Consider the following 53661-nt stretch of genomic DNA (forward strand, 5'->3'; position numbering starts at 1 on the left):
GAAGACCTTGACCCCGCAACAGCCGGGCAGCCGCTCCAGCTCGGCCAGATAGTCGGCGTTCTCGTGCGTGCCGCCGACGTAGAAGGCGTGGTCCGTCCACATCCGGTCCTTCGCCCGCGCCAGCTTGTCGGCCATGGTGTCGGGGTCGGTGGTGTTGGGATTGGTGTTCGGCATTTCGAACACGGCGACGACGCCGCCCAGGGCCGCCGCGCGCGATCCGGTCTCCAGATCTTCCTTCCACTCCAGCCCCGGCTCGCGGAAGTGGACCTGGGTGTCGATGACGCCGGGCAGGACCGTCAGGCCCGTCGCGTCGAACACCTCTCCGGCCGAGGCCTGGCTCAGGTCGCCGATGAAGGCGATCTTGCCGTCGATGACGCCGACATCGGCCAGGCCGCGCCCGGCGTGATTGGCCACCTCGCCGCCACGCACGATCAGGTCATAGGTCGGGGTCATGGGGCGGGCTCCTGCGCAATGGGTGGCTGGGTTCTAACGCTCCGCACATCCGCGCGAAAGCCGGCGCCCAGACCTTTGGGCGCAAGATGCGGCACATTGCAGACCCGATCTCGCCCCCAACGGCTGTCTCAGGGAAAGCCGCTGGGTTCCGACTTTCGCCGGGATGAACGAAAAAGGGGATGCTTACCCCCGCGTCGCCAGCATCCGCATCGCGGTCTTCAGCACGCGCTCCCACGGCAGGTCCATCATGTGCTGGATGGCCTGGTTCAGGCGGGGGTCCAGGGCCTTGAACTCCTGATAGCTGCGCGGTCCGCGCACCGCCTGGCCCTTCCATGGGCCGCGTGTCGTCTCGTCCGAGGGCCCGAAAACGGCGATGGTCGGCGCGCCAGCCGCCACGGCCAGATGCGTCCATATCGAATCCGCCCCGATATAGAGCGCCGCCTGAGAGATCGCCGCCGCCGTCTGCAGTCGCGTCAGTTTCCCCTGCAGTTCGATCACCCGCGCGCGCGGCACGGCGTAGCGGATGGTGTGGGCCGCCTCGCGATCCACCTCCTCGCCCACGATCATCAGCCGCCCGCCGGCCAGCGGCCCGTCGTCGGCCAACAGCTTGGTCGCCACCTTGGCGTAGCGTTCGGCCGGCCAGCGCTTTCCCATCCATTCCACGCCCGGTCCGACCGCCAGGATCGGCCCCTCGCCCCCGGTCGCCGGGAACAGCGCCCTGGCCTCGGCCAATGTCTTGTCGGAGAAGAACAGGCGCGGGCCCGGCGTCTCCTCCGGCTCCAGCTTCAGCACCGCCGCCGCCGCCTCGACCGCGTGCAGGCCGGCCGGCGTCTTGCCGCGCACCGCCCGCCGCTCGCGCCTCAGCTTGCCCGACAGGTCCGAGCCGCGCATGTCCACGACCAGACCCCATTTGGCGCCCCGCACCTGGTTCCACAGGGCGATCCATTCGAAATGGCCCTCGCGCTCCAGCACGATGGTCCTGGCCAGGCGCGGCGTGTCGGCGAACAGCGGCGCGCTGGCGGCCGATCCGACGATGGTGAAGCTCGCCTGCGGCAGGCTGTCGACCAGATGCGCCAGGACGCCGGACGACAAGATCGCGTCCTCGGCGTCGGCCTCGGCGATATACAGGATGGGGAACCGCCCGATCATGAAATCAGGACTACAGGGATTCTATCTCAGGTTCAGCGCCAAACGACTGTTTCCACAGGCGGACGTCGTGCGTTACAGCGACGCGCATGAGCCAGACGCCCCCTTCCGCCGCCGACCCCGCCGCGACCGCCGCCCTGGACCGCTTCAAGGCCCAGCGCGTCACGGCCATCTACCGGCTGGACCTGATCGCCAAGGGCGCGACCCTGACCTACGAGGACGGCGCCCCCATCGACATGGCGTCGGAAAAGGCCCGACTTGAGCAGGTCGTCGCCGACATGGACCGCCGCATCGCCCAGCTTGAACGCGCGCTGGGGTGAGCCTTCCCCTCCTCCCCGGCCGGACCTGCGGCGGTTGCGTCGAATGCTGCCGGGTCATTCCGCTGGACCTGCCGGAACTGGCCAAGCCGACCGGCGAGCTTTGCGCCTATTGCGTCGACGGCGCCGGCTGTTCGGTTCACGAAATCCGGCCCAACACCTGTCGCATCTGGTTCTGCCTGTGGCGCGTGATCGAACTGGACGAGGCCTGGCGCCCGGACCGCAGCGGCGTGATCGTGCGGCCCGACGGGATCGAGGACGGGATCATCACCCTGTATGTCCTGCGCCGCTCGGACTTCCTGGCTTCTACCGACCTTTTCGTCACCGTGGCGGGCTGGATCGCCGAGGGGATCGAGGTCGCGCTCAGCGTCCCCGGCCCGGTCGGTGCCTATCCGGCGCGCGCCATCGTCACCGACTGGCTGCGCCCCGCCGTGGAAGCGGGCGATCCGCAGGACTTCGTCGCGCGCGTCATCCGATCCCTGGACAAGCTGGCCGAACACGACTTCCAGCCCGATGGCGTCACGGCGCGCTATGCGGTGGTTTGAGAAACGCTCTCAGCACCCTATCTAGCCGTCATGCCCATCGCCCGTCTCGACAGCCGCGCCCTGATCTCGATCACGGGCCAGGACGCCAAGCCCTTCCTGCACAATCTGCTGACCCAAGACGTCGAGACGCTGGCCGACGGCCAACTGCGGTTCGGCGCCCTGCTCTCCCCGCCCGGCCGGCTGCTGTTCGACCTGTTCATCTTGGGTCAAGGCGACGAGGTTCTGCTGGACGTGGCCGCCGACCGCCGCGACGCCCTGTTGCAGCGGCTGACGATGTATAGGCTGCGCGCCAGGGTTCAGGTCGCCGCCGACGACCGCCCCGTCTTCGCCGCCTGGCCGGATGCGCCCGCCGGCTTCATGCCCGACCCGCGCACCCCGCTGATGGGCGGTCGCCTCTATGGCGGCGACGCGACCGCCGACGCCGGTCAGGCCGACTATGACGCCCACCGCCTGTCTATCGGCCTGCCCGATCCGACCGGCGACGCGCCCCAGGACAAGACCTATCCGATCGAGGCCGATTTCGACCTGCTGAACGGCATCGACTTCCACAAGGGTTGTTTCGTGGGCCAGGAGACCACCTCGCGCATGAAGCGGCGAGGCGCGATCAAGAACCGGATGCTGCCGCTGGATTTCGACGGGCCGCCCCCCGCCTTCGGCGCCGAGGTGCTGAAGGGCGAACTGCGCGCGGGCGAGGTGCTGTCTGGTCGCGACGGTTCCGCCATGGCCCTGCTGCGGATCGACCGAATCGACGGCGACCTGACCGTGGACGGCCGCCCCGTGCGCTTGCGCAAACCCGCCTGGATGGGCGAGGACGTGCTTCCTTCCTCCCAGCCTTGAGTCGCCCCATGAAGATCGCCGACCAGATCGTCCTCGTCACCGGCGGCGCGCGCGGCGTCGGCGCCGCCTGCGTGCGCGCCTTCGCCCGTGAAGGCGCCCGCGTCGTCATCAACTGGAGGAACAGCGGCGAGGCGGCGAACGCCTTGGCCGCCGAGATCGGCGAGCGCGCCATCGCCCTTCAGGCCGACGTGACCGACCGCGCCGCCGTGGACGCCATGGTCGCCGCGGCTGAAGGCCGTTTCGGCGCCCCCGTCACCACCGTGGTCAACAACGCCCTGGACTACAGCTTCAACGGCGACGCCCGATCCCAGATGACCGCCATCGGCTGGGGCGAGATGGACCGGCAGTTCTCGACCGTGGTGCGTGGCGCCCTGAATCTGATCCAGGCTGCGGCCGCCGGCATGGCCGCTGGCCGGTTTGGCCGCGTCGTCAACATCGGCACCAACCTGTTCCAGAACCCGGTCGTGCCCTATCACGACTACACCGCCGCCAAGGCCGCGCTTCTGTCCCTGACCCGCACCGCCGCCGGCGACCTGGGGCCCGACGGCATCACCGTCAACATGGTCTCGGGCGGCCTGCTGCGCACCACCGACGCCAGCGCCGCCACGCCCGAGGCCGTGTTCGACCTGATCGCCGGCATGACGCCCCTGCGCTCGGTGACCACGCCTGAAGAATTCGCCGACGCCGTCCTGTTCTTCGCCTCCCCCTGGAGCCGCGCGGTGACGGGCCAGAACCTGGTCGTCGACGGTGGGCTGGTGCGGGACTGATCCATCCACACGTGCTTCCTTCTCCCATTGGGAGAAGGCGGCCCGCAGGGTCGGATGAGGGTCGGCCAGTGGGCCAGTTCGCACGATCTAACCCTGACCCTTTCGCGCAAGAACGCCGGCTATCGCCGCCGTGCGCTCAAGCCTTCTCCCAGCGAGAGAAGGGCGCCGATAGCGAATCTTCTGGCCGGCCATCCTATTCGCCGAAAAAATTCATCACGATTTCCGCAATTTATCCACCATCAGCGTCAATCAACCATCCCCTCCTCCCACCCCCCTTACAATGCGTGCTTCAGGACCGGAGGAGAAGAAAACTTGGACTCATTGGACTCGTTGGACTGTTTTTTTACCGTCCAACTCGGCCCCTCCCCAATTGCACCCTCTTGCACTTTGCACTGTTTTCCCAGGTGCAGTGCAATTACGCCCGCCGCCCCGATTTCAGACGATTGAGACAATTCAGACGTTCTTTTTCGCCGCCGCGTCTCCAACCCCGCCCTTTTTTCCACCGGAACAGACTGGCAACATGACGCCATGACCGATTCACATGCCGAAGGCCGCTGCGGCTGGTGCGGGACCACCGACCCGCTCTATATCGCCTATCACGACACCGAATGGGGCGTGCCCGAATATGATCCGCGCGCCCTATGGGAGAAGTTGATCCTGGACGGCTTTCAGGCCGGCCTCGCCTGGATCACCATTCTGCGAAAGCGAGAGGGCATTCGCGACGCCTTCGACGGCTTCGACCCCGAGATCGTCGCCCGCTATGGCGAGGACGACATCCAGCGCCTGCTGAACGACCCCCGCATCATCCGTTCGCGCGCCAAGATCGCCGCCGCCATCCGGGGCGCCCAGATCTGGCTGGAGATGCGCGATGACGGCGAAGACTTCTCCGCCTGGCTGTGGTCCTTCGTCGGCGGCGAACCGATTCAGACGACCCATGCCGACTATCGCCAGGCCCCGACCCAGACGGAACAGTCCCAAGCCATGGCCAAGGCCCTGAAGAAGCGCGGCTTCAACTTCTGCGGCCCGGTGATCGTCTATGCCTTCATGCAGGCGGTGGGCATGGCCAACGATCACCAGACGACCTGCTTCCGTCACGCCCAGGTTCGTGCGATGGCGGGCCATGGCTAAAGCCCACTCAAACTCCAAGGCCTTCCCCACCCTCGCGCTCGAGACGGTGCTGCTCCAGCGCGTCGAGGGCCATGTCTGCGGCGTGGACGAGGCGGGACGCGGCCCTTGGGCCGGCCCGGTTTCGGCGTCGGCGGTGATCCTGAACCCTGACGACCTGCCGCCCGGCATCGATGACTCCAAGGCCCTGACCGAAAAGCGCCGCGCCGCCCTGGAACCGGAGATCAAGGCCCGCGCCATCGCCTGGGGCGTCGGCTTCGCCTCGGTGGAGGAGATCGAGGAACTGAACATCCTGCACGCCACGGGCCTGGCCATGTGCCGCGCCATCGAGGCCTTGCAGGTCCAGCCGGTCGCGGCCCTGGTGGACGGCAACTACCGCTTCAAACTGCCCTGCGAAATCCAGACCGTGGTCGGCGGCGACGGCCTGTCCCTGTCGATTGCGGCGGCCTCCATTCTGGCCAAGACGGCGCGCGACCGTCTGATGGTCGAACTGGACGCCCAGTACCCCGGCTACGGCTTCGCCAGCCACAAGGGCTACAATGCGCCGATCCACCAGCACGCCTTGAAAGAGATGGGACCTTGCCCCGCCCATCGGCGCAGCTGGTCCCCGATCCGCGCCCTTTTGGCAGGGGTCTGACGCCCAGCGTCAGATGTGCATGAATCCGCCCAACAGGGCGCCCAGCAGGGCCGCAACGGCCGCGCCCGCCACCATCATCATCCAGCGCGGCGGCGGCGTCAGCTCTGGCTCCAGGTCGATGTGTTCGACAGGCTCCACCGCTTCGGCCGGGCGGCTGTAGCGGGCGGCGTTGTGGGTGAAGGTCGGGCGGTTGTCGATCGGCTTCGGCGCCCAGGTCCAGTCGGCGCTCGCCACGCGCGGCGCATCCGCCGTCGGCGCCCACGACCGCGCCTCGGCAGGTGCGATCCGACCGCCGCCCACGCCGTCAGCGTCGGTCCGGGGCTTGATGCGAGCGGTGTCGAAGCGCGGTTCCATCCCTCCAGAACGGCGGCCCGCGATTCGCGTTCCAGAGGAACGGCTGTTGTTTTTACAACACTTATGCGGCGACCGGCAGGGCCACGGGCCGATCCGTGACCACGAACAGATGCTCCACGTTCTTCAGCCGCCCGACCTGCCCCACCTTCTCGCCCTTGGGGTTATGGATGCCGATGCGGGCGCCGACATACCGGGGATGGGCCACCTCGATCACCTGCACATGGCCACGCGCGGACAGCATCTCGACCAGTTCGGCCCGGCTCAGATACCCCTCGTCGTTGAAGCTCACGATCAGGTTCGGCGCCCTGACCCGTTCGATCACCGACCGCAGCGCCGGGCCGATGCCGGGGCGGCTGTTGAAGGGGCTCTTGCGCGTCTTCACGTCCACCCGCTTGTTGGCCACCCCATAGGTCTCGGGCCGATCCCACAGCACCAGGCTCTCCCAGCAGTGGTAGTTGGCCAGGTAGGAATGCTGGTTATAGGGCGGGTCCAGATAGACCAGATCGGCCTCCACCTGATCGGCGATTTCGACCGCATCGCCCTGCGTCGCCCGACACGGGCCGCCCACCACCGCCGGGAGCAGATCGGGCGTCCTCAGCACCAGCGGCTTCAGCGCGCGCGGCGCCCACTGCTTCATATAGGCCATCTGCACGCCTGCGGTGGAATCGACCCGATCCGCCGCCTCCATCAGGCTGACCAGGGCGATGGCCTTCAGCTCGGGCTCCAGCCCCATCGCCTCGATCCGGTCGCGCACCCCGTCGATGCGGGCGCCGTTGTCGGGATGGAAGTAGCGGGCGTCGCGGCAGAAGGCTTGGGTGAACCAGCCGGCCTGCGGCGTGACGGTTCTCAGCTCCGCCAGCACCGCCTCCGCCCGCTCGATCCACCGCCCCCGATCCGCCTGCACATAGGTCGCGGCCAGGACGTGGGCATAGGCGTTGACGTCGTTCGACCAGACTTGGAACCCCTGCTTCTTCAGCGCATGACCGACCCGCGCCGTGCCCGAGAACAGGTCGCAGACCCGCCCGCCGTCCGGCAGGACGCCGGCGATCGCTCCCGTCACATGGCCTAGAAGGGCGCGCTTGGAGCCGATGTATTTGATCATGCCGCAGCCCGAGTCATGACCCCACCATAGCCGGTTCGGCGCGGGACGACAGATCGCAGGCAGCCGAACGCCATCCCGCGCATTGTTAAGCTGAACGGGACGCCTGGCGCGCCCCTCGATCACCAACCGACCCATCGGGAGCCGACCATGGCGATGACCGTCGCGGACCTTCTGGCCCAGACCCTGGCCTCGGCCGGGGTGAAGCGTATCTGGGGCGTCACGGGCGACAGCCTGAACGGCCTGAACGACAGTTTGCGCCGCTTCGACCAGATCGAGTGGATGCACGTCCGCCACGAGGAGACCGCCGCCTTCGCCGCCGGGGCCGAGGCCGCGGTCACGGGCGAGCTGGCCGTCTGCGCCGGCAGCTGCGGCCCGGGCAACCTGCATCTGATCAACGGCCTGTTCGACTGTCATCGCAACCGGGTTCCGGTCCTGGCCATCGCCGCCCACATCCCGTCGTCCGAGATCGGCCTGGGCTATTTCCAGGAGACCCATCCGCAGGAGTTGTTCCGCGAGTGCAGCGACTTCTGCGAGCTGGTGTCCAATCCGGCCCAGATCCCCGGCGTCTTGGCCCGCGCCCTGAACACGGCCGTTGGCAAGGGCGGCGTGGCGGTGATCGTCCTGCCCGGCGACGTCGCCCTGGCCCGCGCCCCCGACGGCGCCTCGCCCGACTGGTCCGCCCCCGCCCGGCCGCGCATCAGCCCCGCGCTCAGCGACGTGACCCAGGCGGCCCAGCTGCTGAACGGGGCGGACAAGGTGGCCATCCTGGCGGGCAGCGGCTGCGCCGGCGCCCATGACCAGGTTCTGGCCCTGGCCGACGCGCTTCAGGCCCCGGTCGTCCACGCCCTACGCGGCAAGGAGCACGTTGAATGGGACAATCCCTATGACGTGGGCATGACCGGCCTGATCGGCTTCTCCTCCGGCTATCACGCCCTGATGAACTGCGACGCCCTGGTCATGCTGGGGACCGACTTCCCCTACCGCAACTTCTACCCCTCGGACGCCAGGATCATCCAGATCGACCGCGACCCGTCTGCGCTGGGCAAGCGGGCCCATCTGGCGCAAGGGATCGTCGGCGACGTGGGCGAGACGGTTCCGGCCCTGATCCCGCACCTGAGGGCGGATCGCTCGTCGCGTTTCCTCGACGCCGCCCGCAAACACTATGCCGAGGCGCGAAAGGGTCTGGACGATCTGGCCCGTCCCGCCCCGGCCGACCGGCCCATCCATCCGCAGTATCTGACCGCCGTGATCGACCGGCTGGCCGACCAGGACGCCGTCTTCACCGCCGACGTCGGCACCCCCACCGTCTGGGCCGCCCGCTATCTGACCATGAACGGTCGGCGCCGCCTGTTGGGATCGTTCAACCACGGCTCAATGGCCAATGCGATGCTGCAGGGCGTCGGCGCCCAGGCCGCCGCGCCCGACCGCCAGGTGATCTCCTTGTCCGGCGACGGCGGTTTCACCATGATGATGGGCGACTTCATCAGCCTGTCGCAGCTGGGGCTGCCGCTGAAGGTGGTGGTCTACAACAACGGCTCGCTCGGCTTCGTGGCCATGGAGATGAAGGCCGCCGGCTTCCTGGACGTCGGCACCGATCTGAAGAACCCCGACTTCGCCGCCATGGCCCGCGCGATGGGCGTCACCGCCTTCCGCGTCGAGGCCTCGGATCAGGTCGAGGATGCGGTGGCCCAGGCCCTGGCCCATCCCGGCCCCGCCCTGGTCGACGTGGTCACCGCCGGCCAGGAACTGGTCATCCCGCCCAAGATCAAGAAGGAACAGGCCAAGGGTTTCAGCCTGTTCATGCTCAAGGCCATCATGAACGGTCGTGGCGACGAGGTTCTGGAGCTGGCGCGGACCAATCTGTGAGGCCGGCCCGCTTTTCCGTGATCGAGGCTTTGGTCGCCGTGATCTCGGTCGAGGCCATGCGGTCCCACATCTGGAAATAGAGGCCGTAGTTGCCGTTGAACCGCTTGTGATGGGCGTCATGGTGGGTGGCGGTGATCAGCCAGCGCAGGGGCGCCCGCCCAAGCCATGATGCGGGCCAGACTTCGCGGCCGGCGTGGTTCAGCACGGCGGTGGCGGTCATCAGGGTCAGCAGCGCCAGGGCCACGCCCCAATGGATCGGCAGGAAAAGCGCCAGGGCCGGCAGGAACCAGGCTGTGGCGACGGCCTCGGCCGGATCGAAGGCGAAGGAGGCGAAGGCGCTGGGATCGCGCGACCGATGGTGCTCGGCATGGGCCCAGGAAAAGATGCGCGGGTGATGCAGCCCCCGGTGCACCCAATAGTAGAAGGCGTCGTGGGCCAGCATGTAGACGACGAAGCTGGCTGGCAGCCACCAAATCGGCCAGGCGTTGATATCGTCATAGATGGCCGTCCCGCCCCGTTTCCAAAGCTCCAGCACCAGGGCCGCAGGCAGGGCGTAGATCGGACAAGAGATCAACGAGGCGATGATTTCGGCGCGTATGCGTTTCGCGGCGGGCGCCTTGTGGTTCAACTGGCGTCCCCGGCCCGCCCCCGTCCACAGCAGCCAATGGGTCAGAACCCCGACCAGCAGATAACGCAGGCCGATGATTAGGCTGAGCGCGAGCGTGGTGACGAGCAGGTCCATCAGCATGGCCGCACAGACGGCCAAACAGACGCTCAGGTCAAGTCGTGGCGGGCGTGGCTCAAACCGCCTATGATGCCCTGATGTCGATGCCGATGATGATCCTGCTTTTCCTGGCCGCCTTTCTGGGAATGGAGGCGTTCGCCTGGGCCATGCATCGCTATGTCATGCACGGCCTGCTGTGGACCTGGCACCGAAGCCATCATGAACCGCACGACGGGGTCCTGGAGAAGAACGATCTGTTCGCCGTGGTGTTCGCCGCCCCGGCGATCATTCTCATCGCGCTGGGCCTGCACGTCTGGGCCTGGGCCCTGCCGGTCGGCCTGGGCGTCACCGCCTATGGCATGGTCTATTTCTTCTTCCACGACGGCTTGGTGCATCGGCGTTTCCCGACGGGGATCGACGGGCGTTCCGGCTTCTGGACCCGTCGAATCCAGGCCCACCGCCTGCATCATGCCGTGCGGACCCGTGAGGGCTGCGTCTCATTCGGCTTTCTGTGGGTGCGTTCGGCGCGGGCGCTGAAGGCCGAACTGTCTCAGAAGCGCGGCTCTTCCAGCAACGGCGCCTGAGACAGGGCGGCCAGGTCCTTGGAACCCGTGCAGAAGCAGGTCAGCCGCAGCTGGGCCGCCATCAGGTCCAAATGCTCGACCACGGCCTCGGTCGATGTCAGGGCCGCTTCCAGCACCCCTGCCGCCTGACCGACCAGGCAGGCCCCCAACCGGATCGCCCGCGCCGCATCCAGGCCGTCCCGGATTCCGCCCGACCCGATCAGATCAAGCTCCGGCGCGGCCTGGGCGCAGTCCCTCAGACTGCGTGCGGTCGGAACGCCCCAGCCGGCGAAGGGCGCGGCCAACGCCTCGGCCCGGCCGCCCGTCGCCCGCGCGCCCTCGATCAGGCCCCAGTTCGTGCCCCCCGCCCCCGCCACGTCCAGCGCGGCGACCCCCATATCCGCCAGACGACGCGCCACAGCGCCCGACAGGCCGGCGCCGGTTTCCTTGACGATCACGCGGCCCGGATAGGCGGCGGCGATCTGTTCGATGCCGCGCGCCACCCCGCGCCAGTCGCGGTCGCCCTCGGGCTGGACGCCTTCCTGTAGGGGGTTCAGGTGAAGGATCAGGGCGTCGGCGCCGATCATCTCGATGGCGGCTCGGGCCTGGTCCACGCCGTAACCCAAGGCGAACTGCACGGCGCCCAGATTGGCCAAAATAATCGCATCGGGCGCCCGGCGTCGCAGATCCGCCCCCAGGCCCGACCCGCCGTCCGTTTCCAGCGCCACCCGCTGCGACCCGACGGCCAGGACGACGCCCATCGCCTGGGACGCCTCGGCCAGGCGCGCATTGACCGCCTCGGCTCGCGACGGACCTCCGGTCATCGAGCTGATCAGGAAGGGCAGCGCCACGTCTCGACCCAGAAAGCGGGCCGACAGGTCGATGGCGTCGTGATCCAGATCCGGCAGGGCGTCATGAACGAAGCGGACGGCCTCCAGCCCGGAAGTCGTCTGGCTGACGCCGCGCCCGGCCCGGACATGGTCGATGTGCTCGTCCTTGCGCCGGATCAGGGCGTCGGCGGCGGTGGGCATCAGAAACGGCTCCTGGCGGGTTGCATCCGAACCAGTCGTGATGCCGTATGCGATCATAGAGGTTCGGATCGTCGTCGCAACGCGATGGTCAGGCGACACCAGGAGATCTGTATGGCGATCGTCGACGTAAGGCCCCAGCCCCTTGCCTACGACCCTTGCACGCCCGACGATCTGCGGCTGCGGGTGCAGTCGCGTCTGAACGAGCTGGCGCCGTCGCAGGACGGCCTGTTGTCTCTTGCGGCGCGCGAAGCCTTGCTTGGACAGGGGAAGCGGGTCCGGCCGGTGCTGGCCATGTTGGCGGCGGCCCATGTCGGCGGCAGCCCCGACGACGCCCTGGATTACGGCTGCGCGCTGGAGATGGTCCATGCGGCGTCGCTGGTGCTGGACGACCTGCCCTGCATGGACGACGCGGCCCTGAGGCGCGGTCAGCCGACGCTGCATCGCCGCCACGGCGAGGATGCGGCCGTTCTGGCGGCGGTGGCCCTGCTGAACCAGTCCACCCGGCTGATCCTGCAAAGCCGACTGCCGGCCGAGACGCGGCTGTCCATCCTGGACCATTTGACGCAGGCCGTCGGGTTCGAGGGTCTGGCCGAAGGTCAGATGCGCGACCTGCGCGACGACCCTGACACGCGCGACGCCGTCGCCCTGCGCCAGATCAACAATCTGAAGACCGGCGCCCTGTTCGCGGCGACGGTGCGCGGCGGCGGTCTGCTGGGCGGCGGCGACGAAGACGCCCTGGCCCGACTGACCGCCTTCGGCGAGGCGGTGGGTTTCGCCTTCCAGCTATGCGACGACCTGCTGGACGCCTGTTCGACGACGGGCGCCCTGGGCAAGGACGTGGGTCAGGATCAGGACATGACCACCTTCGTCGATCTGTGGGGCGAAGGGCGGGTGCGCGCGGCGGTGCGACAGTCCCTGGCCAAGGCGGCGTCGGCGGTCGGCCACGACAGTCCCCTGTCCTTCTATGTCCTCGATCTCTTCCGGCAGGCCGATCTTGAAATCTAGCGTGGCGCCGGCGCTGGTGCTCGGCGACATAGACGCAGGCTATGACGACCGGCGGGTGCTGGAGAATTTCAGCCTGACCCTGAACGCGGGCGAGGTCTACGCCCTGTTGGGCGCGAACGGCGCGGGCAAGTCCACGGTGGCCCGCGTCGCCTGCGGTCTGCTGCCGGTGCGGCGTGGCCGCGTGGCGGTGGGCGACGGAACCCCGACGCGCGCGCGCATCGGCCTGGCCCCGCAGGACAGCGCCCTGTTTCCCGCCCTGTCGCCGCGCGAGAACGTCGCGGTGACGGCGCGGCTGTGCGGGGTCGCGCGCAAGGACCGTCGCGCGGCGGTGGATCGCGCCCTCGACCTGACCGGCTGCGGTCCGCGCGCGGATCAGCCGGTGCGCACCCTGTCCGGCGGATGGCGAAGGCGCGCAAACCTGAGCGCCGCCCTGGTCGGACAGCCGCGACTGCTGATCGCCGACGAGCCGACCGAAGGGGTGGACGCCGCCACCCGCGGCGTGCTGTCCGCCGCCCTGCGCGAAACGGTCACGGCGGGCGCCGGCTGCCTGTTGATTAGCCACGACGCGATCTTCGTGTCCGACACGGCGGACCGGATCGGCATTCTGGCGCAAGGTCGGCTGTTGACGGAGGGCGCGCCGAACATGCTGTTGCGCCAGGCGTTCGGCGCGGCGCAGTTGCTGAACATTCGCCTGACGCGACCGGCCTCGCCCGCCGCCATCCAATGGTTCGGCCAGGCCGGACTGACCCTGGCGAACGATGGACTGGAGTGGCGACGCCTCTGCGAGGACGCGCTCGCCGTCGCCCAGATGCTGGCCGCCGTGGTCGATGGCGAGGGCGGTGAAATCGCCGTTCGGCGCCCGGGGCTGGACGATCTGGTCGCACATCTGTCGGGGGTCCCGTCATGATGGCCGTCGCTGGCGCATGGGCCAGGGGATTCTGGCGTGACCGGGCCGGGGTCGTGCTGACCCTGCTGCTGCCGCCCCTGGTCTATCTGCTGTTCGCCGCCATCTTCGGCGCGGGCGCGCGGGGCGAGATCGACACGTCGGTGGTCCTGCACGATGCGGCGCGCACCCCGGTCACGGCGGCGATGCACGACGCCCTGGCGCGCGACATGGGCGCCCGGCTCCGCACCGTCGAGCGGGCAGAAGACCTGGAACGGTCGGTGATCGACGGACGGGCGGACGCCGGCGTCCTGATCCGCCCCTCGCCCGGACGTCCGCCCCAGATCGTGGTCTTGTCCGCTGCGGGTCGGGACGTGGCGGCGGCGGCGCTTCAGGCGCGGCTTGAGCCGATGGTGGCGGCCTTGTCCGGCCAGGTCGCGCCGCCGATGGCCCGCGTGGCGAGGGTTCAGGTGGGGCCGAGCGGCGATGTCCAGGCCGCCTATTACGCCGGGGCGGTCAGTGTCATGTTCGTCTTCTTCGCCGCCATGCACGGGGCGATGGGCGGTCTGGACGAGCGACGCTCGGGTCTGCAGGCGCGGCTGGCCCTGGCGAGAGGCGGCCTGGCGCCGATCCTGATGGGGCGGGCCGCATGGTTGACGGTCGTGGGGGTGATGCAATCGGCCGCTGTCTTCGTCGCGGCCTGGGCCAGACTGCCCGACCTCGCGCCCTGGCAGGTCGGAGCGGCGGTCGTGACGGCCCTGCTGGTGGGCTTCTCGGCGGCGGGTCTGGCCCTGGCGCTGACGGCGGCGTGTCGATCGCGCGAGCAGGCTCAGCCCCTGACCACCTTCGTCGTCCTGCTGCTGGCGGCGCTGGGCGGGTCGATGGCGCCGCGCTTCCTTATGCCCGAGGCCTTCCGCGCCCTGGGCTGGATCACGCCGCACGCCTGGGCCATCGAGGCTTATCAGGCCGTGATTTGGCGGGCTGAGTTCGCGCCCGGCGTGCTCGCCGGCTGGGCGATTCTGACCGGCCTAGGTCTGGCGGGTCTGGCGGCGTCCCTTGCTCTGGAACGGCGGCGGGCGGCGCGCTGACCCTTCAGACGTGGGTCCACAGGGCCGGACGCGGCGGCGGTTCTCGCCAATTGTCCAGCGTCTTGCACCACAGGGCGATCAGTCCCCCGCGCCCCAGCAGCATCAGCTTGCCCGCCTTGTCGACCGACGTCCGACCGTCCCAGGCCGCGGGCCCGGCGCGCGAGACATGGCGACCGATCGCCCGATAGACGCCGCGCGCCGTGGCGATCGCCCAGGCCGAGCGCGGATTCAGATCACGCAGCCCCCACCGGGCGGAGGCGTAGAAGGGCTCGGCCGCCGCGACCAGGCGCTGGGCCGTACGGGCGACGGCCGCGCGGTGCTGGGGCTGATCCACTTGGTCGCGCGGCACGCCCGCCTCGTCCAGCCAGGCGCCGGGCAGATAGACCCGCCCGCCCCTTGCATCCTCGACCACGTCGCGGGCGATGTTCGTCAGTTGGAACGCCAGCCCCAGGTCCTGCGCCCGCCGCAGGGTGGGCGCGTCCTCCACCCCCATGATGCGCGCCATCATCACGCCGACGACGCCGGCGACGTGATAGGAATAGTCCAGCGTGTCCTCCAGCGTGTCGTAACGCCGCCCCACCACATCCATCTCGAACCCCTGCAACAGGTCCATGGCCTCGTCGGCGGGGATGCCGTGGCGCGTGGCGACGCGCTGGAAGGCGGTGAAGACCGGGTCGGCCTGAGGTTCTCCGGCCAAGGCCGCCGCCGTGCGGACCCGTAGTTCCGCCAGTTTTTCGCCCGCCAGGACGGGATCGATGCCTACCGCGCCGTGACCCAGCACCTGGCCGTCGATCTCGTCGTCGCAATGCCGGCACCAGGAATAGAGCATCCAGGCGTCGTCCCGGATCGCCGCCGGGAAAAGCCGCGCGGCGGCGGCGAAACTTTTGGAGCCCTGCTCCATCGACTGGCGGCTGTGGTCCAGGACGGCGTCGGTCATGCGGGCTGCCTGGCGTCCTGGATCATCAGGCCGGCGGTGGCCTTGGCCGAGCCGACCACCCCCGGCACTCCGGCGCCCGGATGGGTTCCGGCCCCCACGAAGTAGAGATTGGGAATCTGATCGTCGCGGTTATGCACCCGGAAATAGGCGCTCTGCGTCAGGATCGGCTCCAGGGAGAAGGCCGACCCCTGGTGGGCGTTCAACTGGTCGCGGAAATCCACCGGCGTGAAGATGCGGCAGGTGTCCATATCCGCCGTCAGGCCCGGTATGTAATGCTGCTCCAGATAGGCCAGAATCCGATCGCGATAGCGCGGCCCCTCGACCGCCCAGTCGATATCCGCCGAGGCCAGATGCGGCACGGGCGCCAGAACATAGAAGGCGTCGCAACCGTCCGGCGCCAGCGACGGATCGGTGCGTGTCGGGGCGTGCAGATACAGGGAGAAGTCGTCGGGCAGATCCGGTCCCTTGAAGATTTCGCCGATCAGTTCGCGATAGCGCGGCCCGAACAGCACCGTGTGGTGGCGCACCTCGGGATGGACCCGCTTCAGGCCGAAATAGATGACGAACAGGGACATGGAGTGCCGCTTGCCCGCCAGGCGCGCCCCCTCCTTGCGGCCCCTCGGCTCCTGGCCCAGCAGACGCTGATAGGTGTGCACCACATCGGCGTTGGAGGCGACCATGTCGAACGCCAGCGTCTCGCCGCCCACGACCACGCCGGTCGCCCGGCCGTTCGCCATTGTGATGCGCTCGACCGGACTGTTCAGACGGATTTCGCCCCCCAGGTCCTGGAACAGGCGCACCATCGCCTGGATCAGCGCACCGGTGCCGCCGCGCGGGAACCATACGCCCCAGCGCCGCTCCAGCGCATGGATCAGGGCGTAGATGGATGAGGTCGCAAACGGGTTGCCGCCCACCAGCAGGGAATGGAAGCTGAACGCCTGACGCAGGTGCTCGTCCTGAACAAAGCTGGCGACCTTGTCATAGACCGACCGCCAGGCCTGCAGCCGCATCAATTCCGGCGCCGCCTTGACCATGCTGGCGAAGTCGAGGAACGGCACGGCCCCCAGCTTCAGATAACCTTCCTTCAGCAGATCCTGCGAATAGGCCAGGAACTTGCGATAGCCTTCCTTGTCGGCGGGATTGCGGGCGACGATCTGGCGATCCAGCGCATCCTGATCGTTGACGTAGTCGAAGACGTCGCCGTCCTCCCAGCACAGCCGATAGAAGGGCGCGACCGGCAGCAGCTCGACATAGTCCGACAGTTTGCGCCCGGCCGCCTCGAACAACTCCTCCAGGGCCGAGGGGTCGGTGATGACGGTGGGGCCAGCGTCGAACGTATAGCCCTTGTCCTTGAAGACATAGGCGCGGCCGCCCGCCATGTCGCGCGCCTCGAACACCGTGGTCTGGATGCCGGCCGTCTGCAACCGAATGGCCAGCGACAGCCCCCCGAACCCTGACCCGATTACTGCAGCTCGCATCACGCACGTCCTTTTTCGACCAGACAGGCCAGTGCGGCGCCGATGGGCACCGGGGGTTTGCCGCTGAGCACCCGCACCTTGTCGGCGACGGTTGATCCGGCGGCGTAGAAGCGTTCGATCAACGGCTGAGGCAGACGATAGAACCGCTCCAGCACCCTGTATCGTTCGTCAGGGCGCGCGGCGCGAAACAACATGCGATTCAGCAACCGATAAAAACCTCGTCCGGCCCATACGTCGGTGGCGTGACGACGGATGTCGGCGACGAGGGTCGTGGCCTGGAAATCATTCGCCAGGCGGTCCGCCAGGCGCACCGCGTCCGGAAGGGAATAGCCGGTCGTCGGATGAAACAGGCCGGCGCGCAAACCGCTCAGCGCCGTCGAGCCCATCCGCGTCAGATGGGCGCCGATGTCGCCGTCCAGGGCCACGGGCAGGACGCCGTCCTCCTCCCGCAACACGTCCTCGATGACCCAGCCCCGTCCGGCGGCATAATCCAGCACCCCTTGCCGGAACACGTCGCGATCCAGCTCGGGGCCGTCGGTGTAGCGCGTATCCTCGATCAGCAAGGTCCTGGCGTCGAACGGCAGCGTGTAGAGGAAACGATAGCCGCCGGCCTGATCGACGCGAGCATCCATGACGATGGGCGCAGTCAGCCCATGGGGCGCCGCCAATCGCACCTCCAGCCCCACGAACTTCTGGAACCCCAGCGCCAGATCCGGCGTCGCCGTCGGCCCACGCCCGTCGATCACGGCCCTCGCCTTCAACCGTCGCCCATCTTTCAGCACGACCTCTTTGGGCGACGCCGAGACCACCGGCGTCCCCAGGGCGATCTTTCCGGGCAGGGCCGCGCTCAACACCGCCGCGAACCGTTCGGCCGTGACGCTGCAATAGGGGGTCGAGAGTTCGCGCTCGAACTGTGGGAATCCGACGCTGTACGTCGGCCAGCGATGCACGACCAACGGCGCGATCCAAGCACGCTGGGCCTGGGTCACATCGCTTTCGAAAAAGGACCAGGTATGCACGCCACCCAGAGAGTCGGCTGCTTCGACGATGCGCACATCCAGATCCGGTCGAACCTGCGACAACCGCAACGCCAACAGCCCGTTGGCCAGTCCGCCGCCGACCAGCAGAAGGTCCGGCGCGGAAGTGTCAGAGGCGTCAGCCGGCATTTGCCACAGGTGGCACGCGGCGACCGATGCGGCAAGCGAACAGGATGTTTCCGGGCTCCAAATGCGCTAAGTGTCGCGCCATGGCCGTCGTGTCCTCAGAGCCCCGGACCGTTGCGCATCAGGCCCTTATCAGTCTGACGCTGGCGGGCTTGATCGCGACCGCCTGGCTGATCCTGCATATCTATGGCGTCTATTTTCATCGCTGGTCGGCTTGGAGTCTTTTGATCGCGCCGGTGATCGTCGCGATCCAGACCTGGCTGTCCGTCGGCCTGTTCATCGTGGCGCACGACGCCATGCACGGCTCGCTGGCGCCCGGCCGTCCCCGCCTGAACGGGGTGATCGGAAGCCTGGCGTTGGGGCTGTACGCCGGCTTTCGCTTCATGCCGTTGAAGACCGCCCATTCCGCGCACCATGCTGCGCCCGGCACGGCCCAGGACCCGGACTTCCATGCCGAGGCCCCGCGCGCCTTCGCCCCGTGGTTCTACGGCTTCTTTCGCACCTATTTCGGCTGGCGCGAGATGGGCGTCCTGACGATCCTGGTCTGCATCGCCGTCTTCGTCCTCGGCGCCGGCATACCCAATCTGCTGCTCTTCTGGGCCGCGCCGGCCCTGCTGTCCGCCCTGCAGCTGTTCACCTTCGGCACCTGGCTGCCGCATCGTCACACGGACGACGCCTTTCCCGATCACCACAACGCCCGCACCAGCGCCTTTGGCCCCATCCTGTCTCTGCTCACCTGCTTTCACTTCGGCCGCCACCATGAGCATCACCTGACGCCGTGGAAGCCGTGGTGGCGTCTGTCGCAGCCCGGACAATGAACAAAGGTCGCCCGCGACCTTATCCCCGACGCCAACGAGCGCGCCGCTTGCCGGGCGGGCCTTTGGCTGGCGTCAGCGGAACTTCAGCAAGCCGGATCGAGTGGGCGTCGCAGCGGGCGAGAAGTCGTCAACCGACCATCGGTAATCGGCGCCGTATTGCTGCGTGATGATCTGGGCGGGCGTTGAGACGCGCGATGCGACGGCGACCGCTTTGTTGGTCACCTTGACCTTGCCCGCCAAACTGACCGCGTCATCATAGCCCTTCATGGCCACGGGCGGGGCTTCCAGATAGGCGCCCGTCGCCTTGTCCGTTAGCGAGACAATCATTCGCGAAGGCTTTGGGAAGCCGATGGTGGTGGACACGTCGATGACGTGTTTCGCCGTGTCCTTGGACCGGATGAGGAACTGGCATTCGTCCCCGGCCTCGGCCGCGATCCGCGCCGCCTCGTCGATATGGGGCCGCTCATGCGGGGCCAGGGCCGATAGGGCCGCGACGATCCCTGTCGAAAGCCTCGGATCGCCGTCATGGGGAAGGAAGTCCGCCGGCACGCCGACATGAACGTCGCGCCACCACCAGTCCTCGCGAAAACTGTTCGGCGGGGCGATCTCGACCTGTCCGGCCGCGATCTCGGACGTGAAGTGGATATAGACTGCCGGGTGACTGCCGACGCTGACGTCTAGGCCGTTCAACCACCAGGCCAGTCGACGCCCGAAAGCCCAAGCGCCGGGACAATTCTTTAAGTACTGGTTGCGGCCGCCGTGAAACAGGCGAACATCGTGAACGCGAGAAGGTCTGCCATCCTTGGTCATGCCTGACCGATACCGGAGCGGGAGGTGAACCGGCAAGACGACTTGATGTCTCGGCCTCGTGGATGGCGTTTCAGCGGTTGCCATGGCGGGCCTGCAAGGGGCACCCTGTCGCCATGAAGAGCATTTTCCTCTGGGTCGGCGGCCTGTTTGGCGGGATCGGGCTGATCTTCTTGGCCGTTGCGGGCTTCCTGCTGGTCAGCGACCGGGGTTTCAGCGATCGGGCGGTGCGAACATCGGGTGTGGTTGTGGACCTGGTTCGCCATGTCGACCACGACCGGGACAGGACGCGATCGTCAGGGGTCAGCTATTCGGCGGTCGTCGCCTTCCGAACCGAGGACGGGCGGCGCCACGAGTTCAGCGAAACCGTCCGCACCAATCCGCCACGCTTCGCCGTCGGCGATACGGTTCCGGTCCTTTACGACCGGCGGCAGATATCTCACGCCACGGTCGACGATTTCTGGGGGCGACGGGGACTTTCGACCATCTTCCTGGGCATGGGGGCGATCTTCACCCTTCTGGGCGGCACGCTGCTGCTCATCGAGCTTCGGCGACGAAAGAAGGTCTCCCGTCTGCTGACGAGCGGAAGGCCCATCAAGGCCAGCTTCCTTCATGCGTTTCGCGATACGCGCCGCTCGCGCAATGGCGAGCATCCCTTCCGCGTCGTGGCGCAGGCGACCGACCCGGTTACAGGACGCCTTCGGCGGTTCGAGAGCGACCCGATCTGGGTCGACCCTTCCGAGAAACTGGCCGGGCGTGAACTGCGCGTGTTGATCGATCCCACGGACCCAAGACGGTATCATGTCGACCTGTCGCCAGTGGTCTAGGACGGCGAGCCTCGCTGAGAACCGCAGGCGGCGTGCAACCCATAGCGCCCCTTATTCGGCGCAAACCATGACGCGGGGCCGGCAGACCGGATCCAACTCAGCCAACGGCTGATGAACCGCCTATGCGCCGTCTGGTCCTGACCCCTCTCGCGAGATGTCGGAACCGCATCTTGAAAAGGGGCTGGTGCGGGCGGCCGGGGTCGAACCGGCAAGGGCTTTCGCCCGACGGATTTTCGTACCACTTCGGCTTTCGCCGCCGCCTGACGGCGTTCGTGGTCTGGACTATCCCTTCGCCATGGCCGGAGCTTTAGGCGCTGCCCGTCTAGTCTCTACACCTTCCCGACCAGTGGATCGGGCTTGGCTCGGGATCGCCATCTGACAGGGTTCCCCGACTTTGAGCAGTTCTACGTCCGGGGTTTCCCCCGGCGCACTCAATCCTTCAGCTTAAGTCCGTTGCGTCTACCAATTTCGCCACGCCCGCGTGCTGGTCCGGCTCGTATAGACAGAACCGGACCGATCTCCAAGCACTCTAGCGCGCCGGCGCGGTCGAGGCTGAGGCGGGCTTCATCGCGCGGAAGTCGACGTCGGAATCGGCGATCAGCCACAGCAAGCCGGCCCAGGCGGCTACGTTCTGGCTCAGTTGGGCTGGGTCGATCTTGTCCAGGGTGTCGTTGGCGGTGTGGTGCAGGTCGAAATATCGGGTTCCGTCCTGGGCCAGGCCGAAGAAGGGCACGCCAAGCGGTCCCATCGGGCCGACGTCCACGCCGCCTTCGGTCTCGATGCGATCCGAGGCCAGGACGCCGATGGGATAGAGGACGCGCGTCGCCGCCTTCTGGAAGTCCGACCCTTGCGCGCCGGCGGGCAGGCGCAGGGCATAGATGCGGTCGGCGCCGAAATCGCTCTCGCCGGCGATGATGTGCTTGTCCAGCGCCGCGCCCTGGCCGCGGGCGTAGACGGCGCCGCCGTTGCCCGTCTGAGGCGTGGGCTGCGACACCTCTTCCGAACCATAGAAGATCACGCGCAGGGTGCGCGCCGGGCGGCGGCCGCTGTCGGCGATGGCCTTGGCGGCGGCTACGGTGATGGCGCCGCCTGCCGCATCGTCGATGGCGCCGGTGCCCAGGTCCCAGCTGTCCATGTGCGAACCCAGGACGACGATCTCGTCGGGCCGGGTCGCGCCGGGCAGGTCGCCGATCACGTTCTGGCTGTGGGTCTGATAGGTGCGGGCGGTCGAGGTCAGGCGCATCCGCACCGGCTGGCCCAGGGCGACCAGGCGGCTGACCTGATCGGCGTCCGGCGCGGCCAGGGCGAAGGCGGGGATGGTCGGCTTTCCGTCGACGTAGCGGGTGGTGCCGGTGTGGGGCATCCGGTTCTCGTCCGAGCCGACCGAGCGCATGACGAAGGCCGCCGCCCCCTTGGCCGCCGCAACGCCGGGGCCGGCGCCGCGCACGCGGGTCTGGGGACCATAGCCAGAACCGTCCTGCATGGCGTGCATCTGGCCCAGGTCGATATAGACGATTTTGCCGCGCACGGCGGCGTCGGGCGCGGCCTGAAGGTCCTCCATCGAGGCGAAGCGCACGATCTCGGCCTCGACGCCACCGCGCGGCGTGGCGGGCGAATGACCCAGAGCGGCCGCGACCAGGGTCTGGGCATGGTCGCCGACGATGGCGGCCGAGCTTTCGCCCCGCTCCCAGCCCACCAGAGGGAACTCTTCGATCCGCACGTTCTGGAAGCCGTTGGCGCGCAGATAGTCGGCGGCCCAGGCGGCGGCGTTCTGTTCGGATTTGGATCCCGCCGGGCGGGCGCCGAACCGGGTGGTCAACTGGGTGACGTAGTCCAGCGCGATGTTGGAGCGCATCGCCGCGTCGCGCACCACGATGGCCTGCTGGACCACAGAGGCGTCTTGAGCGTGCGCCAGGGGCGCGAAGGCGGCGAGGCCCAGCGCTAGCGCGCTGGCGGTCATCAGACGACGGGACATGGGAACAGGCTCCTGGACGCGAAGGCCCGGACCCTATTCAGTGTCAGCCGTTCTGGAAATAGGGTTCGACCGGGCCCTGCAATTTGACGGTCAGGGCCTTGCCCTTGCGGTCCACGCGGTTGCCCAGCGCAAGGCGCACCCAGCCCTCGGACACGCAATATTCCTCGACGTTGGTCTTCTCCTCGCCCTTGAAGCGGATGCCCACGCCGCGCTGAAGAACCTCGGCGTCGTGATGGGGGCTGGACGGATCGACCGAGAGACGGTCGGGGGGCGTGTCGGTCATGATGCGGGCCTGGGGTCTCGGAAAGGCGCGGTGATAGCGGCGCCCGGCGCGGATGCCAACCGAAAGCGTGGTCGGCGACGCCCCCCTTACTGCACCGTCTGGCGCGGCTGGGCGTTGGCGGGGTTCGAGGGCTGATAGGCCTGAGGCCCGGCGGCGGGCGGCGGCGTCGCGGCGGCGGGACGGCGCGCGGGCGGCGTGGCCGGGCGCTGGGCGGGGCGTGTTGCCGCCGGGCGGGGCGTCGGCCGCGCGGCCGGGGTCGCGGCGGGTTTGGCGGCCGGCGTCGCGGTCGCCGCCACGGCAGGCGTCGCGGCGGCCGGGCTCGGAGCGGGCGTCGGCGCGGCGGCGGCCGGGGTCGCGGCCTCGGCGGCGGCGGCGCGGGCGGCCATCTGCTGGGCCTGGAAGCGGGCGGCCAGCTTCTCGGTCAGTTCGCGGGCCTGTGGGGCCGTCATCTGGGCCATGATGGCGGCCAGGGTGCGCGGGCGCATGGCGGCGGCGACAGGCAGGCGCACGCGATCCTCCAGCGTGGCCATGACCGGGGCGGCTTCCTTGGGCCGCATGGCCGAATAGACCTGAACCAGCCGGTCGATCTCGGCCTTCTCGCGCTCGTCCACCTGGCCCAGCATCTGCTTCATCTCGGCCTTCAGGGCGGCCATGGCCTGGATCTTGGCGTCCAGCTTCTGCTCGGCGGCGACCATCAGCGGCAGGGTGGTGGCGAAGTCCTGATCACGCGCATCCAGGGCCGCGCGGCGTTGCGACAGCGATTGGATGATCTTCAGCTCGGCAGGGGATATCCCGGCCTGCTGGGCCAACTGTTCCGGCGACAGGGCGGCGCAGGTTCCCGGCAGGGCGGGCTTGGCCGCCCCGGCGGCGGGCGCCGCCTCCTCGGCCCAGGCCTTGGCCCCGTCGAACAGGCCCGGCGCCACGCCCACGGCGCGCACGGCGACCACCCCGCCGATGGCGATGGCGATCAGGGGCAGAAGGCGGGGGATGCGGGCCATTTAATCGGGTTCCGAACTCAGGCGGCGAACAGGTCGTCGTCAAGATTACGACGCGCGGCGTTGAGGCTTTGTTTGGCGGAATGGTTAGCGGACCGACCGGCCGTCAGGGCCTGAACGATGGCGGCGACATTGTCGCGTCCGGTCGGCGCGGCGGCGGCGCGGCGGCTGGTCGCCGAGCCGGTCATGCCCTGGATGCGCTCGGCCAGGGCCGCCATCCGCTCGGCGCGCGCCTCGTCCTCTGTGGACGGCGCGACAGGCGCAGGGACCGGCGCGCGGCGCGTCGGCTCGACCCGCAGCGACAGATCTTCGTCGGCGACGCGGACGGGCGCGACGGCGGACGCGGGGGCGCGGGCGATCAGGGTCTCCAACTGCGCCTTGACCTCTCGCGCCTTGATGATGCGGTCGTGCAGCAGATCGGTCTCCTGGCCCGAGGCGCGCAGGGTCGCCAGGGCGTTCTCGGCCCGGCCGGCGGCGGCGTTCAAATCCGTGACGGCCTGGGCGAAGGCCAGCTGACCGGCGCGCAGGGCCGACAGCTTGCGCTCCAGCTTGACGCCGTAACCGACCGCCGCGACCAGCAGCAGCATCAGCACAGCGTCCATGATCATTCCGACCATCAGAGACCTCCTCCTAAGCGGGCGGCGGTCTCGGGGTTGACCGGCCCTTCCACGCGCACGGCGATATGCTGACCCTTGCGGCCCATGCGGCCTGTGGTCAGGGGGATGGAGCCGGCGCGGATGGACACTTCCGAATCCGGCGTGGCGTTCAGCATCAGCGTGTCGCCGACCTTCAGGTTCAGCACGCTGGACAGCGACATCTGCTGCTCGTCCAGCACGGCGCGAACCTCGGTCTCGGTGGTCCACATCTCGGTGGCCAGGTGGCCTTCCCAGATGTTGTCGCGGCCAAACTTCTCGCCCATGAACTGCTGCAGCAGCATCTTGCGGATCGGTTCCAGCGTCGCATAGGGCAGCAGCAGTTCGATCCGGCCGCCGCGATCCTCCATGTCGATCCGCAGCTTGATCAGGATGGCGGCGTTCGCCGGCCGGGCGATGGCGGCGAAGCGGGGGTTGGTCTCCAGCCGGTCCAGGTTGAAGTGGACGGGTGTCAGCGGCTCGAACGCCTGGCGGGCGTCGTTCAGCACCACCTCCACCATCCGCTGCACCAGGACGCGCTCGATGGTGGTGTAGGGGCGGCCCTCGATGCGCAGGGCGGCGGTGCCCCGGCGCCCGCCCAGCAACACGTCCACGATCGAATAGATCAGGTTGGAATCGACCGTCAGCAGGCCGTAGTTGTCCAGCTCCTCGGCGCGGAACACCGCCAGGATCGCCGGCAGGGGGATGGAGTTCAGATAGTCGCCGAACCGGATCGAGGAAATGTTGTCCAGCGACACCTCGACGTTGTCGGAGGTGAAGTTGCGCAGGGACGTCGTCATCAACCGCACCAGGCGGTCGAACACGATCTCCAGCATCGGCAGGCGTTCGTAGGACACCAGCGCCGAGTTGATGATGGCGCGGATGCCGGAGCGCTCGGCGCCGTCGTCGTCGCCTAGGTCGAAGCCCAGCAGACTGTCGATCTCGTCCTGGTTCAGCACCCGTTCGGACAGGGCGTCGCCGGGATCGCCCAGGCCGCCGAACGGGTCCAGTTGCGCCGCGTCGCTCATGCCTATTGCACCAGCATTTCTTCGATCAGCACGGCGTCCACCTTGCCGGGCGCGGCGATCAGATTGACGCGACGCAGGATTTCGGCCCGCAGCTGATAGGTGCCGGCCGACCCGCTCAGATCCTCGGGCCGCAGTTCGCGCACGAAGCCGGTGAACATGTCCTGCAGGCGCGGCATCTCTTCCTGAAGGTGGCTCGCCACCCCGGCGTCCTGCATCTCCAGCGTCAGTTTCAGCTTCAGGAAGGTGGGCCGGCCGTCGGCCGACTGAATGTTCATGACCATGTCCGGCAGGGTGTAGAAGGTCACGCCGTCAGGCCCGTCCGAGATGACGCCCAGCGACGGATCGGCCTCGCCTTCCTTGCCGCCGCCCCCGTGGCCGCCGCCCTTCTTGTCTTCCTTCTTGTCGGCTTTCTCGGCGCCGTGTTCGGCCTCGGCCGCCGCGCCATGCGCCTCGGCGGGCTTGGGCTTCAGCATGAAGAAGGCCGCCGCCCCGCCTCCGCCCAGCACCAGCAGCGCGACAGGCGCGATGATGAACAGCAGCGGCAGTTTTTTCTTCTTGGGCGCGGCGGCGTCCTCGCCTTCGACGGCGGCCTCGCCCTCCTTCACGGCAGGCAGATTGGCGTCCGCGGCCGGATCACCCTTCTTCTTGCCGAACTTGAACATGCGCGCACCCCGGAGACCCTCTCACCGTCAGATGGGCCAGTTTTGGTTAACGCGACGTTTACGATGGGCAGGATTTGCCGGGTCGTCCGTGAGGCGACAACGCTGAAACCCGCATTCCGCCTGGATTAACCCTGTTGGCACGGCTGTTGCGAGGCGGACAGCGAAGGAGCAAGCCTCTCGTGGAAAACGCCGCCTATATCGGACTGTCACGGCAGATGACGCTGCGTCGCGAACTGGACATCGTGGCCAACAACGTCGCCAACGCCAACACCACCGGCTTTAAGGTCGAGCAGTTGATGGTCAGCGCCGAAGTGGGCAAGCGCGCCCGCAACGACTCGATCAAGCCCTCGGCCAGCTTCGTGCTGGACAACGGCGTGGGCCGCGACTTCGGCCAGGGAGCGATGCAGCAGACGGGCCGCGGCCTGGACTTCGCCATCTCGGGCGAAGGCGCCTTCTTCACCGTGCGCGACGGGGCGAACGGCCAGGCCTACACCCGCGACGGGGCCTTCACCCTGGACCCCGAAGGCAAGCTGACCACCAAACAGGGCCAGGCGGTTCTGGGCGGCGGCGCCGAGATCGTGCTGGACCCCAATCTGGGCGCCCCCAGCGTCGGCGAGGACGGGACCATCACCCAGCAGGGCCAGGTCACCGGCCGCCTGTCGGTCGTTCGGTTCGAGACCCTTGGCGTGCTCGAAAAGGGCGGCGACAGCCTTTATCGCAACCGCTCCAACACCCAGCCGATCGAGGCGACGGACGCCCAGATCCATCAGGGGTCGCTGGAATCCTCCAACGTCAATCCGCTGGTCGAGATCACCAATCTGGTCGAGATCAGCCGCGCCTACGAAAGCGTGTCGCGCATGATCGACAACACCAACGACCTCAGCCGTCGCGCCGTCGAGCGTCTCGGCAAGGCCGCGTAAAGGGAGCCCCAAAGATGCGCGCACTTCGCACCGCCGCCTCGGGCATGGCTGCTCAGCAGCTGAACGTCGAGGTCATCTCCAACAACATCGCCAACATGAACACGGTGGGCTTCAAGAAGCAGCGCGCCGAGTTCCAGGACCTGCTCTATCAGAACGTCGAACGTATGGGGGCCCAGTCCTCCAGCGCAGGCACCGTGGTTCCGACCGGCATCCAGATCGGCGCTGGCGTCAAGGCTGGCGCGGTCTATCGCGTCACCGAACAGGGCACGCCCCAGGCCACCGGCAACCCCTACGACATGGCCATCGACGGCAAGGGCTATTTCCAGATCAGCCTTCCTTCGGGCGAGAAGGCCTACACCCGCGCCGGCAACCTGCAGGTCAACCCGGAAGGTCAGATGGTCACCGACGACGGCTATCTGCTGGAGCCGGCCGTCACCATCCCGCAGGACACCACAAAGCTGACCATCTCCAAGACCGGCCTGGTCCAGGTGACGCAGGCCGGCCAGCCCGCTCCGACCACGGTGGGCCAGATCGAACTGGCCAACTTCTTCAACGAAGCGGGCCTGGAGGCCATCGGCGACAACCTGCTGCTGGAAACCGCCGCCTCGGGCCCCGCCATCGTCGGCACGCCGGGCGACGCAGGCTTCGGCCAGGTGCTGCAGAACTACACCGAGGCGTCGAACGTGGATGCGGTTTCGGAGATCAGCGCCCTGATCGTGGCCCAGCGCGCCTATGAGATGAACTCCAAGGTCATCAGCACCGCCGACCAGATGCTGTCGGTCGCCTCGCAAGTGAAGAGCTGAGCCATGCGCCTGACCCGCACCCTGATCCTCGCAGCCGCCGCCAGCGCCTTCGCCGGCGCGGCCTTGGCCGGCCCGGTCGTGCTGCGCGCCAATCCGGTCGACGACGACGGCCGCGTCACCCTGGGCGACCTGTTCGAGGGCGCCGGGTCCGCCGCCGACGTTGTGGTGGCTCAGCGCGTCGGCCCCTCGGTCGTGCTGGAGGCTGGCCTGCTTCAGGCCCAGGCCCGTCAGGCCGGCCTGGATTGGGCCAATCCCGACGGCCTGCGCCGCGTCGCCGTGCGCCGCGCCGAGGCGCCGGTCCAGGGCGTGGCGGACGCCGCCTCGGTCCCTGCCGCCGCCCAGCCCGTCGCCCGCGCCGCCTATCGGCCCGCCGCCGCCCAGCAGATCATCGCCCGCAACGACATGGTGCGCGTCACCTATCAGGTCGGCGGCGTGAACCTGGCCGTGATGGGCAAGGCCATGCGCAGCGCTGGCCTGGGCGAGCCCGTCGCCATCATGAACACCACCTCCAATCGCGTCATCGACGCCGTGGCCTCCGGTCCCGGCCAGGCCGTCGCCGGCCCGGCCGCCGACGCCGCACGCGCCGCCCCTCAACAATTCGCCGCCCGCTAGGGAAACCTCGTCATGCGCAAGATTCTTCTGACCCTCGCCGCCGTCGCCCCCCTGGCCGCCTGCTCCACCGTCGCCGAGACGGTGCGTGGCCCCGAACTGGCGCCTATCGGCTATCCCGCCGCCCTGGTGCCGGTGCAGCAGACCTATCTTCCGGCGCCCGACACCGCCGCCAGCTCCAACAGCCTGTGGCGCGCCGGCGCCCGCACCTTCTTCGGCGACCAGCGCGCCCGCCACGTCGGCGACATCCTGACGGTCAAGATCGACATTGACGACCGCGCCCAGACCCAGAACTCGACCCAGCGTTCGCGTTCGAACAACATCTCCGGCGGCGTCTCGCACCTGTTCGGCCTGGAAAGCAGCCTGGGCCGGGCCTTCCCCGGCGGATTCGATCCGTCGAACATGGTCGGCATGGACGGGGCGTCCAAGTCCACCGGAACCGGCACCGTCAACCGCGCCGAGAAGGTGTCGCTGACCATCGCCGCCGTCGTCACCGACGTTCTGGCCAACGGCAATCTGGTCATACAGGGTCGGCAGGAAGTGCGTACCAACCGCGAGGTCCGCGAACTGACCGTCGCCGGCATCGTGCGGCCCGAGGACATTTCGTCCGCCAACGCCATCAATCACACCCAGATCGCCGAAGCCCGCATCTCCTATGGCGGCCGGGGCGACGTCAGCCGCATCCAGGCCCCGCCGGTGGGCCAGGCTCTTGTCGAGCGGTTCAGCCCGTTCTGACCTTACCGGCCGGTTGAACCGTCTGAGGATAACCGCGTTCTTTTCGACTGAGCGCCTGTCGGGAGGATTGCGGCTGTCTGATCTCTTGCGGTTTCACGCCGTCATGGCGACATTGCGCGCGACGCGACGGTGCGCGTCGTCGGCGGGGGCTGACGCATGACCCTTATCGCTTCGGCCCTGATGGCCTTGGCGCTGCAGGCCGCGCCTGCGAGCGGCTGGACGTGGAGCCTATATGAAGGCGAAGGCCCGCTGGTGCTGGCCAACGACATTCCCGACACGGCCGAACTGCGCTCGACGTTCCAATGCCAGGCCGGGTCGGGCGCGGTCTCGATCTCGATCTATGGCGAACCGGCGACGGCGGGTTTCGCCCGCATCACGGCCGGCGGAAACACCGCCGCCAGCGAGGCGAAGGTCGGGCGCGGCGGCAAGCTGGAGACGGGCATTCCCGTCGAACATCCCGCCTTCACCGCTTTCGTCGCCGACGGCCGGATGACCATCTCCGTAGGTTCTGACGTCCGAACCCTGACCGTCGAACGTCCCCATCTGGCCAAGCTGCGCCGCTTCGCCGACCGCTGCGCCGGATAAGAGAGGTCGCCCATGCGTGTGTCCCGCCTGATCCCCTCCCTGATGGCCGTTTCGGCCCTGGCCGCCTGCGCCACCCACACCCCCGCCCCCGACCCTTCGGCGGCCATGGCCGCCGCCCAGGGCGAGCCCATCGCCACGGCGGGTCTGGACTGGTTCATGAACCGCGACGGCCGGGAAGTCAGCCTGGCCTATGGCGTGGCCAATAGCGACGAGGTGAAGCTGCATCTTCTCTGCCAGGCCGGCTCGGGCGCGCTGGAGATCACGGCGGCCAGCGAGAAGCCCGCGCGCGAGATCCATCTGGAATCCGGCGGCGACACCGAACGCTATGCCGCCACGTCGGAGCCGGCCGTGGTCCACGAAGGCGAACTGTTGACCGCCCGCGCCAGGACCAAGGACCCGGTGTTCCTGCGGTTCCGTCGCCTGGGCTGGATCGCCGCCTGGTCGGACGACGCGCGTGAACTGTATGTCGCCCATCCGCCGGCCAAGGCCGGGATCGAGCAGTTCTTCGCCGTCTGCGGTTGACGCCGCGACGCGGCTCGGCTTGCACTGCGCCCTGCACTGGAGGGGCGCAAGAATGAAGATGTCACAGTTGGCCTTGGCGGCCCTGATCGCGGCGGGGTCGCCGACCCTGGTCATGGCTCAGACGCCGCCGACCGCCGTCTCCGCCCCTGCGGACGGGGCGCTGGACGCCCTGATCGCAGATTATGAAACCTATCTGAAAACGGTCGATCCCTTCTCGGCCAGCGGCGAAGGCGATGTGGAGGCCATGGGCCGCGTCCCGGACCTGAGCCGCGCCTTCGAACTGGCCCAGCGCGCGCCCTTGGAAGGGTTCGTGCGCCGACTGGACGCCATCGACCCGGCAAGTCTTTCCCACGCGGGCGCGATCAATCACGCCTTCCTGCTCTACAGCCTGAAACGCAGCATCGAAGGGCTGGATTACGACCCCAGCCGGCTGGCCTTCGACAGCGAGGGCGGGCCGGGGACGTGGGCGCTTTACGTCGGCGGCGGCACGCGGCTGAACTCGGTCGCGGAGGCCGAGCGCTATATCCAGCGCATACGCGGCTTCGGCGACATCTACGCCCAGACCACCGACAATGCGCGGCGCGGCCTGGACACCGGCATGGTCCAGGCCCGTTCGGTGACGCAAAGCGCCGTCGCCCTGGCCCGCAACGACGTGGCCATCGCGCCGAACGACGAACCGCTGCTGAAACCCTTCGCCACCCTGCCCGCGACCGTGCCTCAGGCCGAAAAGGACCGGCTGAGAACCGAGGGAGCCGCCGCCGTGGCCGCCGTCATCGCCCCGGCGCGCCAAGCCTGGTTGACCTTCCTTGAGACCGACTATCTACCCAAGGCGCCGGTCGAACCCGGCATCGGCAATCGCCCTGGCGGCAAGGCGCTCTACGCCTATCTGGTGCGCGGCCATACCACCACCGACCTGACGCCGGAACAGATCCACCAGATCGGTCTGGACGAGGTGGCCCGCATCCGCGCCCGCATGGAGGTCGAGATGAGAGCGGCCGGCTGGACCGGCGACTTCGCCGGCTTCCTCAACTTCCTGCGTACCGATCCGCAGTTCTATGCGACCAGCCGCGAACAGTTGCTTGAGAAAGCGTCGGAAATGGCGAAGCGGGCTGACGGCGGCCTCCCGGCCCTGTTCGCCACCCTGCCTCGCCTGCCCTATGACGTGCAGCCGGTCCCGGCCCAGATCGAGGAAAACTACACCACCGGCCGCTATAACTCCGGCTCGATGCAGAACGGCATTCCCGGCCACTACATCGTCAATACGTCCAAGCTGGACCAGCGCCCGCTGTACGAACTGCCCGCCCTGACGCTGCACGAAGCCGTTCCGGGCCACCATCTGCAGATCGCGCTGCAGCAGGAAGGCGGCGGCCAGCCCTATTTCCGGCGTCAGGCCAATGTCACCGCCTTCACCGAGGGCTGGGGCCTTTATTCCGAATATCTGGGCGAGGAGATGGGCTTTTACCGCACCCCCTATGAGCGCTTCGGCCGCCTGTCCTACGAGATGTGGCGCGCCTGCCGTCTGGTCGCCGACACCGGCCTGCACTGGCTGGGCTGGAACGAGGAACAGGCCCGCGCCTGTTTCCGCGACAACTCGGCCTTGGCCCCACACAATATCGAGACCGAATTGCAACGCTACATCGGCTGGCCGGGTCAGGCCACGGCCTACAAGATCGGCGAGATACGCCTGCGCGAGATCCGCGAACGCGCCGAACGCGAACTGGGGCCGAAGTTCAGTATCCGCTCCTTCCACGACGCCCTGCTGGTCGAAGGCCCCCTGCCGCTGGCGCTGCTGGACCAGCGCATGGATACGTGGATCGCGGAGCAGAAGACGAAGTAGCGGAACCTGTCTCCTCCCCGCTTTGCGGGGAGGTGGCTCGTAGCGTAGCGAAGAGACGGTTGGGCTCTTGGCCGCATCACAAGCGCCTATGAGAGTTCAAGAGCCCCTGCACCGCTTCGCGGTCACCCTCCCCATTTGATGGGGAGGAGACGAGGCATTCACGCCCAATCCGGCTCCGGCAATCCCTTGGACCGCAGGAAGGCGGGATTGAACAGTTTGGACGCATAGCGCGAGCCGGGATCGCACAGGCAGGTGACGATGGTCTTGCCCGGCCCGATCTCGCGCGCCAGACGCACGGCCCCGGCGATATTCACGCCCGCCGACCCGCCTAGCGACAGGCCCTCGTGCTTCACCAGATCAAACAGGATCGGCAGGAACTCGGCGTCCTCGATCCGATAGGCGTGATCGGGTCGGAACCCTGCCAGATTGCCGGTGATCCGAGCGACGCCGATGCCTTCGGTGATCGACGATCCCTCGCCGGTCATCTCGCCCTTGTTGAACCAGTTGAACATGGCCGCGCCCGCCGGATCGGCCAGGGCGATGGTCACATCGGGCTTCTTCTCGCGCAGATAGGCCGAAACGCCCGCGATCGTGCCGCCAGACCCCACCGCTGAAACAAAGGCGTCCACGCGCCCCTCCGTCTGGTCCCAGATTTCCGGTCCCGTCGTCTGATAGTGGGCGTCGCGATTGGCCGTGTTGTCGAACTGATTGGCCCAGACGGCCCCGGCTTCCTCGCTGTCGTTCAGTTCGCTCGCCAGACGACCGGAATAGTGGACGAAATGGTTGGGGCTGGAAAAGGGCGCGGCGTCCACCTCGACCAGGCGCGCGCCCAGCGAACGGATGGCGGACTTCTTCTCTTCCGACTGGGTGCGGGGAATGACGATCACCACCGGGTGGCCCAAGGCCGCCCCGACCATGGCCAGGCCGATGCCGGTGTTGCCGGCCGTGCCCTCGACAATGGTTCCACCAGGTTTCAGCGCACCCGACGCCCGCGCGGTCTGAACGATGGACAGGGCGGCGCGGTCCTTGATCGAGCCGCCCGGGTTCAAGAACTCGGCCTTGCCCAGAATTTCGCACCCCGTCTGGTCGGACAGGCGGTTCAGGCGCACCAGCGGCGTATGGCCGATCAGGTCGATGACGGTAGGCGTGACGGACACGTTGAAGCTTTCAGGCGAGGTCGAGAAAAGGTCGGATCAGGCGGCGGCCTGACGTTTGCCTAGGTGGATGCCGCACTCGACCTTGTCCATACCCGACCAACGCCCGGCGCGCGCGTCCTCGCCGGTCTGGACCGCCCGCGTGCACGGCCAGCACCCGATCGAGGCATATCCCTGCTCGACCAGCGGATGGCGCGGAAGGTCGTTATCGGCCAGCCACGCCTCGACATCGTCGGCGTCCCAGTTCGCCAGCGGGTTGATGCGCAGCACGCCATCCAGCACCTCGAACGGCTTCAGCCGCGCCCGCGTCACGGCCTGATAACGTTTGCGGCCGGTGATGATCGCGTTGAACCCCGCCGTGGCCCGCGCCAGCGGCCGCACCTTTCTCAGGTCGCAGCAGGCGTCGGCGTCGGTGCGCCACAGGTCGTCGCGCGCATCCAGCGTCGCCTTCTCGTTCGCATCGGGCGTGACCAGCCGCACGTCGGTGAGGCCCAGCGCCTTGGTCAGTTGGGTGCGGTAGGACAGGGTTTGCAGGAAATGCTGCCCCGTCTCGAGAAACACAACTGGCGTCTCGGGCCGTTCATCGGCGACGATGTGCAGCAGGGCCGCCGATTCCGCCCCAAAGGACGAGATTGTTCCCACGCGCAGTCCGAGCGCAGGATCCAGCGCCGCCTTGACGATTTGAGGCGCCGACTTGCCCTCGGTCTCGCGGTTCAGCCGATCAGCCAGCGCCTCCAGGTCACGGTCGTTCGACGCCGCGCGGCGTCGCCGCCAGATGGTCGGCGCAGGATCGACGGCGGGCTGATAGGCGCCGCTGAACGCCTGATCCATCCGCGCCCAGGCCGCTGCATCGGCGCCCAGCGCCAGCTCCACCGCATCGAAGCCAGAGCGCCGCAGGTGGCGCGCCTGATCGGGCAGCACCTTGCCCGCAGCGATCAACCGCCCGGCGTATCCCCGCTCGCGCAGCACCGCCGCCAGCGAGAAGCCGCGCCCGTCGCGAAAGGCGTCGAACTCCAACACCAGCACATCCTCGGTCACAACCGCCGCCTCGACCTCTTCAAGCGGCGTCGTGACCGACAGCCGCAACCCGTTCTGAATCCCTTCAAGCGTTTGCAGCATCGAGCGTCTCATAGATGGCGTCGCGGAAGGGGTCGGGACCGACGCGGCGCACCGTGTCGATGAACCGCTCGCCGTCCGCGCGGATTTGCAGATAGCGGTCCAGCGTCCGCTGAATGGCGGGCGCCACTTCTTCGAACGGCAAGCTCTTGCCTACGATATCGCCCAGCGCCGCCTGTTCGTCGGGCGAGCCGCCGACGGTGATCTGGTAGTATTCCTCGCCCTTGCGATCGACGCCCAGCACGCCGATGTGGCCGACGTGGTGATGACCGCAGGCGTTGATGCAGCCGCTCATATTGATGCGCACCGGCCCCAGCGCTTCCTGATAGTCCAGGTCCGCCAACCGTTTCGACAGGGCCTGGGCGACCGGAATCGATCGGGCGTTGGCCAGGCTGCAATAGTCCAGTCCGGGGCAGGCGATGACGTCGGTCGCCAGGTCCGCGTTGGCCGTCGCCAAACCCGCCTCATGCAGGGCCCGCCACACGGTAGGCACGTCGTCCAGCTTCACATGCGGCAGGACCAGGTTCTGCTCATAGGCGGCGCGCAGCTCGTCGAACGAATAGCGCTCGGCCAGATCCGCCACGGCGTCCATCTGGTCCGCCGTGATGTCGCCAGGCACCCCGCCGACCGGCTTCAGCGACACCACCACCGAGGCGTAGCCCGACTGGCGATGACGGCGCACATTGTTGCGGGCGAATCGGGCGAAGTCGGGATCGGCCAGCAGGGCGCGGTCGTACGGGGCGCTGACCTTGGGCAGATCGGCGAAGGGCGGCGCGGCGAAATAGGCCTGGATGCGCGCGACCTCGTCTTCGGGCACGCGCAGGTCTTCGTGGCGCAGGGTGGCGTAGTGTCTGTCCACCTCCTCGCGGAAGACGTCGATCCCCAAGGAGGCGACCAGGATCTTGATCCGCGCCTTGTGGATATTGTCGCGTCGCCCCAGCAGGTTCCATGCCCGCAGGATGGCGGTCAGATAGGCCAGCAGGTGCGCCGCCGGCACCGCCGCCGCGATCTCCTGCGCGATATGGGGCAGGCGCCCCTGCCCGCCGCCCACGAAGACGCGGAAGGCCGTGCCGCCGTCCTCGCCCTTCACGATCTGCAGGCCGACATCGTGGGTGCGGATCGCCGCCCGATCCTTCTCGGCGCCGATCACCGCGATCTTGAACTTGCGCGGCAGGAAGGAAAACTCCGGATGGATGGTCGACCACTGGCGGATGATCTCGCACCAGGGACGCGGGTCTTCGATCTCGTCGTCGGCGACGCCGGCGAACACGTCGGTCGTGGTGTTGCGGATACAGTTGCCGCTGGTCTGGATGGCGTGCATCTCGACCTCGGCCAGATCGCTCAGGATCGCCGGCAGGTCTGTCAGGGCCGGCCAGTTGTACTGGATGTTGCACCGCGTGGTGAAATGGCCATAGCCCTTGTCATAGGTGCGGGCGATGTGGGCCAGCCGCCGCATCTGGCGACTGCTGAACGTTCCATAGGGAATGGCGACCCGCAGCATATAGGCGTGCAATTGCAGATAGACGCCGTTCATCAGCCGCAGCGGCTTGAACTCGTCCTCGGTCAGGGCGCCGGACGCGCGGCGCGCCACCTGATCGGAAAACTCCTCGACCCGTTCGCGCACCAGGGCGTGGTCGAACTCGTCATAGCGATACATCAGCCCACGCCTCCCACGACGCTGTGCCCCACGGTCGGTCCGGCAGAGCGGATGCGCTCCTTCAACCGGTCGCGGCCCGAGGGCGTGCGGTCGCTGACCTCGAACAGATAGGGATTCACAAAGACATCGGGCCGCCCGGCCACCTCGGCCAGCACGATCTCCGCCGCAGCATCATCCAGCACCGACGCCTGATCGATATGACCGACAGGCTGATTGTCCACACCCGCATAGATGACGCGGCCGTCCGACAGGCGGTTCGCGGTCACGACCTTCATGCCGCCGCCTCCGAAATATCCGCCTGCGCCGCCGAAAAGGCCGCCGTCTCACCGACGAACACCAAGGCCGGTCCCGTCAGATCAGCGCCCCGAACCAGCGCGCCCAGCCCATCCAGCCGCCCCATCAGAACCCTCTCATCCGGGCGGCTGCCGTTCTCGACCACGGCCACAGGCGTTGAGCCCGCACGCCCTGCCGCCATCAGCTTGGACGCCGTCTCCTCGGCGCGGTCCGTTCCCATATAGATGGCCAAGGTGTGGTTCGGCGCGGCCAGGCGCGACCAGTCGGCGTCCACGCCGCCGACCTTGCCCTGCGCCGTCACGAAGGTCACCGCCTGGGCGTGATCGCGGTGGGTCAGGGGAATGCCCGCAGACGCCGCGCAGGCCAGGGCCGCCGTCACGCCGGGCACGACAAAGACCGCCACGCCCGCCGACCGCATAGCCTCAAGCTCCTCGCCGCCGCGTCCGAAGACGAAGGGATCGCCGCCCTTCAGCCGCACGACCCGATGACCGGCGCGAGCCTCGGCGATCATCAGGGCCTCGATCTGGTCCTGCGGCACGGAATGGTCGCCGCGCGCCTTGCCGACATACAGACGTTTGGCGTCGCGCCGCGCCCGATCCAGCACCGCCTCCGGCACCAGCCGGTCGTGGATGATGACGTCGGCGTCCTGCAGCACCCGCAGCGCCTTCAGCGTCAGAAGCTCCGGGTCGCCCGGTCCCGCGCCGACGATATGGACCACGCCCTGTTCCGGCGCCGCCACGTTCAGCAGGCGCAGCATCTCACGCCGCGCCTCTGCCGTTCGTCCGGCCGCCGCCAGATCGGCCGCCGGTCCCCGGAACGCCTTCTCCCAAAACCGCCGCCGCGCCATGAAATCCGGCACGCTGGCCTTGACCGTGTCGCGCAGCTCGCGCGCCATCCGCGCCACATTGGCCAGACCCGCAGGCAGCACATTCTCGATGGCCGTGCGGATATCCCGGGCCAGGATCGGCGCCGAACCGCCCGTCGCCACGCCGACCACCACCTCGTCCCGGTCGATCAGGGCCGGGGTCTGGAAATCGCTTAGAGCAGGCTGGTCCACCACATTGACCTGCGCCCCCGCAGTCCGCGCCAGGTCCGCCAGCCGCCGGACCTTATCCAGATCACTCAGGGCGATGAACACCAGCCGCGCGTCCGCCAAATCCTCGACTTCCGGCGTGCGAAGGACCGGCGTCGGCGCCCCCTGCGGCGTCTCGATGGCCTCGGGCGCGCCATCGGGCGCGAACCACCGGACCTCGGCCGGGCCGTTGAGGAACAGCCGCAGCTTGGCCAACGCCGGCTCCCCGCCGCCGATGATCACGATTTTGGCGGCCTCCAGCGGAATGGAGGCGAGAAAGACACGCATCGTCTGGCTTTCCGGAGCGATCGATAAGGAAAAGCGCCGGTTTCAGGCGCAAACTCTGGATTGGAACCTTCGACGTCATCGCCGACGCCCGCAAACCAGATTGCCTTTGTCTCGCTGATAGGATTTCTAACGGCGATGGCCCGTTCCCTGCTCCCGCTCAACGCCCTGCGCGCCTTCCAGGCCGCCGCGCGTCACCTGAACTTCTCGCGCGCCGCCGACGAACTGTCGGTGACGCCGGGCGCCGTCAGTCAGCAGATCCGGCTGTTGGAGGACATCGTGGGCGGCCCCCTGTTCGTGCGCGAGGCGCGCGGGCTTCAGTTGACCGATCTCGGCCGATCCTCCGTGCCGCTGCTGCGCGAAGGTTTCGAACGGCTGATGGACGCCTCGGCCCTGCTGCGCGAGCCGCCGCGCAGGAAGCAGGTGTCGATCAGCGTGGCGCCGGGCTTCGCCTCCAAATGGCTGATGCCGCGCATGGACGCCTTCCACACCGCCCATCCCGAGATTGAACTGTGGATTTCCGCCGACATGGAGACGGCGGATCTATCGGAGGGCAAGATCGACCTGGCCGTCCGCTATGGTCCCGGCGACTATCCCGGCCTGACCGTCGATCGGCTGATGACCGAGACGGTCCTGCCCGTCTGCGCTCCGTCGCTCATGGACGGCGAACACCCGATTCGGAGGCCCGCCGACCTGATCCGCCACACCTTGCTGCACGACATGTCCAACGACGGCGACCCCAGCCGCCCGGACTGGGCCATGTGGCTGAAGGCGCGCGGCGTGCGCCATCCCGATCCGCGCCGGGGCTCGCGCTACAACCAGTCGGGCCTGTTGATCGAGGCGGCCATCGCCGGTCGCGGCGTGGCCCTGGCGAAACGCACCCTGGCCCAGGCGGACCTGGCGTCCGGTCGTCTGATCGCCCCCTTCCCCGATGGCTCGGAAGCCGTGGGTTTCGCCTATTATGTCGTTCAACCCCGCGACCGCCCGCCCTCGCCCAGCACCACCACCTTCGTCGGCTGGCTGAAGAAGCAGGCCGTGGACCACGACAATACGATGGGCCAACTCTAACCCGCCAAGGAGGCCGTCATGGCCAATGGAAAGCCCGCGCGCCTCGCCGTGCTGATCGACGCGGAAAACGCCTCGTCCCGCATCGCCGAGGCGCTGTTCACCGAGATCGCCACCCTGGGCGAAGCCTCGGCGCGTCGCGTGTATGGCGATTTTTCCAGTCCGCAGATCGCCGGCTGGACCAAGGTGCTGGCGCGCTGGGCCATCCAGCCGCAGCAGAACTTCGCCAACACCAAGGGCAAGAACTCCGGCGACATCGCCCTGGTGATCGACGCCATGGACCTGTTGCACTCGGGGCGGTTCGACGGCTTCTGCCTGGTGTCGTCGGATTCCGACTTCACCCGTCTGGCGGCGCGCATCCGAGAGGAAGGCGTGGACGTCTATGGGTTTGGCGAACAGAAGACGCCGGAAAGTTTCCGCCAGGCCTGCACGCGCTTCATCTACACCGAGAACCTGACCACCCAGGCCGAGCCGAACGAGGACGCCAGCAAAAAGGCCGCCGCCGAACCGGCGCCGGCCAAGCGCAAGCCCAGCGAGGCGACACGCCTGATCGCCTCGGTCATCGCCGACCTGGACGAGGACGGCGACGGCTGGGTTCTGGCCGGGGCTATCGGCAATCGGCTGCGCAACGCCTACCCCGACTTCGATCAGCGCACCTATGGCTACGCCAAACTGTCCGACCTGATCCGCGCCACGGGCCGGTTCGAGGTCGAGAGCAAGGGGCCGGGCGGAATGCGGATTCGCGACCGCGCCTAAGACCGCCTCAGGCCCTGGCGGCGCGTGGCGTTTCGATACCCAGGGCTGTCAAGGACGCCGCCGCGATATGTTCTGCGTTCAGCCCCGCCTTGGCGTACATGACGGCCGGCGCATCCTGATCCTGGAAGATATCCGGCAGGTTGAGGGTGCGAACCTTCAAGCCGCGATCCAGAGCGCCCTTCTCGGCCAGCAGTTGCAACACGAAGGCGCCGAAGCCGCCCATGGCGCCCTCCTCCACCGTGATCAGGCATTCGTGCTCGCGCGCCAAACGCAGGATCAGGTCGGCGTCCAGCGGCTTGGCGAAGCGGGCGTCGGCGACGGTCGCCGACACGCCCCTGGCCGCCAGCAGGTCCGCCGCCTTCAGCGATTCCTGCAGACGGGTGCCCAGCGACAGGATGGCGACCGAGGTCCCCTCGCGCACGATCCGGCCCTTGCCGATCTCCAGCGGAGCGGCCAGTTCCGGGATTTCCACGCCCACGCCGTCGCCGCGCGGATAGCGGAAGGCGCTGGGGCGGTCGTCGATGGCCAGGGACGTCGAGATCATCGCCGCCAGTTCGGCCTCGTCCGCCGCCGCCATCAGCACCATGCCGGGCAGCGCCCCCATGAAGCCGATGTCGAACGATCCGGCGTGGGTCGATCCGTCCGCGCCCACCAGACCGGCCCGGTCCATGGCGAACCGCACGGGCAGCGACTGGATCGCCACGTCGTGGACCACCTGGTCGTAACCGCGCTGCAGGAAGGTCGAATAGATGGCGCAGACCGGCTTCATCCCGTCCGCCGCCAGACCCGCCGCAAAGGTCACGGCGTGCTGTTCGGCGATGCCCACGTCATAGGTCCGCTCGGGGAAGGCCTGACCGAACAGGTCCAGACCGGTGCCTGACGGCATGGCGGCGGTAATCGCCACCACGGTCGGATCGACCTTGGCGTGTTTGATCAGCTCGGTCCCGAACACCTTGGTGTAGCTGGGGGCGTTGGAGATGGCCTTGGCCTGTTTGCCCGACACCACGTCGAACTTGACCACGGCGTGCAGCTTGTCGGCGCTGGATTCGGCAGGCGCATAGCCCTTGCCCTTCTGCGTCACGACATGGACCAGAACGGGCCGGTCCTCGATGGCGGCCGCCTTCTTCAGGATAGGCACCAGATTGTCCATGTCATGGCCGTCGATCGGCCCGACATAATAGAAGCCCAGCTCTTCGAAGAAGGTGCCGCCGGTCACCATGCCGCGCGCATATTCCTCGGCCTTCTTGGCCGCCTTCCGGAAGGGGCGCGGCAGGTGCTGAGCCACCGACTTGCCCAACCGTCGCACGTTCTGATAGGCGCCGCCCGACACCAGACCGGCCAGATAGGCGCTCATTCCGCCGACCGGGGGCGCGATCGACATGTCGTTGTCGTTCAGAATGACCATCAACTGGCCATTGGTCGCCTCGGCGGCGTTGTTCATCGCCTCATAGGCCATGCCGGCCGACATGGAACCGTCGCCGATCACGGCCACGACGCGGTTCTTTTCGCCCTTCTGGTCGCGCGCGGCGGCGAAGCCCAGAGCGGCGCTGATGGAGGTCGAGGCGTGGGCCGCGCCGAACGGGTCGTATTCGCTCTCGCTGCGTTTGGTGAAGCCCGACAGGCCGCCGCCCTGACGCAGGGTGCGGATGCGGTCGCGTCGCCCCGTCAGGATCTTGTGCGGATAGCATTGGTGCCCGACGTCCCAGATCAGGATGTCCTTGGGCGTCTCGAACACATGGTGAAGCGCCGTGGTCAGTTCGACCACCCCCAGCCCCGCGCCCAGATGCCCGCCGGTGACGGACACCGCGTCGATGGTCTCGGCCCGAACCTCCTCGGCCAGCTGTTTCAGCTGGGCGATGTCGAAGCCCCGCATATCGGCGGGAATCTTGACGGTGTCGAGCAGGGGGGTGTTGGGCATGGGCGGAACCTTGATGGTCTTCTTGTCGTAACCCGCGTTCGCGGGTCAGCTTTTCTATCAGGCCCGGCGCTTTAACACAAAGTCCACGCTGGCCTTGAGGATTTCGGCCTCGTGGCCGAACGGCTCCAGATGGGCGCGCGCCTGATCGGCCAGATGCGCGACCCGTTGTCGCGCCGCCTCGACACCCAGCAGGGTGACGAAGTTGGTCTTACCCAGGGCTGCGTCCTTGCCGCCGGCCGCCTTGCCCATTTCCTCGGGCGATCCTTCGACATCCAGCAGGTCGTCGACGATCTGATAGGCCAGACCTACATCGTGCGAGAAGCTGATCAGGGCGTGCTGATGCTGGGCCGTGGCGCCGGCGATGATCAGCGGAATCTCGAACGCATAGGCGAACAGGGCGCCGGTCTTCAACCGCTGCATCCGCGCCACCCCGCCCAGGTCGTCGCGCACGCCCAACAGGTCGATCATCTGACCGCCCGCCATGCCGCGCGCACCCGAGGCCAGAGACAGCCGCGCCGCCAGTTCGCATCGGACGGCCGCATCCTCATGCGTGTCCTCATGCAGCAGGATGTCGAACGCCGCCGTCTGCAACGCATCTCCCGCCAGCACCGCCGTCGCCTCGTCATAGGCGCGGTGGACGGTCGGGCGGCCACGCCGCACGTCGTCGTCGTCCATGCACGGCAAGTCGTCGTGGACCAGGCTGTAGGCGTGAACGCATTCCAGGGCGCAGGCGGCCCGCAGCACCGACCGTTCGTCGATATCGAACAGGCGCGCCGCCTCCAGCGCAAAGAACGGACGCAGCCGCTTGCCCGGCCCCAGGGCGGCGTAGCGCATCGCCTCGGTGAGGCGCGATTCCGGGCCTTCCGCGCGCGGCAGCAGTTCGTCCAGCGCGACCGTGACCAGATCGGCGACCTCGGCCACACGATCAATAACGGCCTGCTCGGGCGAGTTCGCAGCGATCACATGGGTCAAAACAGACGTCCGCCTAAAGGAAGTTCACGATCCACGCCCACCAGCACGACCTCGCCCTGCGCATCGGGAAAACCCAGGGTCAGAACTTCGGACTTCACAGGCCCGATCTGACGCGACGGAAAGTTGACGACGGCTGCGACCATCCGGCCTGCCAGCTGTTCCAGGGTGTAGTGGTGCGTGATCTGGGCCGAGGATGTCTTGACGCCGATCTCGGGTCCGAAGTCGATCTTCAGTTTAAAAGCCGGTTTGCGCGCCTCCGGGAAGGCGTCGGCCTTCACGATCCGGCCCACGCGGATGTCGACTTTCTGAAAGTCGTCAAAACCGATGGTTTCGGTGGCCCTGCTCATTCGAAAGACACGGGCTCGGCGCCCTGCGCCTGCCCGTCCGGCCCGACGACGATCTTCTCGACGCGAAGCTGGGCGGCCTTCAGCCGCGCCTCGCAGTGCGCCTTCAGCCGCGCACCCTCCTCATACAGTGCGATGGATTCCTCCAGCGGGGCCTGGCCGGATTCCAGGCGGGACACGATGGTCTCCAGCCGCTGCAGGGCGTCTTCGAAACTGAGGTCGGCGGGGATGGCGGGGGCGGCGTCGGTCATGGCGCGGACCCTAGAGGGGGTCGCCCCACGCTTCAACGGCAGAAGCGGCTATCGCTTCTCGTAGCGACGCTGTGACCAGTATTTGAAGCCTTGGTTCTGGACCAGTTTCCAGCCGTCGCCCTTCAGCGCACGGCCGACCATGTGGTTGAAATAGCCGTGGGCGAAAACCAGCACGTCCTGGCCGCTTTCGGCGCGGGCGATCAGCTTCCGGGCCGCCTGGTCGGCGCGGGCCTCGGCTTGGGCGCGGGTCTCCTGGCCATCGTGGTGGTCGAAAGCGTGCCACCAGAACCGCGACACCACGCCCCACCATTTGGGCGACAGCTTGATCCATTCCGGCACCGGCGGCGGCGGCAGCGGCGCCTCGATGAACATGACGTCCGACAGCACCTCACGCCCTGCCGAGACGGCGGCGGCGGTCTCCTGGGCGCGCTGGCGGGTGGAGGCGTAGATGGCCCCCGCGCCCTGGGCCGCAGCGACCAGCTCGGCGGGCGGCGTCTGGCCGGCCAAGAGGCCGCCAATCTCATATTTCGCCCACCAGTCGCCGTATTGTCGCGCGGTGATCAGGCATTTGCGCGACAGGGCCGGCTCGCCATGACGGGTCAGGATGATTGCGCCGGGACGGGTCGCGACCAGGCCGCCGACGGAGGGCGAGGCGGGTGGAACCACGGACGGTTCGGTCGAATCGAGGGACAAGGCGGGGACAGACATGACGAGCGGACGGGCCTTTGGTTTCAAGGCTTTGAACGTCCTCAGTCCTCCCCAAGCACGTGACATGTGCGACCGCAGAACGGCCTGATCCTTCAAGGTCGTAGCCCCCCTCGCGCGCCGACACAACCTCGCCTGAACACCTGGGTCGCGCGACCTCCGGAACGGCGACATCGGCAGGTCGGTCTTGCGGGCGGTGATTTCGCCGATGCGCCTTGCGCCGGGCGTTTTGCAAACCGATCTGGATGACGACGAACCAAGCCTCAGGAGCCCATCATGAAGGCCATCGGCACGACCGGACCCCGCCCCGCGACCGACCCCGCCGCCCTGATCGCTTTCGACGCGCCCGAGCCGACGTTACGTCCCTGGGACCTGCTGGTTCAGGTCAAGGCCGTCAGCCTGAACCCGGTCGACGCCAAGGTCCGAAACAGCCGTCAGCCCGAGGGCGGCCAGACCAGCATCCTGGGCTATGACGCGGCAGGCGTGGTGATCGGCGTCGGCGAAAAGGCCAGCCTGTTCAAGGTCGGAGACGCGGTCTTCTACGCCGGCCAGATCGACCGTCCCGGCTCCAACGCCGAACGCCAAGCGGTGGATGAGCGGATCGTGGGACCTAAGCCGACATCCCTGACGTTCCCAGAAGCCGCCGCCCTGCCCCTGACCGCCATCACGGCCTGGGAGCTGCTGTTCGACCGGATGAAGGCCGGGGCCGACGAGGACGAGACCCTGCTGATCGTCGGCGGCGCGGGCGGCGTGGGTTCAGCCCTGATCCAGATCGCACGGGCGACGACCCGGCTGCGCGTCGTGGCCACCGCCTCGCGCCCCGACACCCGCCAATGGTGCCTGGGCCTGGGCGCCCATGCCGTCATCGACCATTCCGGCGCGATCGACGAGGCCTTGGCCGCCGCCGGCGAGCGCGCGCCCCGCTACATCGCCGCCCTGACCCACACCCAATCCCATTTCGAGGCCCTGGCCCGCGCGGTTGCGGCGCAAGGGGTGATCGGCGCCATCGACGACTTCAAGGGCTTGCCGGTGGAACTGCTGAAACCCAAGGCCGCCGGCTTCGTCTGGGAGTTCATGTTCACCCGGCCGGTCCAGCAGACCCCGGACATGATCCGGCAGCACGAAATCCTGACCGAGGTTTCGCGCCTGGTCGACGCTGGCGCGGTCCGCACCACCTTGACCGAGAACCTGGGACCGCTCTCGGTCGAAACCCTTCTGGACGGCCATCGTCGGCTGGAGAGCGGCGCGACCATCGGCAAGATCGCGCTGGACGGTCTCTGACCCTTGCCCTCTAAGAGCGGACCATGACCGCGCCCGTGATCCGCCCTGCCCGCCCTGACGACGCCGCCGCGCTGGGGGCCCTGGGCCGCCAGACCTTCGTGGACACCTTCGTCAGCGGGTTCGGCATCCCCTATCCGCCTACGGATCTGACCGCCTTTCTCGACGCCAGTTTCGGACTGGAGCCGACGTTAACGAAGCTGGCCGAGCCGGGCTGCGCCTGGTGGGTGGCCGAGCGGGCCGGCGAACTGCTGGCCTTCGCCAACGCCGGTCCCAACGGCCTGCCGCATGCCGAGGCTAAGAGCGGCGATCTGGAGCTTCGCCGCCTCTATGTCGCCAAATCGGCGCAAGGCCTGGGCCTGGGCACGGCCCTGCTGACCCTGGCGCTGGACTGGATGCAGGCCAACACCTCCGGCCCGCTGTGGATCGGCGTCTGGAGCGGCAATGATAGGGCCCGGCGCCTCTACGCCGCCCACGGCTTCGAAAAGGTCGGCGAATACGACTATCCCGTCGGCGCCTGGCGCGACCGCGAGTTCATCTTGCGACGCGGATAGGTAGACGCCTACCGCAGCAAATGGTTCTGTGGTCGCCCGACACACCATTCAAAGCCACGCTGAATGCACACCCTTGTCCTTTCGCTGATGCTTGCTTTGCAAGCCGCCCCCACTTCGGACGAAGGCGCCGCCCGAGCGGCCGTCGCGGAAGGCGACCGTTTGCTTTCCGCCGCCGGCGCCTCCGACCTGTTCGACAACGAAAGCGCAACGGCTGGCGGCGCGATCATTCTGCGTCACAAGGCCAGTGGATATCGGTGCGTGCTCAATCCAGGCAAGACAGTGAACGCCGTTCATGTCTATCCCAGTGCACAGCGCGGAGACGACGTCGGCTGTTCGACCCAAACCATAAGCGATATTCGCACCCTATATTTGACGCGCAGCACAGGGACGACGGCGGAGGAAGCCGCCACCGCCGCTCTCGCGATCCAAGCGCGTTATCGCGGCGCTCGCCCGGCGGACCTGTCTCGCAGCCGCCCAATGTTCGAGCTTCCAGGCCGTGAAATCCCCGAACACAAGACGATCGGTTTCGAAACACCTGACAGCTACGAGCAGGCGACGGTCGGGGTAATCGATGGATGGGCCGTCAAGTACCGCTTTTCCTCTCCGCCAGGCACGGCGGGCAGAAGCGGCGTCTTCGACAGCTTCTGGATTACGACGATCCTGGAACCTGAACTCGCCGCGCGTCGTGCCGCCCAATCGACCGCCGCGCCCCAAGTCAATGTCGCCGCGCCCGGCGCCGACTAATGCTTCTGCCCTTCTTCTCCGCCCTGCGCGACGCCAAGGTTCCGGTGTCGATGAAGGAATGGCTCAATCTTATGGAGGCCATGGATCGCGATCTGGCGGGGCGAGAGGTCGAGGCCTTTTATCACCTGTCGCGCGCGGTTCTGGTCAAGGACGAGAAACACTATGACCGTTTCGATCAGGTGTTCGGCACGGTGTTCAAGGGCATCGAGACGGTCGGCGCGGGAGAGGACCTGACCACCGACATTCCCGAAGACTGGCTGCGGCTGCTGAACGAAAAATACCTGACCGACGAGGAGAAGGCTCAGATCGAGGCCCTGGGCGGCTTCGACAAGCTGATGGAGACGCTGAAACAGCGGCTGGAGGAGCAGAAGGAACGCCATTCCGGCGGCTCAAAATGGATCGGAACGGGCGGTACCAGCCCCTTCGGACACGGCGGCTATAATCCCGAAGGGGTGCGGATCGGCGGGCCGGGCAAGCATGGCCGGGCGGTCAAGGTCTGGGAGAAGCGCGAGTTCAAGAACCTGGACGACACGGTCGAACTGGGCACCCGCAACATCAAGGTCGCCCTGCGCCGTCTGCGCCGCTTCGCGCGCCAGGGCGCGGCGGACGAACTGGACATCGACGGCACCATCGACGGCACGGCGCGTCAGGGTTGGCTGGACATCCAGATGCGGCCCGAACGGCGCAACACGATCAAGGTGCTGCTGTTCCTGGACATCGGCGGCTCGATGGACGGCCATATCAAGATGGTCGAGGAGTTGTTCTCCGCGGCCAAGACCGAGTTCAAGAACCTGGAGTTCTTCTACTTTCACAACTGCCTCTACGAGGGGGTCTGGAAGGACAACCGCCGCCGCCATACCGAACGGATCCCGACCTGGGACGTGCTGAACAAATACCCTGGCGACTGGCGTGCGATCTTCGTCGGGGATGCGACGATGAGCCCCTATGAAATCACCATGCCCGGCGGCTCGGTCGAGCACTGGAACGAGGAGGCCGGCGCGGTCTGGATGAAGCGGGCGCGCGGTCAATGGGAGCGGTCGGTCTGGCTAAATCCGGTGCAGGAACGTTATTGGGGCTATACCGCCTCGGTCGGGCTGCTGCGCGAGGTGATGGACCAGCGGATGTATCCGCTTACGCTGGACGGGCTGGACAAGGCGATGCGCGCCCTGACAAGGTAAGGCCGGCGCACGGAGCGACGGGCACAGCGCCGTACGAGGGGTTCGACCAATGATCGCCGCCGCCTTCGCCTTACTGCTTCTGCAACAGACCGCGCCGACGGTGGTGTGGGAAACGCCCACCGCCGCGCCTGCGACCGCGCCGGCGCCGCCTGAGCCCGCCGCATCGCATTCCGTGCCGGCCTGGGGCCTGGCCGATCCCTTCGGGTTCGAGCGAGCGCGGTGCAGCCCCCTGGTCCGCGGCGACACGCCGATGCAGGCCTGCCAGGCCGAGGTGCGCGCGCAGTTGGCTGTAGCCATGGGACCGAACCTGCCCGAGGCGTTGCGGCCCACCGGCATGGCCGGCGACTGTCAGATGATGCAGGCGTCCGCCGGCGGCTCCGCCTATGCGGTCCAGTGCGGTCCGCAGTCGCGAACGATCAATGCGCCGTCCGGCCTTCGGGAAATGGACTGTCGCCCCCGTCCGAGCCAGGGAGGCTTCAGTTCGGAATGCCGGCCCGTGGACGGTGCGGACAAGAAGGGCCTGTCGCTGACGCTTTGGGGCGACAAGCCCGACTGACCCAAAGAAAACGCCGCCCGCTTTCGCGGACGGCGTTTCGCGCATTCAGTGAAGAGTAGACTTAGGGGTCAGTCCTTGTCGCGCAGGCTGTCCTTGACGCCGCCGACGGCGTTCTGGACCTTGCCTTCGACCTGATCGGCCTTGCCCTCGGCCTGCAGCTTGGTGTCGCCGGTCACCTTGCCGGCGGCTTCCTTAACCTTGCCGCCCAGGTTCTTGGCGGCGCCTTCGATACGATCATGATCGGCCATGCTTTGTCTCCTGATCCTGCGCGGCCGGTATGGCGTCACGCGTTGATCAAAAAACGAAATCTTAAAGGCCTAGTTCCGTAAGGCTCAGCTTGCGCGCCGCAGCCAGACCGCCACCGCCCAGGCGTGTGAATCGTGGCGCAGCCGAGACAGGGCGAAGGTGGGGTCCAACCAAACCAGAGTGTGATCTTCCTCGCATTTGGCGGTCGGATCTTCCGCCACGACGCGCGCCGTCCAGAAGCCGCCGACATTGTTCAGCGGCTCGTCGGTAGACCGTATGAAATACTGGCTGGCCTCGGCGATGCGGTTCAACGGCGTGATCGTCAGACCCGTCTCCTCGACAAACTCGCGCCGCAGGGCCTCGACCTCGGTTTCCTCCACGTCCACCCCACCGCCCGGCAGGTCGAAGTAGGGGCCGGTCGCTCGCTCCACGCGCACGCAGGCGATCAGGCCATCGCGTTCCACCACGCCGAAGGCGACGGCGCGATGGCGATAGTCGGTTGCGGGTTTTCGAACGCCGAACTGCAGCATGATAACGCCAACCCCTAAAGGTCGAAGGCCAGCCTGGCGCGCACGCCCTTGTGGGCGCCGTCGAACTCGACCGCCGAACGCAGGCCCGACGCCATGGCCGAGATGATCTTGGCCCCCAGACCCGTGCCCTTGGGCGCACCGTCGCCCATGCCCGGCCCATCGTCTTCGACGGTCAGGACGACGCGGCTATCCCCTTCGCGATCCATACGGATGCGGATTTCGCCACCCTGCCCCGGCGCATAGGCGTATTTGACCGCATTGGTCACCAATTCGGTCACGATAACGCCGATGGATACGGCCTGGTCGGTCGTGACCGACAGGGGCGCGGCCTCCAGCTTCAGGTGCGGCGAGCCGTCGTCCGGCCCAATGGACTTCGATAGTTCGTCCATCAGCCCTTCCAGATACTCGTGCATGGCCACCTGGCTCATGTCGCCGGACGTGTAGAGGCGGCGGTGAACGTGAGCCACGGCCTCGATCCGAGCCTGGGATTCCCGCAGCGCGTCCTTGGCGCCCTGGTCCGACACATGGCGCATCTGCAGCGACATGAAGCTGGACACCAGTTGCAGCGAATTGCCGACGCGGTGGTTCACCTCGCGCAGCATCGCCTCCGCCCGATCGCGCGCCAGACGGATTTCTTCCTGCGCCAGATCGTTCTCGCGTTGCAGGCGCCGCCGCAAAAGGGAGTCTTCCAGCGCCACACGCAGCAGGGAGGTGAAGTCCTCCGACACGTCCTTGATGACATAGTCAGCGGCGCCGGCGCGAAGGGCGGCCACGGCGATCCGCCCATCCTGGGCGCCGGTGACATAGACGACCGGCGGCGGCGCAGTCAGCGCCAGGATGTCCGGCAACACGTCCAGCCCGTCCCGTGACGGCATATAGTGGTCCAGCGCGCAAACATCGTAGTCGTGCTGCTGCAACAGCTCCAGCCCGGCGTCGCCATCGGGCGCGCAGGTCACAGCGTAGCCGTGACGCGCCAACTCCTTCTCGACCAACCGGGACAGGCCCCGGTCGTCGTCGATGTAGAGCAGACGAATGGGCTGGTCGGCCGCGATCACTCGATCTCCGGGGCCTGGATCACCGACAGGAACAGGCCCAGTTGGCGGATCGCGCCGGCGAAGGATTCATAATCGACGGGCTTGGTGATGTAGACATTGCAGCCCAGGTCGTAGCACCGCTGAATCTCGACCTTGTCGTCGGTGGTGGTCAAAACCACCACAGGCGCGCGGCGCAACCGTTCATTGCCCTTCACCTTTTCCAGGATGTCGGTTCCCGACATATCCGGCAGGTTAAGGTCCAGCAGGATCAGAAGCGGCCCGTTCTCCAGGATTTCGTCGCTGAACAGATACTCCAGCGCCGCGCCACCTTCATCGAAATGCTTGATTTCGTTATTGATATTCGCGCGACGGATGTTCTTTTCGATCAGCTTGGCGTGACCGTGGTCGTCTTCGACCATGATGATTTTGACGGGATGCGTCACAACGCGACTCCAGGTTCGGCTACAATCAGTCGTTTGGGGAATTTCAGCAGGAAAGTCGAGCCTTTACCCAGCTCGGATTCGACGTCGATGGTCCCGCCCAGCCGGCGAACGCTGTTGCGGACAAAGGCCAGGCCCAAGCCCTCGCCCGAGCGGTCCTGTTTGCCAGAGCGACGGAACAGTTCGAAAATTCGCTCGTGGTCGCGCGGCGCGATGCCCCGACCATTGTCGGCGATGCGATAGACGACCCAGCCGCCGGGCGTATCCTCTCCCGAGACGACAATCTCGCCCGGCCGACCGTGGTCCAGATATTTGACCGCATTGTCGATCAGATTGCCCACGATCTGCTCCATCGAAATCCGGTCGCTCTCGATTTCTGGCAAGGGCTGGACCTCGATGCGGGCGCCGGAAGCCTCGGTCTGGTGGTGGACGCTCTTGGCGATGTTCTCGGCCATGGCCGTCATGTCCAATGTCTCAGGCAGCAGATTGCGGCGGCCCTCGCGCGACAGCTTCAGGATGGCGTTGATCAGACGGTCCATCTTTTCGGTTGAGGCGCGGATGAAGCCGATGGCCTCGGGCATGTCTTCGCGCACGGCCATGACCACGTCGGCGTCGACCGCGCGGGTCTTCTCGGCATCGGCGATGGCCTTGTCGACCACCTTGCCGGCCTGCTCCAGCTCCGAAGTGTAACCCATGACATTCACAAGGGGCGCGCGAAGATCGTGGCTGACGATATAGGCGAACCGTTGGATTTCCTCGTTGGCGCGCATCAGGTCGCCGGTCCGTTCCTTGACCTTGTCCTCCAGACTGGCGTTGGCGGCGTCCAGGGTGGCGCGGGCGGTCTGAATCTCGCCGACGTAGCGGCGAACCATCCAGGCCGACAGAAGCGCCAGAACCACCACCAGAAGCCCCGTGATCGCGTTCATCACCACGGTCAGCGTGCCGTATCGTTCTGACTTGAGAGTACGGTCGGCGATGCGTCGGGACTTGATGTTGTCGAAGTCGTCCACCGCCGCCCGCAGTTCGTCCATATAGCGTTTGCCTTCGCCGGAACGGACCGACTGGATCGACTGACCGATGCGACCCTGCTGCGCCAGCGTCAGGGTCTTCTCCATCTCGCCCCATTTCTGATCGGCCAGCCCATGAATGCGGTCGATCGGCGCCTTCAGCGTGGGGTCTCGCGCGGCGCCCTCGTCCAGAAAGGCGACGGCGGGCGCGATCTCGGACTGCGCCTTGCGATAGGGCTCCAGGAAGTCGCTGCGCCCGGTCAGCAGGAAGCCGCGCTGGGCCGTTTCAGCGTTCAGCATGGCAATCAGGGTCGTGCGCGAGGCCCGGCGCATCTGCTGGGCATGCTCAATCGTGTCGTTCACCGCCGCCGTGCGCTGGATCATCACGAAGGTGGTCACATTGACCACGATCAGCAGGGCGAACGCCAGGACAAGCATCGCCGAGATCGAGCGGGCCAGAGACGGCGTGCGCGCGAAGTCTCTGAATCGTAAAAGGCTGCGTCGCGAAGTGGGGATCATAGCGCAGCTTTAGACCCGCAGGCGCTCGCGTCAAACGCCAATCTGGAGGCGCCGCCGAAGACGTCGGATCACACCTGCCCCAGTGTACGCAACCGCGCCTTGGGGTGGATTTCGTTCTGGCTCATGACCACCGTCTGGCCCCGGAACCGTTCGATGATGGAGCGGACATAGGGGCGGGTCATGGGGCCGGTCAGCAGGACCGGGTTCTCGCCCGTCATGGCGATGCGCTCGAACGTATCGCGCACGGCGCGGATGAAGTCCTGCAGGCGCGACGGGGCCATGGCCAGTTGCTTGTCCTCGCCATTGCCGATCAGGCTTTCGGCGAAGGCGGCCTCCCACTCCGGCGACAGGGTGACGATGGGCAGCGCGCCCTCCCCGTCCTTGTTCTGCCAGCACAGCTGGCGACCCAGGCGCGCGCGGACGTGTTCGACCAGAGTGGTGACGGACGCGCTGTGCGGCGCGGCCTCGGCCAGACCTTCCAGAATTGCAGGCAGGTCGCGGATCGACACCTTCTCGCGCAGCAGGGCCTGAAGCACGCGCTGCAGCGTGGTCACGGTGACGACGCTGGGGACCAGTTCCTCGACCAGCTTCTTCTCTTCGGCCCCCAGGTCCTTCAGCAGCTTCTGCACCTCGGCGTAGGACAGCAGATCCGCCATGTTCTCCTTGAGAATTTCAGTCAGGTGGGTGGTCAGCACGGTCGAGGGATCGACCAGCGTATAGCCCCGGAAAGTCGCCTCTTCACGCAGCCCTTCCTCGATCCAGGTGGCGGGCAGGCCGAAGGCGGGCTCGCGCATGTGTTCCCCCGGCAGCTCCACCTGACGCCCCGACGGGTCCATCGCCATCAGATGGCCCAGCCGAACCTCGCCCGCCCCGCTCTCCATCTCCTTGATGCGGATGGCGTAGCCCTGGGTCGGCAGGCGCATATTGTCCAGGATGCGGACCTGCGGGATGACGAAGCCGTATTCCTGGGCCAGCGACCGGCGCAGGGCCCGGATCTGATCGGTCAGCCGGCGGCCTTCCAGATCGTTGATCAGGCTGAGCAGCGAATAGCCCAGCTCGATCTTGACCTCGTCGATGGTCAGGATGTTGGCGATCGGCTCCTCGACATCCTCCTTGGGCTTGGCGGCGGCCTCGGCGGCGGCGCGTTCGGCCTCGGTCGGCTGAGGCTTCAGCCGGTTGCGACCCAGCTTCCAGGCCATGAAGCCCGAACCGATGGCCAGGGCGGCGAAGGGGATCAGCGGCATGCCGGGGATCAGGCCGATCAGGCCGGCCGCCCCAGACACTACGCCCAGCGATACCGGGTTGGTGGCCAGTTGCGTCACCAGGGCCTTGTCGGCCGTGCCCTCCACGCCCGCCTTGGACACCAGGAAACCGGCGGCGATGGAGATGATGATGGCCGGCACCTGCGTCACCAAGCCGTCGCCGATGGTCAGCTGGACATAGGTGTTGGCCGCGTCCGGCAGGGCCATCTTGTGCTGCAGCGTGCCGATCAGGATTCCGCCGATCACATTGATGAAGGTTATGATCAGACCGGCGACCGCATCGCCGCGCACGAACTTTGAGGCGCCGTCCATGGCCCCGAAGAAGGTGGATTCCTGTTCCAGCTCCTTGCGGCGGATCTTGGCCTGGTCCTCGGTGATCAAGCCCGAAGACAGATCGGCGTCGATGGCCATCTGCTTGCCCGGCATGGAGTCCAGGGTGAAGCGGGCGGACACTTCCGCGATCCGCGTCGAACCCTTGGTGATGACCACGAAGTTCACCACCAGGATGATGGCGAAGATAATCACCCCGATGATGAAGTTGCCGCCCATCATCAGCTGCCCGAAGGCGTTGATGACCTGACCGGCGGCGTCATGCCCCTCCTGGCCGTGGGTCAGGATCAGACGTGTGGACGCCAGGTTCAGCCCCAGACGGAACAGGGTTGAAA

Annotated in this window: 59 protein-coding genes (2 of these 59 only partly in view); 27 read left to right on the top strand and 32 right to left on the bottom strand. The window is 67.5% G+C overall.

Annotated features, from left to right (window positions below):
- On the bottom strand, nt 1-453 hold the 5' portion of the coding sequence (locus ACYX4P_RS15085; RefSeq protein ID WP_248118805.1) for a dihydroorotase. The gene continues 879 nt to the left of window position 1, outside the view; 453 of the gene's 1332 nt are visible here — the first part of the coding sequence; it begins with the start codon at nt 451-453; the stop codon falls past the left edge of the window.
- Between the two features lie 183 nt (nt 454-636).
- Nucleotides 637-1602, bottom strand: coding sequence for a glycosyltransferase family 9 protein (locus ACYX4P_RS15090; RefSeq protein WP_248118804.1), 966 nt, complete (start codon nt 1600-1602; stop codon nt 637-639).
- Between the two features lie 86 nt (nt 1603-1688).
- Between ACYX4P_RS15090 and ACYX4P_RS15095 the strand changes: the two genes are divergently transcribed.
- The 6 genes from ACYX4P_RS15095 to ACYX4P_RS15120 all read left to right on the top strand — a co-directional run bounded on the left by ACYX4P_RS15095 (nt 1689) and on the right by ACYX4P_RS15120 (nt 5827).
- Nucleotides 1689-1919 carry a hypothetical protein gene (locus ACYX4P_RS15095; protein ID WP_248118803.1) on the top strand — a complete coding sequence of 77 codons (231 nt, stop codon included), beginning with the start codon at nt 1689-1691 and terminating at the stop codon, nt 1917-1919.
- Nucleotides 1916-2461 carry a hypothetical protein gene (locus ACYX4P_RS15100; protein WP_248118802.1) on the top strand — a complete coding sequence of 182 codons (546 nt, stop codon included), beginning with the start codon at nt 1916-1918 and terminating at the stop codon, nt 2459-2461. Before ACYX4P_RS15095 ends, ACYX4P_RS15100 begins: the two co-directional genes overlap by 4 nt.
- 30 nt (nt 2462-2491) lie before the next feature.
- The gene (gene ygfZ / locus ACYX4P_RS15105; protein WP_248118801.1) at nt 2492-3298 is read left to right on the top strand and encodes a CAF17-like 4Fe-4S cluster assembly/insertion protein YgfZ; all 807 of its coding nucleotides are present in this window, start codon (nt 2492-2494) and stop codon (nt 3296-3298) included.
- Nucleotides 3299-3306: 8 nt separating this feature from the next.
- Nucleotides 3307-4065 carry a 3-oxoacyl-ACP reductase gene (locus ACYX4P_RS15110; RefSeq protein ID WP_248118800.1) on the top strand — a complete coding sequence of 253 codons (759 nt, stop codon included), beginning with the start codon at nt 3307-3309 and terminating at the stop codon, nt 4063-4065.
- 528 nt (nt 4066-4593) lie between these two features.
- A complete protein-coding gene (locus tag ACYX4P_RS15115) occupies nt 4594-5193 on the top strand; it encodes a DNA-3-methyladenine glycosylase I (protein ID WP_248118799.1) in 600 nt (199 codons plus the stop codon).
- Entirely contained in the window at nt 5186-5827 is a 642-nt protein-coding gene (locus tag ACYX4P_RS15120; protein ID WP_248118798.1) for a ribonuclease HII, read from the top strand. Before ACYX4P_RS15115 ends, ACYX4P_RS15120 begins: the two co-directional genes overlap by 8 nt.
- A gap of 9 nt (nt 5828-5836) precedes the next feature.
- Here ACYX4P_RS15120 and ACYX4P_RS15125 read toward each other — a convergent pair whose 3' ends face one another.
- Together ACYX4P_RS15125 and ACYX4P_RS15130 are read right to left on the bottom strand one after the other, a co-directional pair.
- The gene (locus ACYX4P_RS15125) at nt 5837-6181 is read right to left on the bottom strand and encodes a hypothetical protein (protein ID WP_248118797.1); all 345 of its coding nucleotides are present in this window, start codon (nt 6179-6181) and stop codon (nt 5837-5839) included.
- Between the two features lie 61 nt (nt 6182-6242).
- Nucleotides 6243-7283, bottom strand: coding sequence for a DNA adenine methylase (locus ACYX4P_RS15130; protein WP_248118796.1), 1041 nt, complete (start codon nt 7281-7283; stop codon nt 6243-6245).
- Between the two features lie 147 nt (nt 7284-7430).
- On the opposite strand from ACYX4P_RS15130, the gene poxB reads away from it, so the two are divergent.
- On the top strand, nt 7431-9149 hold the full coding sequence (poxB, locus tag ACYX4P_RS15135; protein WP_248118795.1) for a ubiquinone-dependent pyruvate dehydrogenase: 1719 nt from the start codon (nt 7431-7433) through the stop codon (nt 9147-9149).
- Here poxB and ACYX4P_RS15140 read toward each other — a convergent pair.
- A complete protein-coding gene (locus ACYX4P_RS15140) occupies nt 9097-9891 on the bottom strand; it encodes a sterol desaturase family protein (RefSeq protein ID WP_248118794.1) in 795 nt (264 codons plus the stop codon). The genes poxB and ACYX4P_RS15140 overlap by 53 nt on opposite strands.
- A gap of 80 nt (nt 9892-9971) precedes the next feature.
- Between ACYX4P_RS15140 and ACYX4P_RS15145 the strand changes: the two genes are divergently transcribed.
- Complete coding sequence (locus ACYX4P_RS15145; RefSeq protein WP_248118793.1) at nt 9972-10457, top strand: sterol desaturase family protein; 486 nt, start codon at nt 9972-9974, stop codon at nt 10455-10457.
- Here ACYX4P_RS15145 and fni read toward each other — a convergent pair.
- Entirely contained in the window at nt 10424-11467 is a 1044-nt protein-coding gene (gene fni / locus ACYX4P_RS15150) for a type 2 isopentenyl-diphosphate Delta-isomerase (RefSeq protein ID WP_248118792.1), read from the bottom strand. The two genes, ACYX4P_RS15145 and fni, sit on opposite strands and share 34 nt — an antisense overlap.
- A 111-nt stretch (nt 11468-11578) precedes the next feature.
- Between fni and ACYX4P_RS15155 the strand changes: the two genes are divergently transcribed.
- Genes ACYX4P_RS15155 through ACYX4P_RS15165 form a run of 3 tightly spaced genes read left to right on the top strand, consistent with a single transcriptional unit; the run spans nt 11579 to nt 14443 of the window.
- On the top strand, nt 11579-12472 hold the full coding sequence (locus tag ACYX4P_RS15155) for a polyprenyl synthetase family protein (RefSeq protein WP_248118791.1): 894 nt from the start codon (nt 11579-11581) through the stop codon (nt 12470-12472).
- The gene (locus tag ACYX4P_RS15160) at nt 12462-13379 is read left to right on the top strand and encodes an ABC transporter ATP-binding protein (protein ID WP_248118790.1); all 918 of its coding nucleotides are present in this window, start codon (nt 12462-12464) and stop codon (nt 13377-13379) included. Before ACYX4P_RS15155 ends, ACYX4P_RS15160 begins: the two co-directional genes overlap by 11 nt.
- Nucleotides 13376-14443 (top strand): ABC transporter permease, encoded by a 1068-nt coding sequence (locus ACYX4P_RS15165; protein ID WP_248118789.1) that lies wholly within the window; start codon nt 13376-13378, stop codon nt 14441-14443. The genes ACYX4P_RS15160 and ACYX4P_RS15165 overlap by 4 nt, the downstream gene beginning before the upstream one ends.
- 4 nt (nt 14444-14447) lie before the next feature.
- Here ACYX4P_RS15165 and ACYX4P_RS15170 read toward each other — a convergent pair whose 3' ends face one another.
- The 3 genes from ACYX4P_RS15170 to crtY are packed head-to-tail and all read right to left on the bottom strand — an operon-like array spanning nt 14448 to nt 18024.
- Complete coding sequence (locus tag ACYX4P_RS15170; RefSeq protein WP_292049339.1) at nt 14448-15380, bottom strand: phytoene/squalene synthase family protein; 933 nt, start codon at nt 15378-15380, stop codon at nt 14448-14450.
- A complete protein-coding gene (locus ACYX4P_RS15175; protein WP_248118788.1) occupies nt 15377-16858 on the bottom strand; it encodes a phytoene desaturase in 1482 nt (493 codons plus the stop codon). Before ACYX4P_RS15175 ends, ACYX4P_RS15170 begins: the two co-directional genes overlap by 4 nt.
- Complete coding sequence (crtY, locus tag ACYX4P_RS15180) at nt 16858-18024, bottom strand: lycopene beta-cyclase CrtY (RefSeq protein ID WP_248118787.1); 1167 nt, start codon at nt 18022-18024, stop codon at nt 16858-16860. The genes ACYX4P_RS15175 and crtY overlap by 1 nt, the downstream gene beginning before the upstream one ends.
- An 80-nt stretch (nt 18025-18104) precedes the next feature.
- Here crtY and ACYX4P_RS15185 point away from each other — a divergent pair, with 80 nt between their 5' ends.
- The gene (locus ACYX4P_RS15185; RefSeq protein ID WP_248118786.1) at nt 18105-18839 is read left to right on the top strand and encodes a fatty acid desaturase; all 735 of its coding nucleotides are present in this window, start codon (nt 18105-18107) and stop codon (nt 18837-18839) included.
- Nucleotides 18840-18911: 72 nt separating this feature from the next.
- Here ACYX4P_RS15185 and ACYX4P_RS15190 read toward each other — a convergent pair whose 3' ends face one another.
- Entirely contained in the window at nt 18912-19649 is a 738-nt protein-coding gene (locus tag ACYX4P_RS15190; RefSeq protein ID WP_248118785.1) for a hypothetical protein, read from the bottom strand.
- A gap of 113 nt (nt 19650-19762) precedes the next feature.
- Between ACYX4P_RS15190 and ACYX4P_RS15195 the strand changes: the two genes are divergently transcribed.
- On the top strand, nt 19763-20473 hold the full coding sequence (locus ACYX4P_RS15195; RefSeq protein ID WP_248118784.1) for a DUF3592 domain-containing protein: 711 nt from the start codon (nt 19763-19765) through the stop codon (nt 20471-20473).
- Between the two features lie 529 nt (nt 20474-21002).
- On the opposite strand, the gene ACYX4P_RS15200 is transcribed toward ACYX4P_RS15195, so the two are convergent.
- From ACYX4P_RS15200 to ACYX4P_RS15225, 6 genes are all read right to left on the bottom strand, one after another.
- On the bottom strand, nt 21003-22448 hold the full coding sequence (locus ACYX4P_RS15200) for a M20/M25/M40 family metallo-hydrolase (RefSeq protein WP_248118783.1): 1446 nt from the start codon (nt 22446-22448) through the stop codon (nt 21003-21005).
- Between the two features lie 43 nt (nt 22449-22491).
- On the bottom strand, nt 22492-22731 hold the full coding sequence (locus ACYX4P_RS15205; protein ID WP_087119764.1) for a DUF3297 family protein: 240 nt from the start codon (nt 22729-22731) through the stop codon (nt 22492-22494).
- Between the two features lie 86 nt (nt 22732-22817).
- Entirely contained in the window at nt 22818-23729 is a 912-nt protein-coding gene (locus tag ACYX4P_RS15210) for a MotE family protein (RefSeq protein WP_248118782.1), read from the bottom strand.
- 17 nt (nt 23730-23746) lie between these two features.
- Nucleotides 23747-24343 carry a DUF6468 domain-containing protein gene (locus ACYX4P_RS15215; RefSeq protein ID WP_248118781.1) on the bottom strand — a complete coding sequence of 199 codons (597 nt, stop codon included), beginning with the start codon at nt 24341-24343 and terminating at the stop codon, nt 23747-23749.
- The gene (gene fliM / locus ACYX4P_RS15220) at nt 24343-25386 is read right to left on the bottom strand and encodes a flagellar motor switch protein FliM (RefSeq protein WP_248118780.1); all 1044 of its coding nucleotides are present in this window, start codon (nt 25384-25386) and stop codon (nt 24343-24345) included. The genes ACYX4P_RS15215 and fliM overlap by 1 nt, the downstream gene beginning before the upstream one ends.
- Nucleotides 25387-25388: 2 nt before the next feature.
- The gene (locus ACYX4P_RS15225; RefSeq protein WP_248118779.1) at nt 25389-26048 is read right to left on the bottom strand and encodes a flagellar basal body-associated FliL family protein; all 660 of its coding nucleotides are present in this window, start codon (nt 26046-26048) and stop codon (nt 25389-25391) included.
- A 179-nt stretch (nt 26049-26227) separates the two neighbouring features.
- On the opposite strand from ACYX4P_RS15225, the gene flgF reads away from it, so the two are divergent.
- From flgF to ACYX4P_RS15260, 7 genes are all read left to right on the top strand, one after another.
- A complete protein-coding gene (gene flgF / locus ACYX4P_RS15230; RefSeq protein ID WP_248118778.1) occupies nt 26228-26968 on the top strand; it encodes a flagellar basal-body rod protein FlgF in 741 nt (246 codons plus the stop codon).
- Nucleotides 26969-26982: 14 nt separating this feature from the next.
- A complete protein-coding gene (flgG, locus tag ACYX4P_RS15235) occupies nt 26983-27771 on the top strand; it encodes a flagellar basal-body rod protein FlgG (RefSeq protein ID WP_248118777.1) in 789 nt (262 codons plus the stop codon).
- 3 nt (nt 27772-27774) lie between these two features.
- On the top strand, nt 27775-28383 hold the full coding sequence (locus ACYX4P_RS15240; RefSeq protein ID WP_248118776.1) for a flagella basal body P-ring formation protein FlgA: 609 nt from the start codon (nt 27775-27777) through the stop codon (nt 28381-28383).
- 12 nt (nt 28384-28395) lie between these two features.
- Nucleotides 28396-29115, top strand: a complete 720-nt coding sequence (flgH, locus tag ACYX4P_RS15245) for a flagellar basal body L-ring protein FlgH (protein WP_248118775.1) — start codon at nt 28396-28398, stop codon at nt 29113-29115.
- Nucleotides 29116-29271: 156 nt separating this feature from the next.
- The gene (locus tag ACYX4P_RS15250) at nt 29272-29700 is read left to right on the top strand and encodes a hypothetical protein (protein ID WP_248118774.1); all 429 of its coding nucleotides are present in this window, start codon (nt 29272-29274) and stop codon (nt 29698-29700) included.
- Between the two features lie 12 nt (nt 29701-29712).
- The gene (locus ACYX4P_RS15255) at nt 29713-30222 is read left to right on the top strand and encodes a hypothetical protein (RefSeq protein WP_248118773.1); all 510 of its coding nucleotides are present in this window, start codon (nt 29713-29715) and stop codon (nt 30220-30222) included.
- 52 nt (nt 30223-30274) lie between these two features.
- The gene (locus ACYX4P_RS15260) at nt 30275-32059 is read left to right on the top strand and encodes a DUF885 domain-containing protein (protein ID WP_248118772.1); all 1785 of its coding nucleotides are present in this window, start codon (nt 30275-30277) and stop codon (nt 32057-32059) included.
- A 158-nt stretch (nt 32060-32217) separates the two neighbouring features.
- Here the strand turns inward: ACYX4P_RS15260 and ACYX4P_RS15265 are convergent, their stop codons facing one another.
- The 5 genes from ACYX4P_RS15265 to cysG are packed head-to-tail and all read right to left on the bottom strand — an operon-like array spanning nt 32218 to nt 37640.
- Complete coding sequence (locus tag ACYX4P_RS15265; protein WP_248118771.1) at nt 32218-33216, bottom strand: cysteine synthase A; 999 nt, start codon at nt 33214-33216, stop codon at nt 32218-32220.
- A gap of 36 nt (nt 33217-33252) precedes the next feature.
- Complete coding sequence (locus ACYX4P_RS15270; RefSeq protein ID WP_248118770.1) at nt 33253-34332, bottom strand: phosphoadenylyl-sulfate reductase; 1080 nt, start codon at nt 34330-34332, stop codon at nt 33253-33255.
- Nucleotides 34316-35986, bottom strand: a complete 1671-nt coding sequence (locus tag ACYX4P_RS15275) for a nitrite/sulfite reductase (protein WP_248118769.1) — start codon at nt 35984-35986, stop codon at nt 34316-34318. Before ACYX4P_RS15275 ends, ACYX4P_RS15270 begins: the two co-directional genes overlap by 17 nt.
- A complete protein-coding gene (locus tag ACYX4P_RS15280; RefSeq protein WP_248118768.1) occupies nt 35986-36261 on the bottom strand; it encodes a DUF2849 domain-containing protein in 276 nt (91 codons plus the stop codon). Before ACYX4P_RS15280 ends, ACYX4P_RS15275 begins: the two co-directional genes overlap by 1 nt.
- A complete protein-coding gene (cysG, locus tag ACYX4P_RS15285; RefSeq protein ID WP_248118767.1) occupies nt 36258-37640 on the bottom strand; it encodes a siroheme synthase CysG in 1383 nt (460 codons plus the stop codon). Before cysG ends, ACYX4P_RS15280 begins: the two co-directional genes overlap by 4 nt.
- A 135-nt stretch (nt 37641-37775) precedes the next feature.
- On the opposite strand from cysG, the gene gcvA reads away from it, so the two are divergent.
- Nucleotides 37776-38705 carry a transcriptional regulator GcvA gene (gene gcvA / locus ACYX4P_RS15290; protein WP_476069944.1) on the top strand — a complete coding sequence of 310 codons (930 nt, stop codon included), beginning with the start codon at nt 37776-37778 and terminating at the stop codon, nt 38703-38705.
- Between the two features lie 18 nt (nt 38706-38723).
- The gene (locus tag ACYX4P_RS15295) at nt 38724-39458 is read left to right on the top strand and encodes an NYN domain-containing protein (RefSeq protein WP_248118765.1); all 735 of its coding nucleotides are present in this window, start codon (nt 38724-38726) and stop codon (nt 39456-39458) included.
- Between the two features lie 7 nt (nt 39459-39465).
- Here the strand turns inward: ACYX4P_RS15295 and dxs are convergent, their stop codons facing one another.
- From dxs to ACYX4P_RS15320, 5 genes are read right to left on the bottom strand one after another with little or no spacing between them, the layout of a single operon-like run.
- Nucleotides 39466-41376: a 1-deoxy-D-xylulose-5-phosphate synthase gene (dxs, locus tag ACYX4P_RS15300; protein WP_476069946.1), complete on the bottom strand. Its 1911-nt coding sequence runs from the start codon at nt 41374-41376 to the stop codon at nt 39466-39468.
- Between the two features lie 57 nt (nt 41377-41433).
- Nucleotides 41434-42306: a polyprenyl synthetase family protein gene (locus tag ACYX4P_RS15305; protein ID WP_248119136.1), complete on the bottom strand. Its 873-nt coding sequence runs from the start codon at nt 42304-42306 to the stop codon at nt 41434-41436.
- 38 nt (nt 42307-42344) lie between these two features.
- Nucleotides 42345-42695, bottom strand: coding sequence for a tRNA-binding protein (locus ACYX4P_RS15310; protein WP_248118763.1), 351 nt, complete (start codon nt 42693-42695; stop codon nt 42345-42347).
- Nucleotides 42692-42943, bottom strand: a complete 252-nt coding sequence (locus ACYX4P_RS15315) for an exodeoxyribonuclease VII small subunit (RefSeq protein ID WP_248118762.1) — start codon at nt 42941-42943, stop codon at nt 42692-42694. The genes ACYX4P_RS15310 and ACYX4P_RS15315 overlap by 4 nt, the downstream gene beginning before the upstream one ends.
- 48 nt (nt 42944-42991) lie before the next feature.
- Nucleotides 42992-43651: a histidine phosphatase family protein gene (locus ACYX4P_RS15320; RefSeq protein WP_248118761.1), complete on the bottom strand. Its 660-nt coding sequence runs from the start codon at nt 43649-43651 to the stop codon at nt 42992-42994.
- Between the two features lie 273 nt (nt 43652-43924).
- On the opposite strand from ACYX4P_RS15320, the gene ACYX4P_RS15325 reads away from it, so the two are divergent.
- The 5 genes from ACYX4P_RS15325 (at nt 43925) to ACYX4P_RS15345 (ending at nt 47958) form a co-directional block, all read left to right on the top strand.
- Entirely contained in the window at nt 43925-44929 is a 1005-nt protein-coding gene (locus tag ACYX4P_RS15325) for a zinc-binding alcohol dehydrogenase family protein (RefSeq protein WP_248118760.1), read from the top strand.
- Nucleotides 44930-44952: 23 nt separating this feature from the next.
- Nucleotides 44953-45480: a GNAT family N-acetyltransferase gene (locus ACYX4P_RS15330; RefSeq protein ID WP_248118759.1), complete on the top strand. Its 528-nt coding sequence runs from the start codon at nt 44953-44955 to the stop codon at nt 45478-45480.
- Between the two features lie 63 nt (nt 45481-45543).
- On the top strand, nt 45544-46224 hold the full coding sequence (locus ACYX4P_RS15335) for a hypothetical protein (RefSeq protein ID WP_248118758.1): 681 nt from the start codon (nt 45544-45546) through the stop codon (nt 46222-46224).
- Nucleotides 46224-47402, top strand: coding sequence for a vWA domain-containing protein (locus tag ACYX4P_RS15340; RefSeq protein WP_292048971.1), 1179 nt, complete (start codon nt 46224-46226; stop codon nt 47400-47402). The genes ACYX4P_RS15335 and ACYX4P_RS15340 overlap by 1 nt, the downstream gene beginning before the upstream one ends.
- A gap of 49 nt (nt 47403-47451) precedes the next feature.
- Nucleotides 47452-47958: a hypothetical protein gene (locus ACYX4P_RS15345; protein WP_292048963.1), complete on the top strand. Its 507-nt coding sequence runs from the start codon at nt 47452-47454 to the stop codon at nt 47956-47958.
- A 68-nt stretch (nt 47959-48026) separates the two neighbouring features.
- Here the strand turns inward: ACYX4P_RS15345 and ACYX4P_RS15350 are convergent, their stop codons facing one another.
- The 6 genes from ACYX4P_RS15350 to flhA all read right to left on the bottom strand — a co-directional run.
- Complete coding sequence (locus ACYX4P_RS15350) at nt 48027-48206, bottom strand: CsbD family protein (protein ID WP_248118755.1); 180 nt, start codon at nt 48204-48206, stop codon at nt 48027-48029.
- Nucleotides 48207-48290: 84 nt separating this feature from the next.
- On the bottom strand, nt 48291-48734 hold the full coding sequence (locus ACYX4P_RS15355) for an NUDIX domain-containing protein (RefSeq protein ID WP_248118754.1): 444 nt from the start codon (nt 48732-48734) through the stop codon (nt 48291-48293).
- A 14-nt stretch (nt 48735-48748) separates the two neighbouring features.
- The gene (locus ACYX4P_RS15360) at nt 48749-49789 is read right to left on the bottom strand and encodes a sensor histidine kinase (protein WP_248118753.1); all 1041 of its coding nucleotides are present in this window, start codon (nt 49787-49789) and stop codon (nt 48749-48751) included.
- Nucleotides 49786-50211, bottom strand: coding sequence for a response regulator (locus ACYX4P_RS15365; protein WP_248118752.1), 426 nt, complete (start codon nt 50209-50211; stop codon nt 49786-49788). Before ACYX4P_RS15365 ends, ACYX4P_RS15360 begins: the two co-directional genes overlap by 4 nt.
- Nucleotides 50208-51653 carry a sensor histidine kinase gene (locus ACYX4P_RS15370; protein WP_292048951.1) on the bottom strand — a complete coding sequence of 482 codons (1446 nt, stop codon included), beginning with the start codon at nt 51651-51653 and terminating at the stop codon, nt 50208-50210. Before ACYX4P_RS15370 ends, ACYX4P_RS15365 begins: the two co-directional genes overlap by 4 nt.
- Before the next feature lie 149 nt (nt 51654-51802).
- On the bottom strand, nt 51803-53661 hold the 3' portion of the coding sequence (flhA, locus tag ACYX4P_RS15375) for a flagellar biosynthesis protein FlhA (protein ID WP_248119135.1). 241 nt of this gene lie beyond the right edge of the window; the window shows 1859 of its 2100 coding nt (coding positions 242-2100); its start codon lies beyond the right edge, outside the window; its stop codon occupies nt 51803-51805.

This window comes from Brevundimonas sp. ABV4_179 (genome assembly GCF_056311945.1).

Excerpts from the sequence above, each read along its gene's own strand:
- ACYX4P_RS15310 (WP_248118763.1), bottom strand. The coding sequence starts at position 42,695 with ATGAGCAGGGCCACCGAAACCATCGGTTTTGACGACTTTCAGAAAGTC.
- ACYX4P_RS15120 (WP_248118798.1), top strand. The coding sequence starts at position 5,186 with ATGGCTAAAGCCCACTCAAACTCCAAGGCCTTCCCCACCCTCGCGCTC.
- ACYX4P_RS15295 (WP_248118765.1), top strand. The coding sequence starts at position 38,724 with ATGGCCAATGGAAAGCCCGCGCGCCTCGCCGTGCTGATCGACGCGGAA.
- fliM (WP_248118780.1), bottom strand. The coding sequence starts at position 25,386 with ATGAGCGACGCGGCGCAACTGGACCCGTTCGGCGGCCTGGGCGATCCC.
- ACYX4P_RS15355 (WP_248118754.1), bottom strand. The coding sequence starts at position 48,734 with ATGCTGCAGTTCGGCGTTCGAAAACCCGCAACCGACTATCGCCATCGC.
- poxB (WP_248118795.1), top strand. The coding sequence starts at position 7,431 with ATGGCGATGACCGTCGCGGACCTTCTGGCCCAGACCCTGGCCTCGGCC.
- ACYX4P_RS15190 (WP_248118785.1), bottom strand. The coding sequence starts at position 19,649 with ATGACCAAGGATGGCAGACCTTCTCGCGTTCACGATGTTCGCCTGTTT.
- ACYX4P_RS15330 (WP_248118759.1), top strand. The coding sequence starts at position 44,953 with ATGACCGCGCCCGTGATCCGCCCTGCCCGCCCTGACGACGCCGCCGCG.
- ACYX4P_RS15210 (WP_248118782.1), bottom strand. The coding sequence starts at position 23,729 with ATGGCCCGCATCCCCCGCCTTCTGCCCCTGATCGCCATCGCCATCGGC.
- cysG (WP_248118767.1), bottom strand. The coding sequence starts at position 37,640 with ATGCGTGTCTTTCTCGCCTCCATTCCGCTGGAGGCCGCCAAAATCGTG.
- ACYX4P_RS15270 (WP_248118770.1), bottom strand. The coding sequence starts at position 34,332 with ATGCTGCAAACGCTTGAAGGGATTCAGAACGGGTTGCGGCTGTCGGTC.
- ACYX4P_RS15315 (WP_248118762.1), bottom strand. The coding sequence starts at position 42,943 with ATGACCGACGCCGCCCCCGCCATCCCCGCCGACCTCAGTTTCGAAGAC.
- ACYX4P_RS15130 (WP_248118796.1), bottom strand. The coding sequence starts at position 7,283 with ATGATCAAATACATCGGCTCCAAGCGCGCCCTTCTAGGCCATGTGACG.
- ACYX4P_RS15280 (WP_248118768.1), bottom strand. The coding sequence starts at position 36,261 with ATGAAGGTCGTGACCGCGAACCGCCTGTCGGACGGCCGCGTCATCTAT.
- ACYX4P_RS15205 (WP_087119764.1), bottom strand. The coding sequence starts at position 22,731 with ATGACCGACACGCCCCCCGACCGTCTCTCGGTCGATCCGTCCAGCCCC.
- ACYX4P_RS15155 (WP_248118791.1), top strand. The coding sequence starts at position 11,579 with ATGGCGATCGTCGACGTAAGGCCCCAGCCCCTTGCCTACGACCCTTGC.
- flgG (WP_248118777.1), top strand. The coding sequence starts at position 26,983 with ATGCGCGCACTTCGCACCGCCGCCTCGGGCATGGCTGCTCAGCAGCTG.
- ACYX4P_RS15275 (WP_248118769.1), bottom strand. The coding sequence starts at position 35,986 with ATGTATCGCTATGACGAGTTCGACCACGCCCTGGTGCGCGAACGGGTC.
- ACYX4P_RS15345 (WP_292048963.1), top strand. The coding sequence starts at position 47,452 with ATGATCGCCGCCGCCTTCGCCTTACTGCTTCTGCAACAGACCGCGCCG.
- ACYX4P_RS15225 (WP_248118779.1), bottom strand. The coding sequence starts at position 26,048 with ATGTTCAAGTTCGGCAAGAAGAAGGGTGATCCGGCCGCGGACGCCAAT.
- ygfZ (WP_248118801.1), top strand. The coding sequence starts at position 2,492 with ATGCCCATCGCCCGTCTCGACAGCCGCGCCCTGATCTCGATCACGGGC.
- gcvA (WP_476069944.1), top strand. The coding sequence starts at position 37,776 with ATGGCCCGTTCCCTGCTCCCGCTCAACGCCCTGCGCGCCTTCCAGGCC.
- ACYX4P_RS15340 (WP_292048971.1), top strand. The coding sequence starts at position 46,224 with ATGCTTCTGCCCTTCTTCTCCGCCCTGCGCGACGCCAAGGTTCCGGTG.
- ACYX4P_RS15240 (WP_248118776.1), top strand. The coding sequence starts at position 27,775 with ATGCGCCTGACCCGCACCCTGATCCTCGCAGCCGCCGCCAGCGCCTTC.
- ACYX4P_RS15335 (WP_248118758.1), top strand. The coding sequence starts at position 45,544 with ATGCACACCCTTGTCCTTTCGCTGATGCTTGCTTTGCAAGCCGCCCCC.
- flgH (WP_248118775.1), top strand. The coding sequence starts at position 28,396 with ATGCGCAAGATTCTTCTGACCCTCGCCGCCGTCGCCCCCCTGGCCGCC.
- ACYX4P_RS15090 (WP_248118804.1), bottom strand. The coding sequence starts at position 1,602 with ATGATCGGGCGGTTCCCCATCCTGTATATCGCCGAGGCCGACGCCGAG.
- ACYX4P_RS15095 (WP_248118803.1), top strand. The coding sequence starts at position 1,689 with ATGAGCCAGACGCCCCCTTCCGCCGCCGACCCCGCCGCGACCGCCGCC.
- ACYX4P_RS15195 (WP_248118784.1), top strand. The coding sequence starts at position 19,763 with ATGAAGAGCATTTTCCTCTGGGTCGGCGGCCTGTTTGGCGGGATCGGG.
- ACYX4P_RS15175 (WP_248118788.1), bottom strand. The coding sequence starts at position 16,858 with ATGCGAGCTGCAGTAATCGGGTCAGGGTTCGGGGGGCTGTCGCTGGCC.
- ACYX4P_RS15115 (WP_248118799.1), top strand. The coding sequence starts at position 4,594 with ATGACCGATTCACATGCCGAAGGCCGCTGCGGCTGGTGCGGGACCACC.
- ACYX4P_RS15215 (WP_248118781.1), bottom strand. The coding sequence starts at position 24,343 with ATGGTCGGAATGATCATGGACGCTGTGCTGATGCTGCTGCTGGTCGCG.
- ACYX4P_RS15125 (WP_248118797.1), bottom strand. The coding sequence starts at position 6,181 with ATGGAACCGCGCTTCGACACCGCTCGCATCAAGCCCCGGACCGACGCT.
- ACYX4P_RS15170 (WP_292049339.1), bottom strand. The coding sequence starts at position 15,380 with ATGACCGACGCCGTCCTGGACCACAGCCGCCAGTCGATGGAGCAGGGC.
- crtY (WP_248118787.1), bottom strand. The coding sequence starts at position 18,024 with ATGCCGGCTGACGCCTCTGACACTTCCGCGCCGGACCTTCTGCTGGTC.
- ACYX4P_RS15145 (WP_248118793.1), top strand. The coding sequence starts at position 9,972 with ATGTCGATGCCGATGATGATCCTGCTTTTCCTGGCCGCCTTTCTGGGA.
- ACYX4P_RS15325 (WP_248118760.1), top strand. The coding sequence starts at position 43,925 with ATGAAGGCCATCGGCACGACCGGACCCCGCCCCGCGACCGACCCCGCC.
- ACYX4P_RS15140 (WP_248118794.1), bottom strand. The coding sequence starts at position 9,891 with ATGGACCTGCTCGTCACCACGCTCGCGCTCAGCCTAATCATCGGCCTG.
- dxs (WP_476069946.1), bottom strand. The coding sequence starts at position 41,376 with ATGCCCAACACCCCCCTGCTCGACACCGTCAAGATTCCCGCCGATATG.
- ACYX4P_RS15255 (WP_248118773.1), top strand. The coding sequence starts at position 29,713 with ATGCGTGTGTCCCGCCTGATCCCCTCCCTGATGGCCGTTTCGGCCCTG.
- fni (WP_248118792.1), bottom strand. The coding sequence starts at position 11,467 with ATGCCCACCGCCGCCGACGCCCTGATCCGGCGCAAGGACGAGCACATC.
- ACYX4P_RS15320 (WP_248118761.1), bottom strand. The coding sequence starts at position 43,651 with ATGTCTGTCCCCGCCTTGTCCCTCGATTCGACCGAACCGTCCGTGGTT.
- ACYX4P_RS15350 (WP_248118755.1), bottom strand. The coding sequence starts at position 48,206 with ATGGCCGATCATGATCGTATCGAAGGCGCCGCCAAGAACCTGGGCGGC.
- ACYX4P_RS15250 (WP_248118774.1), top strand. The coding sequence starts at position 29,272 with ATGACCCTTATCGCTTCGGCCCTGATGGCCTTGGCGCTGCAGGCCGCG.
- ACYX4P_RS15185 (WP_248118786.1), top strand. The coding sequence starts at position 18,105 with ATGGCCGTCGTGTCCTCAGAGCCCCGGACCGTTGCGCATCAGGCCCTT.
- ACYX4P_RS15370 (WP_292048951.1), bottom strand. The coding sequence starts at position 51,653 with ATGCTTGTCCTGGCGTTCGCCCTGCTGATCGTGGTCAATGTGACCACC.
- ACYX4P_RS15110 (WP_248118800.1), top strand. The coding sequence starts at position 3,307 with ATGAAGATCGCCGACCAGATCGTCCTCGTCACCGGCGGCGCGCGCGGC.
- ACYX4P_RS15200 (WP_248118783.1), bottom strand. The coding sequence starts at position 22,448 with ATGTCCCGTCGTCTGATGACCGCCAGCGCGCTAGCGCTGGGCCTCGCC.
- ACYX4P_RS15165 (WP_248118789.1), top strand. The coding sequence starts at position 13,376 with ATGATGGCCGTCGCTGGCGCATGGGCCAGGGGATTCTGGCGTGACCGG.
- ACYX4P_RS15260 (WP_248118772.1), top strand. The coding sequence starts at position 30,275 with ATGAAGATGTCACAGTTGGCCTTGGCGGCCCTGATCGCGGCGGGGTCG.